The organism is Pseudoxanthomonas sp. UTMC 1351, assembly GCF_040948865.1.
Taxonomy (GTDB): Bacteria; Pseudomonadota; Gammaproteobacteria; order Xanthomonadales; family Xanthomonadaceae; genus Pseudoxanthomonas_A.
The window spans coordinates 171753-227383 of the sequence record NZ_JAVGJT010000004.1 but is presented as its reverse complement, the minus strand read 5'-3'; the positions used below and the strand labels follow the sequence as shown (position 1 = coordinate 227383).

Sequence of the window (55631 nt, the reverse complement as noted above, 5' to 3'; positions counted from 1 at the left end):
AGATACTGGTGTTCAACAAGATCGATCGCATCGAGGGCGCGCAATCACGCCACGATGAGCCCAACGAAAGCCGGCAGCGGGTGTGGATGTCCGCGCGTGACGGCGTCGGCCTGGATATGCTGCAAAACGCGCTCGGGCAGTGGCTGGGACTGGAACGCGTCAACGGTGAGCTGCACCTACCGGCACATTCGGCACGGCTGCGTTCCAGGCTGCACGCGATGGGCGCAGTGCGCGAGGAACGGCATGACGAAGCCGGCTGGCATATCACCATCGACTTGCCGCTGACCGACGCCCGCCGCCTATCGGCGGAGGCGGGTGGTGCGCCGCTGGAGTCGCTGTTGCCGCCGCCGGCTGAGCACGAATAGAGCGAGTTATTGGCCGTAGCCCGTTTTCGGTATTTGGTCCGCGGGTGGGGCAGCGTCATCTAGTAGAATCGACCCGCACCGGGCTTTGCCCCGCGGGAATCATTTAATACGGAGTGGGCATGGCCTGGAACACCCCTGGTAGTGGCGGCGGATCTGGCAACAACGACAGCGGTTCCAATGGCGGCAAGCGCAACCCGTGGAAGCCGCGCGGTGGTGGCGGGAATGGTCCGGGCGATCTGTTGAACCGCTTGCGCGGCATGCTCGGAGGCGGCGGTGGCAATCCGCTGCGCTGGGTCGCGATCGGCCTGGGTTTGCTGATCCTGTTCAGCAGTTTCCAGCTGATCGGCGAACAGCAGCGCGGCGTGGTGCTGCGCTTCGGGCAGTTCTCCCGCGTGATGCAACCCGGTCCCAATTTCAAATGGCCATGGCCGATCGAGAGCGTCACCAAGGTCAACGCCACCAAGATCGAAACCTTCAGCAACACGGTACCGGTGCTGACGCGCGACGAGAACATCGTCACCGTGTCGTTGAATGTCCAGTACCGCGTCGGCGATCCCAAGCTGTATCTGTATGGTTCGCGCTATGCCGATGAGGTGTTGAAGCAGGCCTCGCAAAGCGCTGTGCGCGAGCAGGTCGGCCGTTCCGATCTGGACACCGTGCTGGGCGTTCGCGGCCCGTTGGCCACATCCGCGAAAGAGCGCTTGCAGGCATCGCTGGACGCCTACCGGACCGGATTGGTCGTGACCGAACTGAACCTGCCCGACGCGCGTCCGCCAACGGAAGTGCAGCCGGCGTTCGATGAAGTGAATAGTGCCCAGCAGGTTCGCGAGAGCCTGGTCAACGAAGCGCAGGCCTATGCTGCCCGTGTGGTGCCGGAAGCCCGCGGTGAAGCCGCGCGCCTGCGCACCACGGCAGAAGGCTACAAGACCGCCAAGATCGCCAAAGCCACTGGTGATGCGGAACGTTTCAGCCTGCTGCAGGAGCAGTACAAGAACGCGCCTGACGTCACCCGCAAGCGCCTATGGCTGGAAACCGTGCAGCAAGTGCTGGCCGGCAACCGCAAGGTGGTGGGCGGCGATGGCCGCCAGCTGATCTACGTGCCCATGCCGGCGCAAGCCGGTGCCGCGACCACGGCAACCGCGCCCCCGGTGCTGCCGCCGGAAGCGGTGATGCCGACGGTGGAAAGCACATCGTCTTCGATCCGCAGCGCGGAGCGCAGTCCCCGCCCGACCGGCCGTGAAGGAGTAGAACGATGAAAATGTCCGTACTGGTGGCGGTCGCCGTGGCCGCGCTGCTGGCCCTGCTGGGCTCGGTCTATGTGGTGCGCGAGGATCAGACCGCGCTGGTGCTCAACCTGGGTCGCGTCGTACGTGCCGATATCAAGCCCGGCCTGCATTTCAAGTGGCCGCTGGTGGAATCGGCAAGGATCTTCGACCGCCGTTTTCAAGTGCTGGAAACCCCGGCGGAACGCTACCTGACGTCCGAGCGCAAGGACGTCAGCATCGACTTCTTCGCCATCGGCTTCATCTCTGACGCGCGTGCGTTCTATCGCGCCACCGGCGGTGACGAAAAGCTGGCCAATGCGCGCCTGGCGCCGATCATCACCGATTCGCTGCGCAACGAAATCAACGCGCGCACCTTGACGCAACTTGTTTCCGGCGACCGCAACGAGGTCATCGCCCAGCAGCTGAAATCCATCAACGATGGCGCGGCCACCTTGGGCATGCATATCACCGACATCCGGCTGAAGCAGATCGACCTGCCCACCGACAGTCAGGTGATCACCGACGTCTACAACCGCATGAGCGCACAACGCAAACAGGTGGCCAGCCGTCTGCGCGCCGAAGGCGAAGAGCAGGCACGTACGATCCGCGCCGAAGCCGACCGCGACCAGACGGTACTGGTAGCCGAGGCCGAGCGCGACGCACAGCGCCTGCGCGGTGAAGGCGACGCCACCGCGGCGCGCGTCTACGCCGAAGCGGCCAATCGCGATCCCGCGTTCTATGCGTTCCAGCGCAGCCTGGAGGCTTACCGCAGTTCGTTCGCCGACGGCAACGGCGTAATCGTGCTGGAACGCGACGATCCGTTCCTGCAGTACCTGCGCAGCGATAGGTAAGGTGGAACGGGGAACAGGCAACGGGGAACCGGGAATGATGGTTCCCCGCAGCGGATAGTCCTATGTCCGCTGTCAGCCAACCTCTATTCCCGGTTCCCTATTCCCCGTTCCCGGCTCTTCCATGAAAGAACTGATTGCCGCGCTCTGCCTGGTTGCCGTCCTGGAAGGCCTGTTCCTGTTCGTGGCGCCTGGCGGCTGGAAGCGCGCCGCCGAGCAACTGTTGTTGTTGCCCAACGGGCAGCTGCGGACGTTCGGCGGCCTGATCCTGGCAATAGGCCTGCTGGCGCTGTGGTGGGTGCGACACTAAGCCAAAGTAGGCGTGTCGGATGCTGCGGGCCAGGCCGAGGACTGCCTCCCGCTGTAGGAGCAGCTCTGACCGGTAGGAGCTGCGTCTCGCCGCGAGCTCTTCCCATCAGATCGCCATGGCAGCGAAGAGCTCGCGCCGGGACGGCGCTCCTACAGGAGCTTTCCCGATGAATATGACGGCCATTCCGCACTTCCCGCGCCGGAATACCCCGCAGGGGTGGCCCCAGCCACCCGAAACCCGGATAATGCACAAAAGCCGGATGGGCCAGCTCAAAAGAGCCGCACCCTTCCGGCTTTTTCCGTGTCTACGGGGCGACTTGTAGGAGCGACGTAAGTCGCGACCATGCTGCCAAAGGCTGCTACTACAGTGGCCCGCCGCATCCACATTCGCCCTACAACAAACTTTTCTGGAGCTTGCGCAATGGGTCAGTCAGTCGTCGTTCTTGGTGCCCAATGGGGCGATGAAGGCAAGGGCAAGATCGTCGATCTGCTGACGGAGCGGATCGGTGCAGTGGTGCGCTTCCAGGGCGGTCACAATGCCGGCCACACTCTGGTGATCGGTGGCAAGAAGACCGTGCTGCACCTGATTCCCTCTGGCATCCTGCGCGAAGACGCGCTGTGCCTGATCGGCAACGGCGTGGTGATCTCGCCGGCCGCGCTGCGCAAGGAGATCGAAGAGCTGGAGAGCAACGGCGTGGAAGTACGTTCGCGCCTGAAGATTTCCCCGGCCGCGCCGCTGATCATGCCGTACCACATCGTGCTGGATCAGGCACGCGAAAAAGCCGCCGGCGGCAAGGCCATCGGCACCACCGGCCGCGGCATCGGCCCGGCCTATGAAGACAAAGTGGCGCGCCGCGGCATTCGCATCGCCGATCTGCACTACCCGCAGCAATTGGCCGAACTGCTGCGCACGGCGCTGGATTACCACAACTTCGTACTGACCAAGTACCTTAACGCCGACGCGGTCGATTTCCAGAAGACCCTGGACGAAGCGCTGGAATTCGGCGAATACGTACAGCCCATGAAGTACGACGTGGCCGGCATCCTGCACGATCTGCGCAAGCAGGGTAAGCGCGTGCTGTTCGAAGGCGCGCAGGGATCGCTGCTGGACATCGACCACGGCACCTATCCCTACGTCACCTCCAGCAACACCACCGTAGGCGGCGCACTGGCGGGTACCGGCGTGGGTGCCGACGCCATCGACTACGTGCTGGGTATCGCCAAGGCATACGCCACGCGCGTCGGCGGAGGACCGTTCCCGACCGAACTGGATGACGAGGTCGGGCAGGGCATCCGCGACCGCGGCCAGGAATACGGTGCCACCACCGGTCGGCCACGCCGCTGCGGCTGGATCGACATCGTGGCACTGAAGCGCGCCGTCGCCATCAACGGCATCTCTGGTCTGTGCATTACCAAGCTGGACGTGCTGGACGGCATGGAGAAGCTGAAGATGTGCATCGCCTACCGCTACCGCGGCAAGGAAACCGAATACGCCCCGCTGGATGCGCAGGGCTGGGACGAATGCGAACCCGTGTATCTGGAGTTCCCCGGCTGGACCGAGAACACCCACGGCATCACCGAATGGGAAAAGCTGCCGCCCGCCGCCCGCGCGTACCTGCGCGCGCTGGAAGAACTGTCCGGTAGCCCGCTGGCCATCGTCTCCACCGGCCCGGATCGCGACCACACCATGGTCCTGCAGGATCCATTTGCGTAGGCCTCTTCCCCCTCTCCCTCCGGGAGAGGGTTGGGGGGGTGAGGGTACGGCGAAGTCATTGCAGGTTTGGATGTTCAGTGGTTCACCCGCATTCTTGTCCCCGCTTCGGCCGACTCGCTAAGTGCCCTGGCCCACACGCTGCTCTGGCGTTACTCAAGAAAAGCCCCGCCAAGCGGGGCTTTTTCGTTTCATCCTGATCCAGCGTTGGCTAGTCCGATACATGCGCTGCGGCGAAGCTCGCTGTTTGCGTGACCAGCTCCCTCCCTCGCTTGCGGGGGAGGGTTGGGGTGGGGCGAACGGAGCCGATCAACAGGAGCGGCAGAACGATCATCAAGTGAAGAGACGCCCGATGCCACAGTTTTTAGATGGGTCGAGCGAAGCGACATCCATCAGCCCCGATACCGCGACGCAACATGGGGTAGCGACGCTCGGCCCATTCTACGTTTTGCTCACTGAGCTGATTAACTCGACCGGCAGAATGATTATCAAGTGACGAGACTCCCGATACTCATAGTACGAGTTAAGGACAACGCATTAACCCTTCAAAAATCCCCAATCCCGGCTCGCTGGTCACCGCCATCACCCACCCCCATATCCAGAATCATGGACCTGTTCTCTCCCGCCAACACACCACGAATCCTGGTGGATGATGCCGAAGGCGGCATCCGCTACTGGCCTGATGTGGTGGACGCGGACTGCGCACAGAATTGGTTCGAAGCACTGCGAGACAACGCAGCCTGGCAAGCGCAACGCCGCCCCATGTACGACCGGGTTGTGGATGTGCCGCGGCTGCTCGCCTCCTACCGCATCGAAGAGTGGCCAGCGAAACTGCCGCTGCGAGAAATGCTGGCGATAGTGCGGACACATGCGCCGGCGCCCTACAACGCAGTGGGTTTGAACATGTACCGCGATGGCCGCGACAGCGTGGCGATGCACAACGATAAACTGCACACCATTCTCCCTGGCTTTCCCATCTCGCTGCTATCGCTCGGCAATGCGCGGCGGATGAACATACGTGCGAAAAGCGGCGCCAGCCGCGCCATCGGCGTCGATCTTGAGCCCGGCAGTTTGTTGGTGATGAGCCATGCCTCGCAGCTCACCCATGAGCATGGAATTCCAAAAACCGCCAAGGCAGTGGGGCCGCGGATGAGTGCGGTATTCCGGGTCAGGCCTGAGCGGTATGCGGAGTAGGGGCCTTGACGATCCACCCTGGCCATTCCCAGGCTAGACTCGCACCACCACCACTGCAGCGGAGCGGCGTATGAAAGCATCGGGTTTCGGTCGGCATGCGCATCGTGGCGCGCTGGCAACGGCCGCATTGTTGGCCCTGGTAACGTCAGGCGCGGCGTACGGTGCCGAGCCAGACCGGGCAGCGATCCAAGCGCAGGTTACGCAGCGTCATGACGCCGCGGTGAAAACGCTTCAGGACTGGATTGCGCTACCTTCGATCGCGGCGGAAGACCTCAACGCCAAGCAGGGTGCCGAATACATGGCGAAGCTGGCGCGCGAAGCAGGCTTCCAGCACGTCGAAATCGTCAAGACGAAAGGCAAGCCAGGGGTGTTCGCCACACTCGATGCGGGCGCACCGACTACTGTCGGCGTGTACTTTATGTATGACGTGAAACAGTACGATCCAGCGGAATGGTCTTCGCCGCCGCTGGAGGCGCGCATCATCGACAAGCCAGGCTTGGGCAAGGCGATGGTCGGCCGCGGTGCAACCAATCAGAAAGGGCCGGAGTTGGCATTTCTGATAGCCCTGCAAGCCATCCGAGATGCCAAGCAGAAAATGCCGGTGAACCTGGTCCTGGTCGCTGAGGGCGAAGAAGAGATCGGCTCGCCGAACATTGCGGACCTGGTGCTGCGGCCGGACATCCAGGCTGCATTGATGAAAAGCATCGGCGTATTCATGCCGATGGGACTACAGGCACCCGACGGGTCCGTGACCGTCAACCTCGGTGCCAAGGGTATCGTCGAGTTGGAACTGATCGCCGACGGTAATGCCTGGGGCCGAGGCCCGGCGAAAGACGTCCACTCGTCGCTGAAAGCGATGGTCGACAGTCCGGCATGGCGCTTGGTCAAGGCATTGGACACGCTGGTCTCGGAAGACGGGAACACTGTCGTCATCGATGGCTTCCCCAAGCCGTTGCCGCTGACCGCGGAAGAGCGCGCCATGATCGCCAAGACGGTGGCCGCCCGCGATGAAGCCACGGCTAGGAAGTCGCTGGGCGTGCCGCGCTGGATCGACGATCTGCCATGGGGCAAGGCCAATGAGCGTCTGGTCTCGCAGCCAACAGTCAACATCGAAGGCCTGGTGGGCGGCTACACCGGCGTAGGCGGGAAGACCATCCTGCCGTATCGCGCCGTGGCCAAGATCGATATCCGACTGGTGCCGCCCATGACACGCGACGGTGCGGTCGCGGCGTTGAAGGCGCACCTGGTCAAGCGTGGTTACGGCGACATCGCTGTCAACGTCAGCGGCGGCTACGACCCGACGACTACTGATGCCAAGTCGCGCTTGATCCAGGCGCAATTGGCTGTACTGCAACATAGCGGCGTTGAACCGCTGCTGTGGCCGAGACTGGCGGGTTCGTACCCCGGCTTCGTGTTTACCCAGCCGCCGTTGTCGTTGCCCTCCGGCCATTTCGGTCTCGGCCATGGTGGCGGCGCACACGCGCCCGACGAATTCTTCCTGATCGAATCGAGCAACCCGAAAGTGCAGGGCTTCGACGGTGCAGTGATGTCGTACGTCGACTATCTGTACGAACTGGGAAGCACGACGAGCGGGCCGGCCGCTGCAAACTGAGCAGAATTTTCAGCCATCCAAACAAGAGGTAGAAATCGCTTCCGTAGAGCGGAGCTTGCTCCGCTTCTCTGATGCTACGCGCAATGCAATCCTGCGGATCAACACGCTGTGATGGCAGCCACAGTCGCTCGCTGCTATAAAGTGCGCTCTTCTTTTTTCGAGAGAGCAGCATGGAAACGCAGGAATTACACCGCGGCCGTTTGATCGATCATCTCCAACTGGTCGTGCGTGATCTAGCCGCGAGCCAAACCTTCTATCAAGCCGTATTCGATGTGCTCAAGGTGCCGATGGGTGGCACTGGCGACGGATATTTCTGGGCCGACGAACTATTCTTCTCCACCGCGGATAGCGAAGCGGCACAGGGCGAACTGACCGGCCGTCATCACTTGGCTTTCCAAGCGCAAGACCGCGCCATGGTGGACGCATTCCACAAAGCCGCACTAGCCAACGGCGGTAAAGACAACGGCGCACCCGGCGAGCGCCCATACCATCCCGGCTACTATGCGGCGTTCGTGTTGGACCCAGATGGAAATAACATCGAAGCCGTCTATCACGGCGAAGCACAACGAAGCGCGCCTTCGGTGAAAGTGACCTTCTAGCATTGATTCGCGCAGCGCTCCCCGTAGAGCGGAGCTTGCTCCGCTGCTTTGGACATGCAAAGCCAGTATCCGGCGAAGAGCAGCGGAGCAAGCTCCGCTCTACGATCAGCGCGGAGCATTATCGCGAATTAAGGAACCAACGGTCCGCCTCTCCCGCGGAGCCTGTCGCATCCGCCTGACGACCGTCCGACAAACGGCACGGACAAAGATGGTTTTTCCCTTCCCGAATCACGCACGAATCACGTGCGCGGCTGAATACTCCCGCCCGTTGCATCCGCAGGCACGGTAGATCCGACGAGCGATGCCTCGTCGAAGCGAGGTCCATATGAAGACACGGAAGCGGTCCCCTTGGGCGTTTTTGGTAGGTGGTGCTGTCGCAGCAGTGGGGGCGCTTGCCGAGGGTTCGCCACCCGGAGTGGCACAGGAAAGCGCCAGCGCCATGACCCCCGCGCCACCCATGAACACGCTATCGGTGGAGCCGCGCGTGCCGCGTCTTGGCATCACTCCTTGTGTGGTGGAAATATTTACAGACTTGGTAATCGATAACTACAGCGAAGAGGGCTACTTCGAAGCGTTCGAGTACGCACCGCCTGCCAGCTGTCCTGGTCCGTGGGCGAAGGTCATCCTGAGCGTCGATCTGAGTAGCCCCGATGACGACATACCGCCGTACTACGCCGCGCTGGATAACATAATGATCTCGCTGAGTGACGAGAGCCGCGATCCCGAGCGGGCCATCGAGCTGATGGTAGCCACGCCGCAAATCAACGAAGGTACGGCGAAGTGGCGGGTGGAACGCGATGTTACCGACTACTCCTCCTTGTTTTACGTCCCGCGCCTCGGCTTCGCGATAAATACCGACAACTATTACAGATTTCCCTGCGTCATCTGTGCATCCGCCATCGCCACCGGTCGCTTGATCTTCTACCCGGCAACGGCTATCCAGCCCGCTCCGGATGTACCCGACGCGATTTATTCCGGCGGCTACGGTTGGACTTTTCCGCGTAATGTCGAGCGTGTCTATGTAGATATGTACCTGCAGCCGGAGACTACGACCTGGTTTAGTTGCGTGCCCAGGTCGGCGGTCGCTGACTACCCGATACTCCTCTCCACGCCCGCCGCCATAGGGGACAACTACAATCCCCAAGAAAACAATGCACAAGGCTGCCAAGGTCCCACCTATCGCGACGTGGTGGTCACTGTCGACGGGCAGCCAGCAGGTGCGGCAACCCTGTATCCCTGGTTGAACAGCAATTTGAATATTCGCTTTCCACACAGCGTCGATATACCCGTTCCCACACCGCAATCGATCAACTTGATGCCGGTTCGCGTGGATATCACGCCATTCGCCGCTCTGCTGAGCGATGGCGCTATCCACGGAATCGGTGCCATAGACAATTACGTGGATTTTCTAGCCCAGGGACGTTCTAGATTGAGCCAGGTGCTTGTTTACCTGGATCACGGCTCTCAACAGGTCACCGGGGCGGTGACCGCCAATACCTTGGCCACGGGAGATCCCTGGGCGCCGATGCCGATCGAATCGACCGAGGTACGCAACGAGTGGCGTCAGGAGGGCGACATGCTGCATGGCGATGTAGAGAATCACTACCGACGCCAGTATGAGATCGCCGGCTACGTCAACACGTCGCGCGGACGCATCGACAGCCGGGTCAAGCATGAGCACGTCCTGACCAACGCGCAGCTGGTGCGGGTGGAGGATATGTCCAACTTGGATCGTCACACCTACGCGCAGAATCTGGACTTCGTCAGCGTTACCACCCGCAGCAGCCTGCGCCAACAAGGCACCCAAGTCTTGAGCCTGGACAAGGAGCGTTACCACTATCCGCTCAAGATCGACTACCAGGCCACCGGCGGCGTCGTTACCACCGACGACCGTCTTTCGTACATAGAAAGTGCCAGAACCTCCATAATTCAGGGTCACCATCAACAACGTGCGTTCTATCGTCCGGAGGGCGCCTATGCCAATCGGCTGTACGCCAACTTTGCAGGCAGTCGTTCGTATGATGCGCTGACCGATACCAGCAGGAATTGGTACGGCGCACGCAGCCATTATTTCAACGACAGCGCCGGCAGCTGCTTCCGTGAACGAGTGACGTGGCTGCGCACAACGCTGACTTCGCACACGCAAGGCGAGAGCTGTCCGAACGGCTACAACCGCGTGCGTGGGTTCGCGCATCCGGATGGATCGCCCGAGAGTCTTGGTTGGTTGCGCTGAAGCGCGCTAGTACCGATGTCGGAGGATGTTTCCGCTCGCGACTCGCTGGAGCTGGAAGGGTTGGAAGCACCTAGTCGGAAGCCCTGGGAAAACACAATGTGAAAAGGGCGCCAGGTCCGTCCTGTGCGTTCCCGGCATGCACATCGCCGTGGTGGGCGTCCATGATTTCCTTGACGATGGAAAGCCCGAGCCCGGTGCTCGAGCCGGAACGGTCGAGCCGCCAGAAGCGTTCGAAGAGATGCGGCACGATGTCTTGGCTCAGCCCTGCGCCCATATCGCGAACGGAGACCGCGTTGCCGTCGAGGCGAAGCTCGACAAGGCTTTTCTGCGGCGAATGGCGGATGGCATTCTCCAGCACGTTGCGCAACGCGACCTGGATGGCCGCACGGTCGCCACGCACGTCGTGCGGCGGCGACGCGGTCTTCAGTTCGATATCGACAATGCGTTCGTCGGCCAACGATCTCACCAGCGCCACCGCCTCTTGCGTCACGTTGGCCAAGTCGACCCGCTCGAAGCGATAGCTGCCGATATCGGAAGCTTCCGCCAACTGCAGCAACTGGTTGACGGTGCGCGCCATGGAGTCAATCTCCCAAAGCATGGCCGCGCGTTCTTCGGGTTTCACCCGGATCTCCAACTGCCCACGCAGGATCGACAATGGCGTCTTTAATTCGTGCGCCGCGTTGGCAAGAAAGCGCTGCTGAACCTGGAAGGCGTCTTCTATTCTTCCCAACGAGCGGTTGATGCCGTCCACCATCGGCCTGATCTCCACCGGCATGTCGCGGGTGGAGATGCGCGTGGAGAGGTTCTGCGAGCTGATCGCTTCGACATCGCGCGATGCGCGGCGCACCGGCGCAAGCGAGAACTTCAATCCCACCAGGATGACGACGCCGAACAGCACCAGCGCAATCGCTCCCACCGCCGTCGAGGTCTCCACCACCACCGGCAACATCGCCTCTGCCGTCAACTCAAAGAAGCGATCGCTGCGGGCCGTCTGGATATACAACTGGCCAGCCTGCGTCTTCGTGGGGTACGTCGCCACGTACATGCCGTCGCCGGTCTGGAAATAGTCGTCGCCCAGACGCAGCGGCTTTCCCGGCGGGGTTAGCGCAACCGAACTGCCGTCCGATGAAAACAGCACCTTGCCGTTGCTGTCCAATACCCGGTACTTCAGGTTCTGGAAGTAGGCGTCATAGCCCCATTTCATCGGCTGATGTAAATCCAGGCCGAGCTTGCCATCCGGATCGAAACGCAACGCGTCCGCCAGATCTTCGGCCTGGCCGGTCAGCCCGTCGCGCACCATCAGGTCGGATCCTTCGCGAAAGATTTCGTGCAGGACCACCACATAGAAGCCCGAGGCCAACAGGAACGCCAGCAGGGTGTCGCGGAAGAGTCGTCCTCTAAGGCTTTTCGGCCGCAACCAAGGAAAGCGCATACCCGACTCCTCGATGATTGATTACGTTGGCCCGGGAACGCGCATCCCGCAGCCGGCGGCGCAAGCGGTGGATGGCGACCTCGACGGTATTGGCGGTGAGTTCGGCAAACGGTCCGAAGGCAGCGTCGGCCAGCTCGTTGCGCGACATGACCGCGCCCTTGCGTTCGGCCAGGACCGACAGCAGTCGGAACTCTCCCGAGGTGCAGCTGATGGTGTTGCCATCGACGCTGACGCGCGCGGCGCCGATGTCCACGCAGAGATTCCCGATCTGGAACGACAGCGGCGCGACCTGTTGGCGGCGGCGGAGCATCGCCTTGACCCGCGCGACCAGTTCTTCCAGCGCGAACGGCTTGGTGAGGTAGTCGTCGGCGCCATTTTCCAGGCCGTCGACGCGGTCATGGATCGCATCCCGCGCTGTCAGCACCAGACAGGGGATGCCATTCCCCTCCGCCCGCAGCTTCTTGATCAGCGATAGTCCGTCGCCATCGGGCAAGCCGCGGTCGACGATCAGCACGGCATAGTCGTGCTGTTTCAATCCGTACTGCGCCGTCCGACTGTTGGCATACACGTCCACCGGAAGACCGCTGCGTACCAGTGCGTGCTGGATGATGCCGGCCAGCCTCTCGTTGTCTTCGACGACACCTATCCGCATGCACTATCCCCGATTCCATCCCTCGCATCAGAACGTGTAAAGGTACGCCAGCGCCAATCGCGGCGAACCGCTGTCTTCGATCAACGGACTATCCTTGATGGCGCTGCCGAAACCACGGTACTTGACGCTGCCAAGCAGAAGATGCCGACCGAAAGCGCGCTGGAAATCGATGCCGACGTCGAAGTTGGTGCTCCCGCCGGCGTCGTAGTACGGACGTGTTTCGGTCGCCTCGTTGGCTCGGACGCCATAATAATAATTCGTGAACTTGGCGTCGTAGCGTTCTATGCCGACTTTCGGCATCAGGGTCCATTTGCCCACTTGGAAGGGATACGCGTAGTAGGCCGAGGCACGATAGCCCTTGCTCGCACTGGCCGATTTCAGGAACTCGACGGTGGTATCGCCCCAGTCGGCGCTGTGTTTCACTTCGCCGCCGAAGTGAAGGCTGGCCTTGCGCTCCGCCATGCCTTCGAACAAAGCTTCCTCGTCCGGCTCGTAGCCGTCGAACCGGTACTCGCCGCGCAAGCTGGCGCTCCATGCATCGCCCTGCCATAGCTGGTATTCGGCCTGCGGGCCCAGAATGCGGAGGCGCTTGCCCTGATAGAACACCAGCGAAATCAGTTCCGCTTCGGTCGAACCACCGGCATAGCCCTCATTCTCGTAGAGCGTGCCGATGCCCAGGCCCCATGTCGGACCCAGCGATTGCGTGGTGGGGAACAGTTCTTCGGCCATGGCCGGCGCGGAGCAGGAGATAGCGAACAATGCGGTGATCAAGCACGCTTTCTTCATGACGGAGTACCTGTGTGGGGGAAGTCCGCGCAGTCTGTCCAGGCCCGCCTTACATCCGACTTACATCTCGAAAGCCGCTGCCGTTTACGGGGCGTCCTGCGGTTGCCCCTTCGCAACGGCACGGGTGCGGTTATCCGATGCGTGCACAGCACGCCGCCACCTATTCCTGCCCCTCCTGCGGCGCGCGGCGGCGCTAAAGAAAGCCCGAACCCAACCGCTAACCCATGGGTGCGTAGCGTGGGTTGGTTTCTTCAACTCTCGTTCCCGTGAGGTTTTTGCCGACCGAGCCGGCTACCCGCCCGCTATTTGGCAGGCCACGCCCGGCGAACGCGCTACCATTGCCGCGTAGGCGAGTGCTGGAGGGGAGGGTAGGACGCTGATCCGGTATCGACATCCATCTGGAGCGGCGGCGTGCGCCACCACTCCAATGTCCGCAGGGGGAGCGGCATGAATCCTATCTTGTTCTGGACAGCGGTTACTGCGGCGGGGCTCATCGTGCTGGTGGGTATCGGCTGGCTGTTCTCGGTGCCTGGCAATAAGCGGCGCAGGCAAGCGGCAATCGACTTCGAAAAGATCGACGGGCCGACCCGGGCCGGCATCTTGGTCATGATCGACCAGCATGCACGCGCTGGTGTTTTCAGAGTCCTGTACCTGCGCAGCACCGCCGCCACCCCGTCGTCACTGGCGCGTATCGGTGGTCAGCCGCTAGCGCGCGCTGGCGAACCCTGGCCCACCGGCGAAGACGGTGAGCCGGGTAAGTTCCTGCTGCAATTGCCGCTTCCTGCCGTGGCAGGCAAAGCCTGGGAAGGCCGCCTGATCGTTGTGTACATGGTGCAGCAAGCACTGCTGGTCAGAAGCTATAGCGGTGCCCACCTTGACGAACTGGTTCCCCAGACCGACCCCACGAGCACCGCGGTGGAACCTGTTGGCTTGCAAGCGGTAGCAATACCCACCGCAGCGGATGACGGGCACGGCGCGGACCTTAATCTGGCCGAGCAGCTCATCAAGGAAGTCCCCGGCCTTGAATCCAAATTAGCGGGTCTGACCGCGTACCCAGCACCGGTACTGCTGAAGCTGTTGGCCGGTCACGCCGAAGCCGGAGACATCCGCTTGGAAGATGTAGTGCTGGTCGGCGACGCGCCGGCGCTCATCTCGTCCACCCATGACCCGAAATGCCTGATCTGCCACCAACCCATGCGGTTCCTGTTCCAGCTCGCCGACGCCACCCAAAGTTTCGGGCTGGGTGATTGCGGCGTGGGTTATGTCTATGGGTGCGATACGCATCCTGAGTTTTGCCAGGGGTTTGTTGACTGCTACTGATTGGTTACGCGGGTGCAGTAGCCAACTTCCGACGCCAGCAGTGCGTTGAGATCACTGCTGGCGCATGTCCTTGGCCTCCGCGAGAAACCTTGGTGATCCTCAACGACATCGACATGGTGTAGTCGGCGCAAGCTGATACGCCGGGCATGCTCTTGCCGGCTTGTATTTTGGGAAGGAACGCCGTGGATTTGAACCACACTACGCACTTGGAGGTCACGCGAAGGAGACCCCGCAGGGGCGGGGCCGCCTTATCGCACAACGGGTAAACACCCAGGAACTATTCTTTCACCGGTGTCGAGCCATTGGCCGACTTGACCAGGTCGATGCCGGCTTCGCAGTCGGCTTTGTTGTTGTAGCCTTCGCCGGAGTCGGCGATTTTCTTGTGGTTGACGGCGTGTAGTGTCCAACGCCATTGGTTTTCTTTGTCCCTATAAAGCTTGAAGTACATGAGTCCACTCCCTTGCTGGGCGCCATATCCGGCGCAGGTGTTGTTGGTGTCCCATTACCACCAGGGGACATAGGGGTATACCGGGAAGGGAGGAGAGAACCGGCCATGGATGTTGGTTTGAACGCGAATCGAGCGGTTCTAGTAAATGCATTTACTAAGTTGGATTTATTCGGCGCTGCACGGGGCCATTGAAGTGCTGCGAGTCAAGCTGTTCGGGCGCGAAGTCCGTCAGGTCGTCTGAATAGCAAGAGCAGCGCAGCAAGCTACGCTCTACGAGGAGCGTTTCGTACGGGCTTGGTTGTTGAAGGCGACTGAGTAGGATGTGGTGAGCGAAGCGAACCGCATCGGTCGCGAGTAGCTGCGGCACGAAAGGATTTCGTCCCGTCCGGACGCGAACGATGCGGTGCGCCTGCGGCTTACCGCATCCTACGGTGCTGTTTGGGCCGTCTGGTTGTTCTTGAATCCATTCGGTGGGAAGGCGCCGCTCTGCGTGGCGTTGTTCATTCGGTGGACCTGGCCCCACCCTATGCCATACGGTCGCCAAGTCCCGCTTCATTGATTACGCTTCGCGTCCAAGGGCGAATGGGATGTCGATTTTCATTCTGTTCGTTCGACGTATGGGTAAGTCCGCTTGTGGGCGCTAAAGGAGACGATTGTGGAAAAGATCACGATTGAGACGGTGGTAAACGCGAAGCTGGAAAAGGTCTGGGACACTTGGAACAACCCGGAAGACATCACGCAATGGAACTCCCCGCACGAGTCTTGGCATACGACCCGCAGCGAGGTCGATCTGCGCGAAGGCGGTAGGTTCGTATCGCGGATGGAAGCCAAAGATGGCAGCGCGGGTTTCGATTTCGAGGGTGTCTTCACCCGTGTCGATCCGCAGAAGGCGATCGGCTACCGGATGGGCGATGGCCGTGAGGTCGAGGTCGAGTTCGAAGAGCGCGCCGATGGCGTTCTGGTGAGGGAAACGTTCGATGCCGAATTGGAGAACCCGGTTGAGTACCAGCGTGAGGGCTGGCAGTCGATCCTGGACAACTTTGGTCGGTATGTGGAAGCGAAGGCTTGAGTTGGGGACACTCGGCGAGTCGGCTATGGCAGATTCGTCATGACCAGCCATTCGGCTGTTGAGAAGCGTTTCCGGCGCAGCCGGGACCTAGAGACTGTTGTCCATCCGGATCGCAAGGCACTGGGTCCCGGCCTTCGCCGGGATGACGGTAGATTATTGTTCCAGGTAAAGATTTAGATCAGAGTTAGCTCCGGCACCTGGCAGATAAGATTGGACAGCGTGGAAAGTATGAGTGAGCCGGATATTCCGCGTAATCGGCTCATCAAAATGAACAAGCATCCTGGATAAGGCCGAAGGCTGCACCTGGGGGTGTGGGGGTTCCGTGTAAGGCGTCCTGTGTGCTGCGGTTGTTCGCCATCTGGTCGCGCTGCGGCGCTCTTCATCGCACACGCTGGGCAGCTACCGGGGGCGCGGATTCGCCGATCAGGTTAGGCGCATCCGCAACGCATGCAGCTGCTGGTAATGCTGGCGGCATTCTTCTGCCACTTCGGCCGCTGCGCCTGACAACGTGATCTCTTTTTCCACCAACGGTTCGAAGCCGGTCGATTCCCATACGTGTGCGTACCAATGCGGTGCCCAAATGCCGTCGCTGTCGCGCGGGCCTTGGGGCCAGTGCAGCATGCGATCGGTATAGGGAATGCCCAGCCAGTCGCAGAGTGCGCGCAGGTGCGTTTTGGGCGCGCGCAGGAAATCGCCAGCGTCGATGATGGGCGGCGGTGCGCCGGCTTGACTGAGTTCCTCATATAACGCTACTTGTTGCGGCAGGCCGATATCGTCCGCGGTGATGTTGGCGCGCGATTTGACATAGGACGCCACCACTTGGCGCGGGTCGCGGATCAGCAGCACGTTGCGCAGCTGCGCGATCCAGCCGTGATCGATATGGGGCAGCAGATGGTGAGTCATGTGCTTCTGGTACCACACCGCTGCACCGCCAGGTGCCGGCCCCAATAGCGAGGTGACGACGCGCCGCCAGTCGGTTTCACCATCGGCGATGACTTCCTCGCGTGCGGGATGGTCCAGGCCGGTGTGATCCAGATAGTGCGCATACAGCGGTTCGTCGCTGACGGCGCAATCGCCGCGATTTTCCCAGGCGCGCATCATGGCGGTGGAAATATTGCGCGGTCCTGACCACATGGCCACGCGCAGCGGTGCAGGGTGCTGACTCATGTCGGTCTCCTTCATGCCGGACGCGCGCGCTGGGCGACGTCTGCCGCCACGAGTTCGCGATACAGCGACTGCAGCCGTTGCACCATCGGCCCGCGCGCGTCGCCGCTATCGGTGTCGCTGCTATAGGTGGTGTTGGCACCGTCTCCAATGCGGCGGCTGTCGATAGTATGTACCGGCACCACCCCACCGAAGGTGCCCGTGACGAAAGCTTCATCGGCGCCGTAGACGTCGGTCAGGCTGAAGGATTTTTCGAATACCGGAATGCCGTTGTCGCGGCATAGTTTGATGACGTTCGCGCGGGTGATGCCGCCCAGGCAGTACTGGCCGGTGGACGTCCACACTTCGCCCTTGCGCACAATGAAGAAGTGGGTGGAATTGCAGGTGGCGACGAAACCGTGCGGGTCCAGCATCAATGCTTCGTCCGCGCCGGCGCCGTAGGCCTGGATGCAGGCGGTGATGCAGTTGAGCTTGCTGTGCGAGTTGAGCTTGGGATCCTGCACGTCGGGAAAGCCGCGGCGCACGTGCACGGTGTACAGCGATACGCCGCGTGCGGCAGTTTCGGGCGAGGCGACCTTGTATTCGGGAATGATGACGATGGTCGCCGGACCTACGGTGACACGCGGGTCCTGGTAGGGCGTGCGCTTGACGCCGCGGGTGACCATCAGCCGCACATGCACCCCAACGGCAGGCGCGCCGTCGCCGTGCATGCCGTTGGCGTCCAGCGTTGCGTACAGCGCACGCGTCAGCTGTTCGCGGGTCAGGCCGATGTCCAGCATGATGGCCTTGGCGCCTTCGTACAGGCGGTCAAGATGCGCCTCCAGGAACACCGGATGGCCCTGCGCAATGCGGAAGCCTTCCCAGACGCCGTCGCCCAGCACGAAGCCGCTGTCGAACACCGACACCACCGCCTCATTGCGATGCTTGAGCACGCCATTGACGGAAATCAGGATGTCGGCATTGCGGGGGTCTTCACTCGAATGCTGGGTGCCCTGGGTCATGCGGTTCTCCTGGTTCGACGCTGTGATCGACCGATGGTAGCCGCCGCACGCCATGCCGTGAACCTTTCGCCCGGCCCCGACTACGTTAGCGACAAGCGCTGGGGAGTCTGTGTGGAGCGAGAACAAGCCAACCGTGAACATGTTGACGGAACGCGGATTCGGCCCATTGCGCCGGTACGCGCTGAAGCTGACGAATAGCGCATCGCCATGTCACCCGCTTGCAGACCCAACGACAGGAGCTTGAGCGCCGGGCCCCTATGATGAGGCGAAGAGCAGCCAATCAAGGACAGGCTTTCCCCTGATCGATCTCGCGCTAATCGGTGGGCCAGGGCCCACCCTATGTTCGTCAAGGCCCGCCCTACTCGGCGACTGCTTTTTCTGGCCAGGGTTCTTTCCATGCGGGTAGGCGCTTCAGGCCATCCAGCCAGCGCACGATGTTGGAGAAGGTTTGCAGCGGCATTTCCGATTCACGCCAGTGGCTGGCCATGGATGCCAATGCAAAATCGGCAATGGTCAATCGATCGCAGGCGACGTAGCCACGGCCTTCCAGATGGCCGTCCAGTACTTCCGCATAGCGGAGCAGCTCGGGAACTGCCGCGGTCACTACTTCCTTATCGGGTGTACCGAAACCGAAAGTCGATTTGACGATGTGTTCGAAATAGAACGGCGACACGACTTCCGACCAGTGCTGGTCGTTCCATGACAGCCAGCGCAGCACTTCCACCTGTTCAGCCGGATTATGCGCCGGCCACATGTCCGATCCGGTCTTGATGCACAGGTACGCCATGATGGCCGAGGACTCCCACAGCACCGTGTCGCCGTCCACCAGCGTGGGCGCTTTCTTGTTGGGGTTCAGCGCGGCGTACTCTTTCGTCTTCAGCCCGCCGGCCATCAGATCCACCTCCACCAGTTCCGCCTCGATGCCCAGATGCCTGACCAGCGCCAGCACTCGCTGCGGCGCCTGCGCCTTGATCCAGTAGATCTTCATGCCGTCTCCGATTTGTAGGGTTGTCTCTGATAGACGAACAGTGGAGCGGTGGATCGACAAAGGTCTGATGAAAGCTGCGAAGCAACTCATTCGGCATAGGGCGGGCCCTGGCCCGCCGTCGAACCATTCGTCATCCTTGGGTTCCTGGTCGGCCCCGCCTAGCCGATGGACGCCTTCCCGCGAGCGGCGTTGAGGGCTTGGCCCCGACCTACGACCCCAGCTTCATTGTGCCGATGCTGTTCGCCTTCACCCGATTTTGCTCCGTAATTAACGCCTGCCGCGCCAAGGTCTATGCACCTCTCAGGAGCTCGCGATGAAGTACAAGCATCTCCAGTTCGGCGCGGGATTCCGCGTGGCGTTCAATGTGCGGCGGGCACAGGCGGCCGAGATGGTGATCGCGCCCGGCGACAGCGAAGGCGGGCCGGACAATCGCCACCGCGGCGCGGACCAGTGGCTGTATGTGGTGTCGGGAACCGGGCTGGCTATCGTGGATGGCACTGAGCAGAAATTACGCGCCGGCAGCCTATTGGTTATCGAGAACGGCGAGACCCATGAAATCCGCAACACCGGCCGGGTTTTATTGAAGACTTTGAACTTCTATTACCCACCGGCGTTTGATGACGACGGCGAACCTCTGCCTGCTGGGGAGCCGTAGCTCCTGGTAGAACCGAGCTGCGCCCCGCGATATTGCGGAGTCATTGGCAGCGAGGCCGTCGCAACGGCAGACGATAACGAATAGCCGCTTTAAATACCCTCAAGGTTGAGCAGGGCCGCGAAAAGCAGCCGAGCAAGCTCGGCTCTACCAAAGCGCCAGCATCCGATTCTCCGCACCAACTATCGGCACGGGTGCCGCGCGCGGGCCTGGGCTAAGGTGCGCTGCTGGCGCCTGCCTGACTCACTGGGATCGCGAATGAACGTATACCGTCGGGCTCACGCAAAGTGCTGGACCCTGGCGGCCGCATGGCTGCTGCTGATCTCTCCACTGCATGCGTTGGCTGCCACACCACTACATTCCTCGTTCGATATGCAGGTGCCGGTTGCGCCCAGCTTGATCAACGTGGGTGGACAGCCTCAGTGGATCTATGAAGTGTATGTGACCAACACCAGCGACAGCGCAATGGAACTGACGCGCGTGCAGGTGTTGGACGGGCAGGGTGGTGCCATCGCCGACTTGCACGGCACCGGCCTGGAGAAGCGTTTGGGTGGCGCCGGCCGTACGGTGGAAGGCGCGCAACGGCGGACCTTGGCGCCAGGCGCGCACGCCGTGCTTTATCTGGAAATCGAAGCAGGCAAGCACGCGTCGACGCCGGCACTGAGTCATCGCCTCGACTACCGCATCATGCGCAAACAGGGACCAGTGGAAGCGACGGTCGATGGCGCGCGTACCGCAGTGAACACTGTGCCGCTGCCGGTGCTGTCGCCGCCGTTGCGGGGTGGTCCGTGGATAGCGATCCACGAACCCTCCTGGACCCGTGGACACCGACGCATGGTGTATGCCGTCGCGGGCCGCGCCCACATTCCCGGCCGCTACGCCATCGACTGGGTCAAGCTGGATACAAAAGGTCGCATCACAGCGGGTGACGAAGATCGCCCGGCCGATCACTACGGTTACAGTGAAGACGTGCTGGCGGTGGCTGATGGCGTAGTGGTAGCGGCACGCGACGACATGACCGAAAGCGCCAGCATCGCCGCGCATCCGCGGCATGCGCTGGCCGATGCCACCGGTAACTATGTGGCACTGGAAATCGGTGGCGGTCGCTACGCGTTCTACGAACACCTCAAGCCCGGCAGCCTGCGCGTGAAGATCGGGCAGCGCGTGCGGCAAGGCGAGGTCATTGGCGCGCTGGGTTTCACCGGCGATTCCTCCGGCCCGCATCTGCACTTCCATTTGGCCGACGCCAATTCCCCGCTGGATGCCGATGGCATGCCTTTCGTGCTGGCGGGCTTCACGGCGCTGGGTGCGTATCCATCGTTGGATATCTTGGGCAAGCAGCCTTGGCAGCCGCTGGCGTCATCGGAAAAGGCGCATCGCCGCAATGAGCGGCCGGCACCGAATACCGTGGTGCAGTTTCCGTAGCAGCGCCCCGCGATAGCACCGGATCAGTGGCAATCAGGCCGTCGCAACGGGCCGGTGAAAGCGAATAGCCGCTCTACGGGCTTGCGATGGAGTGGTGGCGGAAAGTAGAACGTCCGTTCTCCACCTTCCCTTCGCGCGGATTGCGCTACAACGATGCGTCACGGTGATGTGTCGCCGACTGGCTGTGACAAGCAGCGTCATGGGAAAAGAACATGAATCAGCGCACCCAAAATCAGCACGACCCACGCGAGAACCGCGAAAATATTCATCGGCACCGGCCCGGAGATGAGCCGCAGGGACGGCACGACACCGCGCTGCGGGGCATGGGCGGTAGTGGCTACAACTACCCCGATGAACGCCACCACGGCGGTTCCGGGCCTTCACCTCAACACGGCCGCAATCGCGATGACTTGGGTGAGGGCGAATACTATGGCGATGCCCGTTACGGCGGCACCCGCGATCCGCTCAGCACGTCCTCGGTAGGGTGGGGCGGCGAAGGCGGCGGCTTTGCCGGCTACACCCGAAGCCGCGATCGCGACGCCGCGCCATTGGGCGGTGGCGTGTTGAGCGGGGACAGGATGCCTCGCGGCATACCGGACGAGGGCCGCACCGGTGTTCGCAATGCGTCACGCATCGATTATCGCGGGTTCGGTCCGCGAAGCTACCGGCGTTCGGACGCGCGCATCTACGAAGACGTGAACGAACGCCTGGCGGCGGATGCCGAACTGGATGCGGATGACATCACGGTAGAAGTGAGCGATGGCGTGGTCACCTTGAACGGCACCGTCCAAGAGCGGTGGATGAAACACCGCGCCGAAGATTTAGTCGACAGCTGCCGCCACGTACAGGACATCCAGAACAATATCCGTGTCGCACGTAGCGACGGCGGTGAATCGCCCCGTTCGACCGAGCGAGCGGTTTCACCGCTGGACATCGCCGAATCCACTGGCGGCTCAGCGATGGCGAATGAGTCTCCCGGAACACGCAAAGACAAGTCCACATACTGAGACGCTCGAGGGCAACCTAAGCGTTCTTCTGGTAGAGCCGAGATCCCATGTTGACTGCCTATCCGTCATGGCTGCGGTGCCGGCATAGCACCCGTGTGGGAGCGACGTGAGTCGCGACCGGAAACATCAAAGTCGCGACTCACCGGTGCCGGCATGCCGGCACCACTCCCACAAGAGTATTCATCCGCGCTTTCGTAGAGCCGAGCAGACTCGGCTGCTCTATGCGGCCCGGCTCAACCTTATGGGGTTTTAAAGCGGCTGTTCGTTATCGCCTGCCGTTGCGCGGCCTCATTGCTACAGATTCGGTGATATCGCCGGGCGCGCTCCGCTCGACATGGTTTCACCGTTTACTAACGCTCAGTGCGGTTCGCTCGGCTATCGCCGTTACCAGGAAGGTGAATGCGTATATCCAATGCGGGTTGGGGGCTGAACGTTCAACAGCGCAAGCCGTGCGGAGATACTGCGTGCGGCGAAAAAATGAGAATGCGCCTCATCGACCGGTGCGCTAGTTCTTCGGCATTTGAATGCGGCGCTTACTCGCTGCTAAATTGCGGACATTCCAACTTAGGCGCCTGTGATGGACATCAGCGCTCAGCCTGAAGGGAAAAGCGGCACGTTGGGCTCGGTCCGGGCCATCGGCGTGTTCGGCTCAGTACTGGCGCTTGCGTTGGCGGTAGGGCTGGTGCTGGTTATCGTCAACGACTACCGCAGCCGCATGGCGGCCGCCGAAAGGCAAAGCCTTGCATTGGTGACGGGCGCCGAACGCCTGGTCGATTTTGAGCTTCGCAATATCGAAAGCGCGCTGGCTGGCTTTGCCGCCTATGCTGATCGCACAAACGCCTTTCCGTCGGAGGATGTCGAAGCGCTTCGCCTGGCGCACGTCGGCGGCGTCATGGCCGGACATCGTGAAATCGAAAGTATCTCCTTACTGTCGGCCGACGGCACACCGGTCTTCGGCACTCGCAGCGGCGCTTCCGGTATTGCCGACTGGGGTAGCCGGCGCAACCCCAACCAGCCCCAGGCATTGCGCATGGGGCCACTGCGCAAACTGATCAATGGACAATGGGCGGTGCCGCTGGCCATGCCTTTGAAAAATGGCGGCTATGTACTGGCGCGCTTGAACGTATCAGAGCTGCAGAGCATCGTCGGCAACCTGGATTCCGGTCAGGAGGGTGTGGTCACACTGTTCGATACTGATGGGACGGTCCTGGCCCGTAGCCGCGATGCATTGAAGTTGATCGGCACGCGTCGGCCACAAGTAGTGACGGATAGCAACCGTGCTGGAGAAGAAGTCAGTGCCATCGATGGCGTGACCCGCGTGGGGGCATGGCGCGTGTTGTTGAACTATCCGTTGGTGCTGCATGCCGGCCTTTCGAAGCAGGAAATCCTGCGGCCGTGGTACTGGCTGATAGCGGCTGGAACCGGCGTGTATCTGCTTTACCTGACGGGCTTCATCTACCTGCTGAGACTGGTGATGAAATCCAACTTCCTGCAGCGGGCACTGATCGGGCGACTACGCGAGAGAACCGAAGATCTTCGTTTGGCGCAGAAAGTCGGCGGCACCGGTTCCTGGTCCATTGTCGCCGGCGAAGAGTACGTCCGCTGGTCCGACAATGTGAGCAACATTTTTGGGCTGCCAGAATCGCAGACTTCGGCCTCACGCACCGAGTTCTACGACATGGTGCATCCGGAAGATCGTGAACGCCTGTTTACGCTATTCCAGGAGGCATGGGAGAAGCAGCATTCGTTCAACGCGGAATATCGGATCCGGCACCCGGATGGCGCCACGCGCTGGCTGGCCACGCAAGGCGCGGTGGTGCCTGGACGGGACAAGCGAATGCGAATGACCGGCACGGTGGTGGACGTAACGGAGCGGGTGGAAGCACAGGCGCGTATCGCCGATGCGGAGCGGCAGTTCCGCCTGATGTTTGAACAGAACCCCCTGCCGTTCTGGGTGTTCGACATAAAGACTTTGCGTTTCCTGGAAGTGAATCGCGCGGCCCTGGAGCAATACGGGTACACGCGCGAAGAGTTCCTGGCGATGACCATCCTGCAGATACGCCCGCCAGAGACCATCGAGCGGGTTCTGCAGGATATCGGCGCCCCGCGCGAACATTTCGGCCAGGCCAGCAACTGGATCCACCAGCGCAAGGATGGCAGCCGCTTCGAAGTGAAGGTGTACGCGGCCAATATCGACTTCGCGGGTACCGAGGCGCGTTTGATACTGGCTGAGGACGTCAGCGAGCGTGCCGCGTACGAGCGCCAACTGGCGTATCGCGCTTCGCACGACGCCACCACGGGGCTACTGACCCTCGATGAATTCTCGCAACACCTGAGCGACAGTGCTTCGGCGGACGAGATTTACCGCGTCGCCTATCTGGAGTTACGCGGCCTGGATCTGATTGCCGACACATTGGGACGCGAAGCCAGCGAGGGCGTGCTGCGCATTATCGCCGCCCGCTTGCGCCTGCTATGCGGCGACCATGGCATGGCCGCCCATGTCCCCTCTAACGCTTTTGCGCTGGCGTTGCCCGCGGCCGATCATACCGCCCACAGAAGACTGCATTCGTTGACGTCCGAACCGGTGGAGTCGGCGGACGCGTCGCATCACCTGGAAAGCTGGATAGGGTTTGCGGATTACCCCGGCGATGGAGCCAGCGCTTCGGAAGTGGTGCGTAACGCTGCGCTGGCGGCGCACGAAGCACGTGCGACGAACATGCCGTTCGCGCACTACCAAGTATCGATCGCCGAGAAAGCCCACGCCCAGCTGACACTGGCCGGACGCATCCGCCACGCCATCCGGGACAACCAATTCGAGTTGCATTTCCAGATCATCCGCCATGCGGCCGATAGCGAGCCGGCCGCGTTGGAAGCGCTGATCCGCTGGCCGCAGCTCACGGGTGGTTTCATCCCGCCATCGCAATTCATTCCGCTGTGCGAGGACTCCGGCCTGATCGTCCCACTGGGTCAGTGGGTGTTGCGCCGTGCCGCCGAGTCCCATCGTCAGTTAAGCGCTGCCGGTTGGGGCAGTCTGCCCATTGCGGTGAACGTGTCCACCAATCAGTTCGTGGCTTCTGACTTGGTCAGCGACATCGCGGCGATCGTCGACGAGTTCGGTTTGCGCAAAGGCGCGCTGCATATCGAACTCACCGAGAGCGTGGTGATGAACCGGCCGGAACAGGCGCTCAATACCATGCACCGTTTGCAGAAGCAGGGCGTGTGCATTTCCATCGATGATTTCGGGACTGGCTTCTCCAATATGTCCTACCTGCGCCACCTGCCGCTGGATGCATTGAAGATCGATCGCTCTTTCGTGACTGATGTTGACAATGACGTGCGCAATGCTTCCATTTGCCGCGCACTGCTATCGTTGGGCCACAGCCTTGGATTGGAGGTGATCGCCGAAGGCGTGGAGCGCATCGGACAGTACGAGTGGTTGAAAGAGCACGGCTGCGACCAGGTGCAAGGATATCTGTTCGGGATGCCGATGCCATTGGATAAAGTCATCGAAACCTTGAACGGCGCGGATCAGCGTTCGTGGCTGGGACAAGATACGGCCACGGGGCAGCGGTCTGGTTATTGAGCTGATACTCGCTTTGGATTCTCGTAGAGCGGAGCTTGCTCCGCTGTTTTTTGGCATGCCCGGATCGAAGAGCAGCCGAGCAAGCTCGGCTCTACGAGAAGCGGCGCACCTCGCTTCTACAAAAGTCGGTCACAGATTCTCTGGCTTGAATTGGCTGCGGCGGCTGAGCTGCCGGCCGGACACCATGAACTGGCCGTTGCCGCGGTAGTGCACCGTTTCCGGCAGCTTGGGCGAGGTGGCGACGTGCGCCTTGACGACTTCCCAGATGAAGAGCCCGTGCCGTGATATCTGGCTGCCGTCAGCCAGGCGGCACTCGAAATTCGCATAGCATTCGCGGATGAGCGGTGCATCGACTTTGTCGCCGCGGACCGCCGTTAGTTCGAACTGCGCGAACTTGTCGGTATCTGCACCACTGCAATTACCAATGCCCACCACCGTGTCTACTAAATCGGTAGTGGGCAGGTTGATCACGCACTGCTTGCTTTTGCGGATCATGGTGAAGCTGTGATTGCCTTCCCAGATGTAACAGGCGAATAGCGCGGGGGTGAAGCCCATCATCATGTGCCAGCCCATCGTCATGATGTTGGATTCGCCCTTCCACGCCGAGCTCACCAGCACGATGGGGCCGGGCTCAAGGAAATGGCGGATTTCGCTCAATGGAAAGTCGCGCTTGCGAAAGGATTTCATTGGGACTCCTGGTTGCCATGAGGCTTCAACAGTGGAGCAACCTTAGCGGCAAGGAGGATAAGAATGCGTCGAGATGCGCTTGGTCATGGCTTCTTCCAGGTCGAGATGATGCTGCTTTTCGTAGAGCGGAGCTTGCTCCGCTGCTTTTAGGTGGCCGGCGAAAAAGCAGCGGAGCAAGCTCCGCTCTACGACAGCAAAAAAAGGCCCCGCGAAGCGGGGCCTTGAATCGATCAACACAACGTTTCGATCACATCACGTTGGGTTCGCTGAACGCCTCGATCTCGCCAGCGAACGCTTCGATCGGTACGCAGCTGCAGAACACGTTCTTGTCGCCGTAGACGTTGTCCACGCGTGCCACTGGCGGCCAGTATTTCTGCAGTTTCAGGCTGGGCAATGGGAACGCCGCCAATTCGCGCGGATACGCGTGGGCCCACTCGCTGCCGGCGACCATCGTCGCGGTGTGCGGCGCGTGCTTGAGCGGGTTGTCCTCGCGATCAAGCTTGCCTTCCTCCACGGCACGGATTTCGTCGCGGATCTGAATCATCGCGTCGATGAAGCGGTCCAGCTCGTGCAGCGATTCGCTTTCGGTCGGTTCCACCATCAACGTGCCGGCCACTGGGAAGCTCAGGGTAGGCGCATGGAAACCGAAATCGATCAGGCGCTTGGCGACATCTTCGGCGCTGATGCCGGTGGCATCCTTCAGCGGACGCAGGTCCAGGATGCATTCGTGCGCCACCAGCCCGTTGCGGCCGGTGTACAGCGTTTCGTAATGCGGCGCAAGGCGCTTGGCGATGTAGTTGGCGTTGAGCAGCGCCACCTGCGTGGCCTTGCGCAGGCCGCTGGTGCCCATCATGGTGATGTACATCCAACTGATGGGCAGGATGCTGGCACTGCCGAAGCTGGCGGCGCTGACCATGCCTACTTTGTCGCGAAGAGCGCCCGCTTCCGCCCTTTGGGCACCTTCCCCCGCAAGCGGGGGAAGGGTCAGTGTTTTTGGCAAAAACGGCGCCAGGTGCGACTTCACCGCGCAGGGACCCACGCCTGGACCGCCGCCACCGTGCGGAATGCAGAAGGTCTTGTGCAAGTTGAGATGCGACACGTCCGAGCCCCACTTGCCCGGCTTGGCGACGCCGACCAATGCATTCATGTTGGCGCCGTCGGTATACACCTGGCCGCCGTGCGCATGCACGATGTCGCAGATGGCGACAACGTCTTCTTCGAACACGCCGTGCGTGGACGGGTAGGTCATCATGATCGCGGCCAGGCGGTCGCTGTATTTCTCGGCGGCGCGGCGGATGTCTTCCACATCGACGTTGCCGTTGCCGTCGCACTTGGTGACGACTACCTGCATGCCGCACATCTGCGCCGAAGCTGGATTGGTGCCGTGCGCGGATTCCGGAATCAGGCAGATATCGCGCTGGTTCTCGCCGCGCGAGCGGTGATAGGCGCGGATCGCCAGCAGGCCGGCGTACTCGCCTTGGGCGCCGGAGTTGGGTTGCAGGCTGACCGCATCGTAGCCGGTGCATTCCACCAGCATCGCTTCGAGTTCATCGATCAGCTGTTGATAACCAAGCGCCTGGTCCGCCGGCGCCAGCGGATGCATGTTGGCGAATTCCGGCCAGGTCACCGGGATCATCTCCGCAGTGGCGTTGAGCTTCATGGTGCAGGAGCCCAGCGGGATCATGGTGCGATCCATCGCCAGGTCTTTATCCGCCAACGAACGCATGTAGCGCAGCAGTTCGTGTTCGCTGTGATGGGTGTTGAATACAGGGTGGGCCAGGAATGCGCTAGTGCGCGTCACTTCCGCGGGCAGCGCATCCGTCGTGGCGCTGTCGAGTGCGTCGATATCCGCTATCTCCACGCCGAACAGTTTGGCCAGCGCGATCACGCAGCCACGCGTGCTGGTTTCGTCCAGGCTGATGCTCAGGCTCCGCGCATCGATGCGGCGCAGGTTGATGCGCTGCTCATTGGCCTTGGCATGGATCGCTTCGGCATCCACGCCGGTGATGTGCAGGGTGTCGAAGAAGCCATCGTCGACGTGGATGCCAGCACCGCGCAGCGCGCTCGCCAGAATGGCCGCCAACCGATGCGTGCGGCGTGCGATGCGGGTCAGCCCTTCAGGGCCGTGGTAGACGGCGTACATCGATGCCATCACCGCCAGCAGCACTTGCGCGGTACAGATGTTGCTGGTCGCCTTTTCGCGGCGGATATGCTGTTCGCGGGTCTGCAGGGTCAGGCGATAAGCCGGCTTGCCTTCAGCATCCACCGACACGCCGATCAAACGGCCCGGCATGGAGCGTTTGTAAGCATCACGGCACGCCATGAACGCCGCGTGTGGGCCGCCAAAGCCGAACGGCACGCCAAAACGCTGGCTGTTGCCGATCACGATATCCGCGCCCCATTCGCCGGGCGCGGCGATCAGCGTCAGCGCCAGCAGATCGGCGGCCACCGCGACCACGCCGCCACGGGCATGCACGGCTTCCGCCAGCGCCTTGTGGTCCAGCACACGGCCGAGAGTATCGGGGTATTGCAGCAACACGCCGAATGCATCGATGCCGGCGGCTTCGCTGTCTTCGCCGATGTGCAGTGCGATGCCTAATGGTTCGGCACGAGTGCGCAGCACTTCGAGCGTCTGCGGATGCACGTACTTGGAGACGAAGAACAGATCGGACTTGGACTTGGACGAACGCTTGGCCAGGGTCATGGCTTCGGCGGCGGCGGTGGCTTCGTCCAGCAGGGACGCGTTGGCGATCTCCATCCCGGTCAGGTCCGCGACCATGGTCTGGAAGTTGATCAGCGCTTCCATGCGGCCCTGCGAGATTTCCGCCTGGTACGGCGTATAGGCGGTGTACCACGCCGGGTTTTCCAGGATGTTGCGCAGGATCACCTTGGGCGTGTGGGTGCCGGAGTAGCCTTGGCCGATGAAGTTCCTGTACACCTGGTTCTTGGTGGCGATGGCGCGCACCTTGGCCAGCGCTTCTTCTTCGGTGATGGCGTCGGGCAGGGACAGCGGAGCGGTGGATTTGATGGAGCCGGGCACGATGGCGTCGGTCATGGCTTCCAGCGAGTCGTAACCGACTGCCTGCAGCATGTGCGCGATTTCGCTGTCGTTGGGGCCGATGTGGCGCTCGATGAAAGCGCTGTGGTGTTCGAGGTCGCGCAGGGAAGGCGAAGGGTTCTTGGGCATGGCAAGGGGCGTCCGTAATGGCAATAAAGCCTGACGTGCGAAGCCGCACGCGGGGCGCCCCTCTGTCCTTTTGCCTGAGAGTTTAAAAGCGCGGGTGGTACCGCGCTTCGTGCCCCTTCGGCGCCGGTTTCGACCGGTCTCTCCAGAGTTGTCGAGCGTATCTACCCATCCCAGACAGGCCGCGTCTGGCGACCCTTCGGGACGGTACTGCCGGTCCGCATCGCTGCGTCATCGCTCGGTCGCGTATCGACATACGCTCCTTCGCTCTTCCTTGCGCTGCAAACCGACAGTACCGTCGCAACCTATCTGGGACAGGTAGATACGCTCGCACACACAGCGGTCTGGGGCCTGAGCGATTACGGGCGTTGCGCCTTCGGCAGCGGATCATCCTGAGTCAGGCTGGCCCACTTCTCCCACCATGCGTTGCGGGTCGCATTATAGCCCAGCCGGCGGCTCCTTCCCGGGCGGCGCCGGCCGTCTCCCGGACTGGGGATTCGCCCAAAATCCGGACACCCTCTAACATGGGCACCCCCGACTTCTCCCAACAATGAACGTGCCGATGAAAGCGCCTCCGTTCCAACTGCAGCGCATCGACCATGTGGTGCTGCGCGTGCGCGACAGCGCCGCCATGGAAGCCTTCTATTGCAATGTCCTGGGCTGCCAAGTGGAACGCCGCCAGGAGAGCATCGGTCTCCTCCAACTGCGTGCAGGCGCTTCCCTGATCGATCTGGTGGCGGTGGACGGCAAATTGGGCCGGATGGGTGGCGCGGCGCCGGTAGAGGAGGGGCGCAACATGGACCATCTGTGCCTTCGGGTGGACCCGTTCGATCGCCAGACCATCGTCGATCATCTGAGCGCGAACGGCGTGACCGTCACCGAGTTCGGCAACCGTTATGGCGCCGATGGCTTGGGGCCGTCGCAATATTTGCTGGATCCGGAAGGGAACGCGGTCGAGTTGAAGGGGCCGCCGGAGCCGCAAAGCACTGAAGGGCAGGGAAGCTGAAAACTTATGCGGAAGCCTTTACCGACTTGGATCTCATTGACTGATTTGCGTTCGGCATTTGTACCGGCACGAGTTCACGTCCCTGCAGCGTTGCGGCGAGGCTCACTCGGATGACCGTATCCACGGTGTCCACCCGTCGGCTGGCGATACTGCTGGGTGGCCTGGCGATGTTCGGGCCGTTTTCCATCGACACCATCTTCCCGGCATTTCCGCAGATGGGCGAGCAGCTGTCCGCCGACAAGGTGGCCATGCAGCAGACCATCAGCGTGTATCTGCTGACGTATGCGTTGATGAGTCTGGTGCATGGACCGCTGTCGGATGCGTTCGGGCGCAAGCGGGTGATCCTGGGGGGCTTGGCGGTCTTCCTGCTGGCGTCGATCGGCTGTGCGCTTTCGCAGGACATGTCCACGCTGCTGATGTTCCGCGCATTGCAGGGCTTATCCGCTGGCGTGGGTTTCATCGTAGGGCGCGCGGTGATCCGCGACGTGCATCAGGGGGACGATGCGCAGCGCCTGATGAGTCAGGTGTCGATGATCTTCGGCATTGCGCCGGCCATTGCCCCGATCATCGGTGGTTGGATATTGGGCTGGAGCGCCTGGCCGATGATCTTCTGGTTTCTAGCGGGTTTTTCGCTGCTGTTGCTGGTGACGACCAGTGCCTGGCTGCCGGAAACGCATCCCAAGGAAGTGCGGTTGAGGGTATCGCCGCGTCATCTGCTGCGGAATTATTTCGCCATCGTCACCAATACGCGCTTTCAGCGATTGGCGCTGGCAGGCTCGTTGAGTTTTGGCGGTTTGTTCCTGTACATCGCGTCCGCGCCTGCCTTCGTGATGGACTTGCTGCATCTGAGCGAACAGCAGTTCGCCTGGTTGTTCCTGCCTACCATCGGCGGCATGACGCTGGGTGCTTTTCTCTCTGGACGTGCCGCAGGACGCATGGGCGGTACGCGTTTGAGTGCGATCGGCTTCGGCTGCATGGGTGTAGCCGCGGTATGCAACGTGTCCTACAACGCCGTAATGGGTGATGCCATTACCGTGCCGTGGGCAGTGTTGCCGATGAGCGTGGCGGCATTGGGCGTGGCATTGATCTTCCCCATACTGACTTTGTCCATCCTGGACATGTATCCGCGCCAGCGTGGCGCTGCGTCGTCTCTGCAGGCCTTCAGCAATCTGATCGTCAACGCGGTCATCGCGGGTGTGCTGTCGCCGCTGCTCAGCCATCATGGACTGCACCTGGCCCTGGGCGGTGCTGCGTTCACCTTGCTGGGCTGGATATTCTGGCGCTGGGAAATGCATGTCAGCCGCCGCGCGCCGCGCTGCCCTGGCGACGGTGCCGGGATGGAACCCACCGAGCAGCTTTGATTCTTCCCATCTTCCACCCGACCCATCTTCGATCAGAGATTGCCATGTCCATCAACTCAAAAGTCCGCCGCGAAGCCAAGAAGCGCAAAGCGCTGAAGAACCGGCGCCTGTCGGGCGCACGCAGCAGCATCGAGCCCCATGCCGAGTTGCGCAACCCACAGGGTGAATTGCTGGCCGGCATTGTGCGCCGCTCAGGCGTCTGGGTGCTGGGCATGCATGGACAGATCGCCGGCAGCTCCGACAGCGCGGCCGAAGTGCTGGCCATGATCAAGCGAACCGCGGCCCTGCATGAAGCGCAGGGCCAGCCGGTACAGCTGGTCTATTCGGATGAGCTGCGCGATACCGCCGAGTTGGAAGCCGCCGCCCAGGGCATGAGCCTGGAAGCGTTTGAGAAGAAGTTGGAAGAAGAGATGCGGGCGAATAGTGGTGAAAGCGCAGAAGATGGCAACGGCAATGATCCGACAAACGAAGCTGCTCCCGATCAGAAGGCAGAATCATAAGCTGGCTAACCTTGTGGGAGCGACGTGAGTCGCGACCTGGATGACCGAGCTACGTGAAGGTTGGAAGGGAGAAGATAACGGCAACAGATGCTTTGCCGGTATCGATCCCTCCTTGTTCGATTTGATCCGTGTTTGTTTTTTTTCTCGGTCGCGACTCACGTCGCTCCCACAAGTTGGATCCACGCGCGTGCCGCCGTTCGCTAAGCCGCCGTGCTCCCGCCAATACCACGCCACCGGCGATCATCGGCTGCCATGTGAGGCGAGAATGAAGTCCAAGAAGATCCCGTAGGAGCGCCGTCCCGGCGCGAGCTTTTCTTGACAGACACCGCACCGCAGAAGCGAAGAGCTCGCGCCGGGACGGCGCTCCTACGTCCAGTCTTGGGAACAGAAAAAGCCGGCTTGCGCCGGCTTTTTCTGTTCTCGACATCGAACAAAAAAATCCTGATTCGCTGCCGATCAACCCTGCTTTTCAGCAGGTTCCGCCGGCACTGCCGCCGCGGTGCTGGCGGGGGCCTGCCAGCCGCAGGTCTGGCCTTCGTTCTGCTGCTTCAGCCATTCCTGCAACGGCGCGAAGTATTCCAGCACCGGGCCGGCATCCATTTTCTCGGTTCCCGTCAGCTCTTTAAGCGTGGCCTGCCAAGGCTGGCTTGAGCCTTTTTCCAGCATTGCCCAGAACTTCTGACCGGCAACCTTATTGCCGTAGAACGTGCAGTTGTACAGCGGGCCTTTGTAACCCGCGGCATCGCAAAGGCCCTTGTAGAACTGGAACTGCAAAACGTGCGACAGGAAGTAGCGCGTGTACGGGGTGTTGCCTGGCACGTGGTACTTCGCACCCGGATCGAAGAATTCCTCGCCGCGTGCGGAGACGGGCGCCACACCTTGGTACTTGGCCTTCAATTCCCACCAAGCCTTGTTGTAATCCGTCGGCTTGATGGAGCCGTCGAATACGCCCCAGCGCCAGCGGTCGATCATCAGGCCGAACGGCATGAACGACACTTTCGCCAGCGCCATGCGCATTTGCGCGTTGATCAGCGATTCCTTGCTTTGCTGCTGTTCGCCCACCATGCCGATCGATTTCAAGTAATCCGGCGTCATCGCCAGCACCATGGTGTCGCCAATGGCCTCGTGGAAGCCATCGTGCGCGCCGGTTTGGAACAGCGGTGGCAGCTTGTTGTAGGCCAAGTAGTAATACACGTGGCCCAACTCGTGGTAGATGGTGGTGAAGTCTTCCTCGTTGGGTTTGATGCACATCTTGGTGCGCACATCGCCGGCCATGTTCATGTCCCAGGCACTGGCATGGCAGACCACGTCGCGGTCCAGCGGCTTGATGAACTGAGTCTTGCTCCAATAGCTTTCCGGCAGCTTGGGCATGCCCAGCGACGTGTAGAACTCCTGCGCGCGTTCGGTCATCTGCTTGGCGACATCCAGTTGCGCCGCGCGTTCGGCCTGGAACAGCTTTTCCGTCGTGGGATTGGCGCCAGCCTTGCTCAGCTGGCGGGCATAGTCGTCCTGGTACTGCTTTTCCAATGCGCTGGTGATATCCAGGCCACCGACGCCTTTGTACGGCTCCAGCATGTCCCACAAGTTGCCCCAGTCCTGCTGCCACATGTTGCCCATCAGATGCGCCGGCAGCAGGCCGTTGACCTGGCCTTTCTCCACGCCGTAAGTGGCCTGCAACTTGGTGCGGGTGTAGCAATGCAACTGCTCATACAGCGGCTTGACCTGGCCCCACAGGCGGTCGGTTTCCGCGGCGATTTCCGCAGGCGTCATGTCGTAGCCGCTGCGCCACATCTCGCCGGTGTCGGCGAAACCCATTTCCTTGGCGCCCTCGTTGACCAGCTCGGCGAAACGCGTGTAGTCCTTTCGCATCGGCTGGGCGACGGTATGCCAGCCCTGCCAAGCATCAAGTTGCTGATCGTAGTCGCGGCTGCTGCGCAACACATCTTCCAGTTCGCCCAATTGGCGGCACTGCTTCGCGTCGCCTTCGCCGGTGCAGTAGGTGCCGGCCCCGTACATGCCTTCCATTTTGGTAGCGATCCGGGTCAGTTCGGCCAACTTGGCCGGATCCTTCGGCGCGGGCATGGCAGTGGCCAGCTTCAGCAGCTGGATAGCACGCGCGGTCTGCGGCGACATCTCCTGGCCTTCGAACTTCTTGGCCTGCGCGATCCAGGTGTTCAGCTGCGTCAGATAACGTTCGTTGGACTTGGCGGCCAGCAGCTGGCTGTCATCGCCAATGTAGGTGCTGGACAGCCACTGCGCCGCGGTGAGCTCCGGATACATCGCGCGGATCTCGTTGTTCACCCGTGCGACGAACTCGTCGGCGGTTTCGCCTTTGGGTGCGGCCGGGGTGGCGGAGTCGGCCACGTCGTCCTTCTTGCAGGCGGAAAGGGAAACCACGCAGGCGCCGATGGCGAGTGCGAGCAGGAGGTGGCGTTGCTTCACGGTCAATCCTTCACAAGGCGCAGCTGGCGCAGGAACCGGAAGGCTAGTGTGCGGGCGGGGGCGCTGCAAGTGGGCGCGAGCAGGTCCACGGCTATATGGCGGTAGGAGCTGTCTCTTTTGGTAGGAGCGGCGTCCCCGCCGCGAGCTTTTTGCTTTGTTGCGATCTGACGGAAAGAGCTCGCGGCGGGACGCCGCTCCTACAAAGGAATAACGGTGCGGGAGCGGTGTCTCAGGGCACACCATTTTCGGTGTAGGAGCGCCGTCTCGGCGCGAGCTTTTCTATCGCGATCTGACGGAAAGAGCTCGCGGCGGGACGCCGCTCCTACGCGGTCAGCAACCCGCGCTGCAGCAACCAGCTGTGCGCATCTTCCGCATCCTGCTCGAACCACGCCTTCGTCGAGCCGAGCCGGAATGAATAGCCCCAGGCGTCCATGTCGGCCATCAGGCGGTCGCGGCCAACGCCGGGGATCGCATCGGCCATCAGGATCTGCAGATAGCAGGTGGCGTCTTCTTCCGCATCCGAATCGGTGGCATCGGTATGCACGTCGGCGCGGCGTTCCGGCGGCAGTACGATCAAATGGCAGGCTTCATGCAGCATCGAATGAACAGGCGTGTCGCCGCGTACATAGACGTTGTGCGCAATCACGCCGGCTTCCGGCTCGCCCCAGAAACTGCCGGGGATTTTCTCGCCGTCGGCCACTTGATGCAGTTGCAGATCATGCTGCGTGAGCAGATCAGCCAACACAGCGAACGGAAGATCGCGGACACAAACGACATTGGCAGCGGGTTCGGTGGCGGCGAGCATGTTCATGGCAATGTGCGGTAGGGGCGCAATCCCGGTGGTGGGAGCGCCGTCCCGGCGCGAGCTCTTCGCTTCTATCGCGACCTGATAGGAAAAGCTCGCGGCGGGATGCCGCTCCTACAAAGGCAGATCAGGTATTGCCTTCCGGCAACGCCACCGAGATATCCAGCACGTCGTGGTTGCCGTCCTTGATCAGGTCGACCTTGACCGCGTCCACGTCGACGTTGACGTACTTCTTGATGACTTCCAGCAGTTCGCGGCGCAGCAGGGGCAGGTAGTCCGGCGCGCCGCGCGAGGTGCGTTCCTGCGCGATGATGATCTGCAGCCGGCTCTTGGCGGTTTCGGCGGTGTTCTTTTTCGCCTTGAGAAAATCGAATAGGCCCATGTTCAACCTCCGAACAACTTGCTGAAGAATCCTTTCTTCTCGAATGTCGTGAAGCGCAGGGGTCGATCTTCACCCAGCAAACGGCCGACGGTATCGTCGTAGGCTTGGCCAGCCGGCGACTCCAGGTCGAGGATGACCGGTTCGCCTTTGTTCGACGCATTGAGCACATCGCCCGACTCTGGGATCACGCCGAGGGTCTTGAGGCCCAGCACTTCTTCCACGTCGTTGATGCTGAGCATTTCGCCGCCTTGCACCCGTTCCGGGTTGTAGCGGGTCAGCAGCAGGTTGGCCTTCAGCGTCTCGCCGTTTTCGGCCTTGCGGGTCTTGGAATCCAGCAGGCCCAGGATGCGGTCGGAGTCGCGCACGCTGGAGACTTCCGGATTGACCACCACGATGGCCTGGTCGGCGAAGTACATGGCCAGGAACGCGCCCTTCTCGATACCGGCCGGCGAGTCGCAGACGACATAGTCGAAACCGTCGTCGGACAGATCCTTCAGCACTTTTTCCACGCCTTCCTTGGTCAGCGCGTCTTTGTCGCGGGTCTGCGAAGCGGCCAGGATATGCAGGCTGTCGAAGCGCTTATCCTTGATCAGGGCCTGCTTGAGCGTCGCCTCGCCCTGGGTGACGTTGACGAAGTCGTACACCACGCGGCGTTCGCAGCCCATGATGAGGTCCAGGTTGCGCAGGCCGACGTCGAAGTCGATGACCGCGACTTTCTTGCCGCGGCGGGCCAAGCCGCACGCGATGCTAGCGCTGGTGGTGGTCTTGCCAACCCCACCCTTGCCGGACGTGACTACGATGATTTCAGCCAATGGTGTTCTCCTGGTCTTCTTATAAGGGAAAGCCGCATCAGCTCTGCGCGGCGATCTTCAGTTGGTCTTTGTCCAGCCAGATCTGCACGGGCTTGCCGCGCAGTTCCTTGGGTACCTCTTCCATCACTTTGTAGTGGCCGGCGATGGCGACCAGTTCGGCATGGAATTCGCGGCAGAAAATCCGCGTATCGGTGTCGCCTTGCGCACCCGCCAGTGCGCGGCCACGCAAAGCGCCGTAGATGTGGATGGAGCCATCGGCGATCACTTCCGCACCGGCGCTGACGGTGCTCAGTACGGTGAGGTCGCGGTTTTCCGCGTACAACTGCTGTCCCGAGCGGACTGGCGTTTTCTGCAGCATGCCGGGCTTGGTCGCCGCGGCGGGCGCAGGCGCGGGTGCGGCGGCTCGGGGGGCGGTTTCGCTCGCCGCTTTTTCGCGGGACGGCGCCGGTGCCGACGCGCCCACCGGCTCGTATTGCGCGCGGAACTTGGCCAGCAGAGGCAGGCTAAGTTGTTCGGCCAACTGTTCGGTTTCGCGAGTGCCGTAGGCCAGTGCCACCGGGATCACACCGGCCTCGCGCAGGCCATCAAGCAGTGCTTGCGCGGTCGTGGTGTCGGGAATCTTGGCCAAGCCGCCGAAATCGATGATGACCGCGGCGCGGCCGAACAGCTTGGGCGCGCGTTCTACGCGCTCGCGCATTTCGCGCACCAATTGCGGCACATTCAAGGTGCGGATACGCAGGTTGGCAACGCCCACCTGGCCAATTTTCAGTTCGCCGGCTTGTTCGTAATCGATGTTCGCTGAGGTCACGCTCATGTTCCCGTCGGGCGCTCGGTGCGCGGCATGGCCGGTACGCGGGTACGCGCCCAGGGCAGGTCGGGCAGGGTGTCGCCGTAGGTTTCATGCACCCAGGGATAACTGCACAGCTCTTTCATCAGCATGCTGGCGCGGACTTCCAGGCCCGGCATGATGTTCTGTCCCACTTCGCGAAAGCCGAAGCTGCCATGGAACAGCAGCGCCGGATCGGCGCCGTGGTCCAGGAACACTTCGCAAGCCAGATGCGGATAGCGCAGTTCGGCATAGCTCTGCACGTCGGCATAGAAAGCGCGGCCCACGCCACCACCGCGGCGGCGGCTGGCGACCACGATGCGGTCGATGTAGAAGAACTGCGGATAACGTTCGCGGAACCAGGCGAAGTTGCTGCTGTCGTGATCAGCATCGGAGCCGAAGCCGACCAGGAAACCGGCCAGGTTGCCGTCGCGTTCGGCGACGCGGAAGTACTCGGCCTGCTCGTAGAAACGATGAACCTTGGCGGTATCCAGCGGCAGGATCGCCAGTCCGGCGTTGTTGTTGAGGGCTAGGACGGAATCCAGCTCGTGCTCGCGCACGTCGCGGATGACAATCGACATTACTTGACTCCGTACGGGGTCTTTGCGGGACGAGCTTGTTTTTTTTGGGGGGCTGCGCGAGGCGGCCGACGGCGGATTATCGCATGGGGGCGAGGAGCAGAGTAAGCCGTTCGTGAACCACGCCGGCCGGACAGCATGACTTTAGATGGGCGGCACCGGCTTGGTTTACGCCTAAGATGCGGGCATGTTGGGAAGACTCAGCCACACTCGTTTGCTGCGCGCCGCCGGCCTCTATACCTGGGGGCTGGTCGGCATTCCCATTATTTTGAATGTGTGGTTCCTGCCGCCATCCAGCGGTGCGGACGGGCAGGGCGTGAACCTGCCGATGACCGCGCTGGCCTATTTCACCTTCGGTGCCTGTTACTGGCTGGCGACTCGTTCGCTGGGTGGCCGGGGCGCGGTGGTGGCGACCGGCTGGAACATCCCGCTGTTGCTGGCGCTGACTGCCACGGCCATCGGGGTCGGGTTCTATACCCAGACCGGCCTGGGTGCGGTGTTGCTGCTGATCATGGCCGGCGTGCTGCCGTGGCTGCTGGAACTGCGGTTCGCGGTGGCCTGGCTGCTGGCGGCGCATTTCGCGCTGGTCCCGTCGTTCATGGCGCGCGACGACTTCAACTTCTGGGAAGCGCTGTTCCAGTCGATGTTCTACGTTGGCTTCGCCGCCTTCATGCTGATCACCACCTACGTCGCGCGCCAGCAGGCCCAGGCCCGCGAGGAGCAGCGGCGGTTGAACGCCGAACTTCGCGCCACCCGCGTGCTGTTGGCGGAAAGCGCGCGCGTCAACGAACGTACTCGTATTTCACGGGAATTGCATGATTTGCTGGGGCACCACCTGACCGCGCTGAGCCTGAATCTGGAAGTTGCAGGCCATATCACCGAAGGCCGCGCGCAGGAGCACGTCAAGCAGGCTCACACCCTGGCCCGGCTGCTGTTGACCGACGTGCGCGAGGCGGTCAGCCAACTGCGCGACAGCGGCGCCATCGATCTTGGCGCAGCGCTGCTTCCGCTGGCCGAGAAAGTGCCGGCCTTGTCCATCCACATGGATATCGAGGAGCCGTTGACCTTGGACGACCCGCACCGCGCCCACGTGCTGCTGCGCTGCGCTCAAGAGATCATCACCAATGCGGTACGTCATGCGGGTGCCCGCAATCTGTGGATCCACTGCCGGCGCGATGGCGCCCGTATCCTGATCGACGCCCGTGACGATGGCGCCGGTGCCGATCGCATCGTGGCGGGCAACGGTCTGCGCGGCATGCGCGAGCGGTTGGCCCAGCACAGTGGCGAACTGACGATAGAAACCCGGCCTGGCAAGGGTTTCCAGCTACATATCGATTTGCCGGTTTCGGATGCCGCGGTGCTGCCCGCCGACGCCGAAACCCTTCCCGAACCCTTATCCGAGCTCAACTCCGGAGGCTCCGCATGATTCGCGTCTGTCTGGTCGACGACCAAACCCTGGTACGCCAGGGCATCCGTTCCCTGCTGGCGCTGGATGAAGGCATCGAGGTGGTCGCCGAGGCCGCCGATGGCAAACAGGCGGTGGATCTGATCCCGCAGATCAAGCCGGACGTGGTCCTGATGGACATGCGCATGCCGGTCATGTCCGGCCTCGAGGCCCTGCAAGCGCTGGCGAAGATAGGTGCTCTGCCGCCGGCCATCATCCTGACCACGTTCGATGACGATCAACTGGTGCTGGCGGGCCTGAAGGCCGGCGCCAAGGGCTATCTGCTGAAAGATGTGTCGCTTGAACAACTGGTGGGCGCCATCCGGACGGTGGCCGACGGGGGGTCGCTGGTGCAGCCGGCGGTGACCCAGCGGTTGCTGTCGGGGCTGGAGCACATGCGCAACGATTTTGTCAGCCTGGACCGCCCGGACCCGCTGACCGACCGCGAGACCGAAATCCTGCGATTGATGGCGAGCGGCTTTTCCAACAAGGAAATCGCCAATTCGCTGGGAGTGGCGGAAGGCACCATCAAGAACCACGTCTCCAACATCCTTTCAAAGCTGGGCGTCCGCGACCGCACCCGGGCGGTGCTGAAGGCATTCGAGCTGCAATTGGTCTAGACGGGAGCCGGGAATCGGGAGCCAGAAGTCGGGAAAAGCCACTGCTTTACCTCCCCCTTTTTAAAGGGGGATTGAGGGGGATCTGCTTTTGCTTCTCTCCCAGCGAAGAAAAACACCTGCTGGCCCACGAGCGGCGACGATGTTGTCGCCACGTGATGACGCCGTTTCAAGCCAAATTGGCAACGCCAACCGGTGTCAGATGGGCTGACCGGACCCGGGTAAGCCTGTTAGGATGCGCGGTGCGTATTTTTCAACGGCCGAGGCACCGGCCCCCGGAGACTCCTGAATGACCCGTTTGATCGAGTTCGTGATTGCATTGGCGCTAGTCCTGGCGCTGTTTCTGGTGATCGGCCTGGTACTGCCGTCCAAGCGTCACCTGGAAGAAAGCGTCGAGACCAATCGCCGCATGACCATCGTGTTCGACACCTTGAACAACGTGCGTCGTTTGAAGGACTGGAACCCGTTGATTCCCCGCGCTGCGAACGAACTTTCGTACTCCGGCGGCAGCGAAAACAATTCTGGCGTCGGCGCGCGCGTCGACTACAACTCCCCGACCCACGGCACTGGCAGCTGGGAAATCCTGGAAAGCGAACAGCCAGCATCCCCCGGTGCTGGTGGCAAGGTGGCCTACGCTGTCACCGATTCCCGCTACGGTACCGACAAGAAGAGCACCTTCATGTTGGAGCCCACCGGAAAGAACAACCGCAACGTCAAGATCACCCAGACCTACGACGTTGCTTACGGCTGGAACCTGATCGGCCGCTATGCGGGCATGTACGTCAGCCGCCATGTCGGTGACCAGGTCAAGTCTGGTTTGTCCAAGCTGACCAACATGCTGGCCACGGTGCCGAACTTCGACTACCGCCAGGAAGGCACCCGCCTGACCGGCTTGAAGGTCGTGGAATTGCCCGCCGAAGATCTGCTGGTCGTCAACGCCGGCAACATCGACCGCAACAACGACACCATCAAGGCCTCGATCAAGTCCAACCAGGAATGGATCAAGCGCGTGATGGAAGCCAATGGCCTGGAAGCCGCCGGTCCGCTGCGCATCGTGACCACCGACTTCGGCTCCGAGAAGTACGCCTTCGACGTGGCTCAACCGGTCCGCAAGGCTGGCTCCGGTCCAAAGATCCCAAGTGCCGATGCCAAGGACAAGGATGGCAATCCGTTGCCGGTCCTGCCGCCGACCACTTCAACCCCCGCCCCTGCGGAGGAACTGAAGGTCACCATTCCGTCCGGCGCACCTGTCGAGTATGTCCGCCTGCAGCCGCGCAAGGCCGCTACCGCCAGCTACACCGGTTTTATGGCCGAGTTGGATGCGGTGCGTAATTCGCTGCGCGCCTGGGCGGTTACCAACGGACATGAGGTCGTCGACCGTCCGTACGAGTCCTGGAAGAAGGGCGTGGACGATTCGTTCACCGAAAATGGCCAGTTCGAAGTGTTCTGGGCGGTCAAGCAGTAAGCATGCCGGCGTATCGCCCGTCATGAGTAACACCAACGCGCCGCTGATAGCGGCGCGTTGCGTTTGCGAACCAGGGTTTGCGAACTATCCTTCCCGCCATCCGCTTTCCATCGGCAGTACGCCACTCCGCTCCGCGAGGCCTCTGTGTTGAACTACGACCGCCGTCAACGCAAACCGTCCTTCCTCGCGCTGTGCGGAGGCTTGCTGGCTGCCGCGTCGGTCGCCTTGTCCGCCTATGCGGCGCACGGCATGAGCGATGCGCACGCGCAATCCAATCTGCAGACCGCGGCGCTGTACGCCTTCGGCCATGGCCTCGCCCTGGCGGCGTTGACAGCCGGTACCGTGCGAACCATGGGGCGAATTGCGCTGGCGCTGCTGCTCCTGGGCACGTTGCTGTTCTCCGGCAGCCTGGTGCTTAACGCGCTCGCCGGCATCTCCACGCAAGCGGCGCCCGTGGGTGGCGTGATGCTTATTCTGGGCTGGGCCGTCTGGGCTATCGACGCTGTGCGGCGATAGAGCCAAGCCTATGCCTCGTCATTCTCGTGGTTTCGACACCGAACATGCCTTCGACCACCTGAGCCGGCGCGACCGCAAACTGGGCGCGTGGATGAAGCGCATTGGCTATATCGAGCCGCAAGCCACCTGGCGAAAATCGTTCGATCCTGTCGATGCGCTGGCGCGCGCCATTTTGTATCAGCAACTCAGCGGCAAGGCCGCGGCCACTATCGTCGGGCGGGTCGAAGCTGCCATTGGCAGCGAGCGGCTGCATTTTGACACCCTGGGCCGGATCGACGATGCGGCGTTGCGCGCTTGTGGGGTGTCTGGCAACAAGACGCTGGCATTGCGGGACCTGGCCGCAAGGGAACAGCGCGGCGAAATCCCCAACCTGCGACAGATGTCGCTGATGCACGAAGACGAGATCGTGGCGGCGCTGGTGCCGATCCGCGGCATCGGCCGATGGACCGTCGAGATGATGCTGATGTTCCGCCTGGGCCGCCCGGACGTGTTGCCGATCGACGACCTGGGTGTGCGCAAGGGCGCGCAACTGGTCGACAAGCTGGACATCATGCCCACGCCCAAGGAACTGCTGGCGCGCGGCGAAAAATGGGGTCCGTACCGCACCTATGCCAGCCAGTATCTATGGCGCATCGCCGATTTCGGCGCCGAGGCGAAGACGCCTACGAAGCGTTCGCAGGATTGACGGTTGAGCGCGTCAAGCATTGTTTCAATCCGTTCGATACATTCCCTCAAGGCACGTCGTCTCCAATGACGAGGTGCTCATTTGTCGCTTGATTGCCTTTGCCAAGGGTAAAGGGGCGCTCGCTTCTTGGCCGTGAAATTCCCAGGCTGCTGCGCTATGGTTCGCCTCAGGACGCCACAAAGATACGGGGAAGCAAGCCATGGCTAGAACGGCGGGCAAAGTGTGGATAGCACGGGTACTAGTAGGGGTTGCAGGCGCCATGACGCTAGGCGGTACCGCAGCGGCTCAGACGACGGTCGAGTACATACATACCGATGCACTGGGTTCGGTCGTTGCGGTCACGAATGAAGCGGGTGCAGTCATACGACGCTACGAATATGAGCCATTCGGTGCAGATATGTCCCCGGCGGAGGATGGCCCCGGCTATGCCGGTCATGTTCGGGACACGGCTACCGGTCTGACCTACATGCAGCAGCGCTATTACGACCCTATGTGCGGATGTTTTCTTAGCGTCGATCCGGTCACTGCTTATGACAGTGGCGACTACCGGCACTTCAACCGCTACGCCTACGCCTTCAATAACCCTTATCGATTCACCGATCCGGATGGGCGACAATCGCGGGAGTTCAACTTCGAGAATCAACGCCTTGGGGTGATGCCGCCCCCGAGAGCTGAAGGCGATTGGATGGGGCCAGCTATTGGTGTTGCGCTGACGGCCGTCCTTGCAGCACCAGTTGCTGCCGAAATCGGTATAGCAGCACTTGCTAATCCTGGTGCGGTTGCCACTGCTACCAGCATCGCTGCTGAAGCTGCTGGTGTGACGGGAACGGCAACCGCAACAGTAGTTACAGCTGCAAAAATTAGCTCGTCGCTTGTGGGATCAACTATGCAAACCACGCAGAAGGCGGTGTCGCTTCCTATAGTTCAAAAATATGTTGCTGCGCTTGAAGGGGGTAGTCCTGCTCCAGCAATAAAAGTTGCTGATGGCGTGATTGTTGATGGCAACCATAGATACGTTGCTGGGCGCATAGCAGGCCAAGAACCTGCCGTGCAGCCGGGTCTCCTCTCACCTAGCCAGGTTAGCCAGGTAAAACCAATACAAGAGATCAAGGTTGATCCTAAGGATTGGAGTCAATGATCACGATTACTTGCCAGACGGGGGAAATAATAGAGCTGAGTCTTGATAGCTTGGAGTCCGCAGACTTCAGTCGCATGGCATTGCATCGAGCCATATTCACAAACAAAAAAATGGTTGGGGCAAGCTTTGAGAGCGCTGATCTGCGCGGGGCTCTTTTTGATATGGCCGATGTGAAAAGCTGTGATTTCAGTCGAGCTCGCCTAATGAACGCCGTTTTTGTCCAGGCTGATTTGAGGAGGGCTGGCTTTAGAGGTTCTGGCTTAATTGGCGCAAATTTTGACGGAGCAGACTTGCGCGGTGCCGATTTAACAGGGGCGGATATTGCATTTGCGACCTTTAAGGGAGCTGACGCTAGAGGCGCCACTCTCTTATGCGAAAGATTAACCGAGGCGGATATGAGCGAAATGATTTATGACAGAAGCACCATTTTTTCTGAAGGCTTTGAGCCGCCGCTCTCTCTCAATCGCTGATCCGAAAAACGTTGTTTGTGACTTTATTTGTGTAGAACAGGGTTGGCGCCAACCGCGCGTAGTGCGATTGAGCAACTGCATGCCTAGCGCTTCTTCCAACCGCTTGATCTAGAGCGAAACAATCGTGTGCGAAACATTCAGTGCTTCGGGATGCTGCGGAGAAACTGGCCCACATCGCGACGAGCTGATCCATCAGTCGGGAATCTCTTGAACCATACGAGGCTGGTAACACCAATGCCACGGCTCATAAACGATGCCATGCGGATTGTCGCGCGGGTAGCTCATCGCGAAGCCGAACTGCCCGGCACGCCGGGTCAGCCAGGCGAATGCGCGGGTAGCTTCGAATGATTCCTCCGCTGGCGGCTCGCCCGGCGCGCCGATGTCCAATGCATTGCCGCTGTGGTGTTCGCTGAAGCCGGGCGCGGCGTTGACGGTGAGGATCTGTTCCACCGTCTGCCCGCGTCCGAGTTTGCGTTCGAAGATGCCCAACTGATAGTCGTGGCTGCGATAGCCGGAGATGGCTTCCAGCACGACGTCGTCTGCGGAGGCGGTTTGTCGCATCGCTTCCCAGGCACGCGCTGCGCCTGCGGTCAGCCATAGCGGGCGGCGGTAGCGATCCAGGCCGGCGAAGGCCAGCGCCGCGGGTTCGGGTACCAGCGGCAGTCCAGTGCGTTTGCCGTACTCTTCCGGCACATCCAATGCGTGCAGCCGCTCCTGCAATCGGTCGAGCGGTAGTTGTCCGGCGTCGTCGATCGCAAAGCCGCGCACAGCGTCCAGACGGTCCAAAGCGTCCCAAGCCGCTTCGATGCCGGACTCATGCGACAGTCGCGGAACCAGCGGCAACATGCCTTCGGGCAGCAATGCGGCCAGATAGCGGCCGTCGTGCTTGCGCCGCAACACCCGCCATGCACGCGATAACGTTCGCGCATCGGCGTTGCTGCGCGCACGCAGCAGGCCGGCGGGCCAAAGTTCGATATCCGGTGTGTTGAGCAGGAAGCTTTTGTGGGGCAGGGGAGGCAAGTGGCGCATGGCCGCAGCTTAGCGGCGGCCGGGAATGTCCGCCAGTTCGCGCAAGCGATCCAGCAGGACGCGCGGCTTCTCGGGGCTGAGCAAAATCAGGCCGCCATCGCGCAGCGGCAACGACAGCACCCGCGTGCGGTCGGTGATCAGGCAGAATGCTTTGGTCAGATTGCGCAGGCGAAAGTACCCGGCGTGGAAGCCCGGCACGCTGAATCCGTTGGTCTTGAAACGCGGTTTGAGGTGGGTATGTTCGTCCAGGCTCACTACGCGTGCCTGCTCGAGATCGATCGCTTCCACCGCTACCTTGCGCTTGTAAAGCGTCGCGGTGATCTGCAGCTCACGGTTGTCCAACCGGATATGCCGGCGGCGGACCATCCAACTCAAACCCACACCCACCAGGATGATGGAGGGGATGGCCAGCAAGGGTATGTGGAGAACGCTGCCTCGATATCCGGACAGGAGCCCTGCCATCAGCACCACTCCGGAAAACAGCAGCGGAACCCACAACCATAGCCAGATCGATCGGCCGGGTGGCGAGAGTGGAAAGTCTTCCAGTTTCTGCATGGTCTTCCCCGTTATTACTGAAGCCAGGCCGGTGGCAACAATATCGTCAGCGGCAGCGCGTGGAACCCCAGTCGATGCGGCAGTGCGTGTCAGGCCTCTCGCTTGAAGAACAACCGCACCGAATAGTCGTGGCCGCTCGTGGCCGAAACCAGTTCCCAGCCCTGCGCGCCCATTTTGTCCAATTCTTCCTGCACGCGGTCGTTCAACTTGCCCCCGAACAGCTTGTACGACACTTCGATGACCTTGTGGCTCCAGCGCTTGCTCATGGTTTTGGTTCCTTCGAATTATCATCTCCCGCCTTCGGCAGGCGGCCCGCCTTGCGCAATGCATCGCGCAGCACGTATTCGATCTGTGCATTGAGTGACCGCAGTTCGTCGTCGGCCCAGCGCTGGGCTGCGGCGAGCACCGCGGCGTTGATGCGTAGCGGGTAGGCCTTCTTTTCGGTCACGTGCTTGTCCGCTCAGCCGGTCAGTAGATCGAGCCGGTGTTGACGATGGGTTGTGTGCCGCGTTCGCCGCACAGCACCACCAGCAGGTTGCTGACCATCTGCGCTTTGCGCTCTTCGTCCAACTGCACCACGCCGTTCTTCTGCAGCTCGGAAAGGGCCATTTCGACCATGCCAACCGCGCCGGCGACGATGCGCGTGCGTGCCGCGATCACCGCGTTGGCCTGCTGCCGTTGCAGCATGGCGTGGGCGATTTCCGGCGCATAGGCCAGATGGCTGATGCGCGCTTCCAATACGTCCACGCCGGCGGTGCTCAGGCGCTCGTCCAGTTGTTCCTTCAAGTGCAGGCTGACTTCGCTGGCATGGCTGCGTAGCGAAATCTGGCCTTCCTCATGTTGGTCGTACGGATAGCTGGTGGCCATCGCGCGCAATGCGGCTTCTGATTGGATATGGACGAAGCCTTCGTAGTCGTCCACGTTGAAGACGGCTTCCGCCGAGTCCACCACTCTCCAGACGATCACCGCGGCGATCTCGATGGGGCTGCCGTCCAGTTCGTTGACTTTCAGCCTGCCGCTTTCGAAGTTGCGCACCCGCAGGGAGATCTTCCTGGTGCTGTAAAACGGGTTGTTCCAGCGCAGGCCATTGTCCTTCACCGTACCGATGTATCTGCCGAACAGGCTGAGCACGGCCGATTGGTTGGGCTCCACTTTGTACAGCCCGGCTACCACCAAGACCAGCAGCGCCGCCGCCAGCAGGGCGACAAACAGGAGCGCGGGCACGCCAGCCACCATCGCCCGGACGAGCGCCGAGGCGGCGATCAGGGCCAGCACCAGTGCTCCTAGCAGAAACGGGATTCCAGGCAGCGAATGGGTTGGATTCTCTTTCATGGCACTTCCCTTTGGTTTGAGGCTAAAAGATATCAAAGTGATATCAAATGTCAACATCATCCTCCCGCCGTTCGTCGGACAGCCGGTAAACTGGCGCGCCCTCACTGGATCTCCGCGCATGACGACGCTCGGCACGCCCTTGTCCCCTTCCGCCATCCGGGTCCTGTTGTTGGGTTCCGGCGAACTGGGCAAGGAGGTCGCGCTGGAACTGCAGCGGCTGGGCGTGGAGGTGATCGCCGCGGATCGCTATGCGAATGCGCCCGCCATGCAGGTGGCGCACCGTTCGCATGTGTTGGACATGCTGGATCCGGCGGCAGTCCGTGCATTGATTGCGCAAGAGCGGCCGCACTTGGTGGTGCCGGAGATCGAAGCCATCCACACCGAAACCCTGGTCGCGGTGGAAGCCGAGGGCGCCGCGCGGGTGATTCCCACTGCGCGTGCCGCCCGCTTGACCATGGACCGCGAGGGCATCCGCCGGCTGGCGGCGGAAACACTGAGCTTGCCGACATCGCCTTATCGCTTCGTCGACACCGCTGAGGAATACCGCGCTGCGGTCGCGGCCATTGGCCTGCCCTGCGTGGTCAAACCGGTGATGTCTTCTTCCGGCAAGGGCCAGAGCACGTTGCGCGAAGAAGCGGATATCGGTCCGGCCTGGGACTACGCACAGACCGGTGGCCGCGCCGGTGCCGGCCGATGCATCGTGGAAGGTTTCATTGACTTCGACTACGAAATCACTCTGCTGACCGTGCGCCATGCCGGCGGCACTTCCTTCTGCGACCCAATCGGGCATTGGCAGAAGGACGGCGATTATCGCGAAAGCTGGCAGCCGCAGCCGATGTCGCCGTTGGCGCTTCAGCGTGCGCAGCAGATCGCCGCGACGGTGACCGACGACCTGGGCGGTTGGGGCTTGTTCGGGGTGGAGCTGTTCGTCAAAGGCGACGAAGTGTGGTTCAGCGAAGTCTCGCCGCGCCCACACGATACCGGCCTGGTCACGCTGGCCTCGCAGGATCTCAGCGAATTCGCGCTGCATGCGCGCGCGATCCTGGGGTTGCCGATTCCCGTCATTCACCACAAGGGTCCGTCAGCTTCATGCGCGATGCTGGCGCAAGGCCACGGCGTACCGGTTTTCGCCAATGTGGAAGGCGCGCTGCAAACGCCGGACACGGAATTGCGCCTGTTCGGCAAGCCACGCGTGGAAGGACAGCGCCGCGTCGGTGTGACCCTGGCACGAGCGGAAACCATCGATGCCGCGAGAGCCGTGGCGCGCGATGCGGCGGCGGCTATCACCATCCTTTTCGAATAATTCGGAGAAGTGCTGATGAACGGACACGACGGCTACGCGGTTTTCTTTTTCCCTCAGGCATTGGAAGCGCTGGGCGATGCCATCAAGCCTTACCTTACTGACCAGCCCGACGGTCCGCATCTATTCTGCAAGGAGATCGACACCGGTGGGGCGTTCACCGAAATGATGCTGGTGGGCAAGAGTCCGGAAGGCCACGAAGTACATGTGGAACTGATGGTGCCCGGCAGCATGATCCGCATGATCGTGTCCGCGCAGAGCGAAACCGTGTTCGGCTTCGGCCCGCGTGTGGCGGCGGCTGCGCCGTAATGTGGGTGTAGCTGTTGTAGGAGCGGCGGCGCGGGCGCGGGCTTGTCCTGTCAGATCGCGAAAAAAAAGCGAAGAGCAATCGAAGCTTGTCGTTTGCCATCCAGACGCGCTGCGGCGCGTTCTTGATCGCGTTCGCTGAGCGGTTATCGGGACGCGGAGCGGCGTCCCCGCCGCGAGCTCTTACCATCAGATCGCGTTAAAAGCGAAGAGCAATCGAAACCTGCCGTTCGCCATCGGACGCGCTGCGGCGCGTTCTTGATCGTGTTCGCTCAGCGGCTATCGGGGCGCGGCGCGGCTTTCAGATCGACCCACACCAGATGATGATCGCTGCCGTCGGCAATGGCAGCATCAGGATCATTCTTGGCCGGCCAAAAGACGCCATTTCCCACGAACTCGAAACCGGTGGATGGCAGCACGTAGTCCAGCCGCATTGCACCGGTCTTGGGACCGAAATCGCCGGTGACGTGCATCGGCGAGCCGCGATGCATGATGCCCTGCGCGCCGTAACGTTCGGCCGTTTCCGCGCCGCCAGCGCTGCGAGGCGTGGCGTGGCGCATCACTCGCGGGTGTTCCAATAATTCGAGGATGACGTCATGGCGTCCGTCGCCGTCGATCGGGTCATTGTTGAGATCGCCGGCGATCACGAAGCGCGCGTCCTGCGCCAATCCACCACAGCGGCCCTGGTCGTCGCATAGCCAGGGTTTGTAGCCAGGCGAAAGATATTCGCGCCACAGGCGGATTTCGTCATGGTTGCGCGCGCCGTTGCGGTCTTCAGGACCATCGAATACCGGCGGAGTGGGGTGCGACACCAGGAAGTGCACAACGCCGTGCGGCGTATTGACCGGCACATCCCAGTGCGACTTGGAAGACAGCCGCAACTGCGACCACACCTCATCGCGGTACCACGGCTGATGGGTTGCTGGATCGATGGGCCTGGCCGCGTCCGGCATCGTGCTCCAACGCAGCAATTGGAACGTCCGCGCCTGCTTGCTGTTGATGGGGTAACGCGACAGCACCAGCATCCCGTATTGGCCAGGGTGCAGCCCGTAGCCCCAGGCATCGTTGCCGCGCTCACGGCCTTCGCCGCCGGCAACGCCGTTGTCGTCCAAGTCCAGGCCGCTGGGAACGCCGGTATTCACCGGTGCCAGATAACGATAAGGGTAGAGCAGCGCGGCGCCGCCGCCCGCCTGCGGTACTCCCAGATAGCGCTGCTGGAACAGATCCGCGGCGCGGTGTGCTTCGTCGTAGTCGAATTCGTTCAATAACACCAGATCCGGTCGGACTTTTTGCAGTACCGCCGCAATCTTGCGCGCCTGCGCACTGTCGCCTTCCAGCGAACGAATCAGCCCGCCGCTCTCATTCGAGTACAGCGACGTGTTGTACGTGGCGATACGGATGTCGCCGTCATCCGTATAAGCGGTGGGATCGCCGTGCACGTTGACGCTGACGCAGGCGGATAGAGACAGGAGCATCGACAGGGTAATGAGAAGTTTTGGCATGCGCCGATTCTGACATGCTCTTGTTACGGTAGCGGATAGCGGGAAACGCTCTGCTTTTATTTCCCCCTTTGAAAAGGGGGCGAAAGCAGATGCCTTCACCCTTCACCCTTCACCCGCTTCCGATCAACATCGCGCCGCCAACTCCGTCCATCGAATTCTTCCAGCGGCTGGAAACGGCGCTTGTAGTCCATCTTGCGATGGCCTTCGATCCAGTAGCCCAGGTACAGATGCTGGCGCGATTCCCGCCGCGCCCATTCCAACTGGCGCAGGATCGCCAGCGTGCCCAGGCTGCGGTCCTCCATGTCGGGGTCGTAGAAGGTGTAGACAGCTGACAAGGCATTGGGAACCAGGTCGGTGACAGCCACCGCCAGCAGATGTCCGTGCTCGCGCAATTCCAGGAAACGTCCTTGCGACCAGCTGCCGATCAGGAACTGGTCGAACTCGATGGCGCCATGATCATCCATGCCGCCTTGCGGATGGCGCGCGGACAGATAGCGGCGATACAGCGCCAGGTGTTCCTCGGTGCGCAACGTCGCCACGATTCGCGTATCCACATCTGCATTGCGTGCGGCGCAGCGGCGTTGGCTGCGGTCGGGCTTGAAATCGTTCACGGGTATGCGCACTGGCACGCACGCGCGGCAATGCGCGCAATGCGGGCGATAGACGATATCGCCGGAGCGGCGGAAGCCCCAACTCAGGGCATTGGGGTAGAACATCGGCAAACGTGGATCACGCGGGTCCAGCACCAGATCGCGCGCTACCCGTTCCGGCCAGTAGCCGCAAGGATGCTCGCCGGTGTGGAACAGCCGAAGCTCATCGACCGGTTGCAACGAATCGGCGCCCATGTCCTTAACCTCCACCCTGTGCCGCCATGAGCCAGAACACCATTCCCGCCAGCACGCCTGCCGCCGTTCCTGCCAATAGATCGCCAGGCGTGTGTCGCTGCAAGGCCAGGCGCGACCAGGCGAGGGCAACAACGAAGAGGGTGCCAGCCGCGCCAAATTCCCAGCCCAGGCGCGACAACAGCACCACCGCGAAAACGGCGAACGCCATGTGCAGCGACAACTTGCACCAGCGCGATGTCAGCATGGCAATGGCGGTCAATCCGGCGGAAAGGCCCAGGCTCAACGCCAACTCGCGTTGCTGTGCCACGACCGCCAGCAACGTGCCGGCGGCCAACGCAATTAGCAGGAAGCGGTTGAGCGAACCCCGCTCGTGCTTCGCGCTGGCGTCCACATGCCCCCAGTGGCCGCGACGTACCTGCCACCACGAATACCCCATCACCACGGCGGCGAACAGGCCAAAGCCCAGTCCCACCCGCAGCGTCTCCCCGCCGCCGCCACCGTCGCGTGTACGCGTCAGCATCAGCACCGCCAACGGCAGCACCAGCATGGGATGGCCGACGATGGACAGGGCACGGGCGAAGGCGTTCGTCATAAGGCCAGCATACTGCGGTGCCGGTATCGCGGGTGTTGCGATTAGGGCCTGTTAACGCTATTGGGATAGGTCACGTTGCTTCCCCGCCTTGCCAGGGGCTTGCTCTTGTAGGAGCGCCGTCCTCGGCGCGCGAGCTTTTGCTTCTACCGCGACCTGACAGGAAGAGCTCGCGGCGGGACGCCGCTCCTACAAAAACGGACCACTGGCAGGCGGGGAGGCGGCGTGGCCTATCCCAATAGCGTTAACAGGTCCTCGCCACAATCTGAACGCGCTGGTCCGCGCGTCAACCGTCCTGGCGCGGAGGCGTTGACTACCGCAGTGGCGCACATCGCGCCGCGCTTTCAGGAGATACCCATGAATCGCAATACCCTGCTTGTTATCGCTGTTCTGGCCGCCTTGGGCGCTGGCACTGCCTTGGCCGCGACCCAGGCCGACGACGCCACCCGGTCCGCCGCCCGCATCAACCCCGACAAGAACAATGATGGTGCGATCGATCGTGCCGAAGCCGCCGCACTACCGCGCCTGGCGGACAAGTTCGACGCATTGGACAAGAACAAGGACGGCAAGCTGACAGCCGACGAGCGGCCGCAGCGCGGCGGCATGCACGGTGGGCGTCACGGCGGCAAAGGCGCCGCTTTCGCCAAGCTGGACACCAACCAGGACGGCAAGGTCAGCCGGGCTGAAGCCGGGGCCGATCCAAAGTTCGCCGAACGCTTCGACAAGATGGACGTCAACAAGGATGGCGTCATCGACCGCACCGACCGCGAAGTGCGGGCCAAGCAGCACCGCGAAGAACGTTTCGCCGCCGCCGATACCGACAAGGACGGCAAGCTGAGCCGGGCCGAGTTCGAAGCCGCAGACAGCAGACGTCACCACAGGTAGGAGCGAGGTCCCTGGCGCGAGCTCTTGCTTCTATCGCGATCTGGCAGGAAGAGCTCGCGGCGGGACGCCGCTCCGCGCCCCGATAACCGCCCAGCGAACCCGATCGAGAACGCGCCGCAGCGCGTCAGGATGGCGAACAGCAGGCTTCAATCGCTCTTCGCGTTCTAACGCCATCTGACAGGAAGAGCTCGCGGCGGGACGCCGCTCCGCGCCACGATAACCGCTCAGCGAACCCGATCGAGAACGCGCCGCAGCGCGTCAGGATGGCGAACAGCAGGCTTCAATCGCTCTTCGCGTTCTAACGCCATCTGACAGGAAGAGCTCGCGGCGGGACGCCGCTCCTACAAATGCAGAGCCACCATGACACGTAGGAGCGCCGTCCTCGGCGCGAGCTTTTGCTTTTATCCGGCCGCGAGTCCGCCGTTCAGCGCGTAAGTGAAACCCATTACGACCGTGACAGCTACCAGGGCGATGAGCACGCCCAAGCGGCCGTACATGCTTTCATACAACCAGTTCTTACCGGCTAAACCACGCCGTGAAGCATCGCGCGCCAGTAGCGGCGCCATGATCCGTTGCAGCGGCACCAGGCATTGGTAGCTGATGACTGCCATCCCTGCCAGCGAATACAACAGTATTGATGGCTCGGGGGCGGCGAAGACGACCAGCAGCAGTACGCCGATACAGAACAACGCTACGGTTGCGGTATTGAGGAAAATGAAACGTCGTAGCTGGCGGCGTTCTTCCGCCGTGTCGGCGAACCGAAGCAGGTACAGACCGCCCAGATAGGAAATCAGCATGCCACCGAGCAGTGCGGGAATCGCGGTGTACAGGTTTAGGGCGCTGACGGCGGTGCCCAGCGCGCCGAGCGCAATGCCGCCGTTGAACACGGACGCGCCAAGTCCTCCCGCTCCCAGCTTGCCGGCGCTGGAGCCGATCGTGCCGGCGCCGATCAGGACCGCGGCACTGGCGGCCGGCGCCGTCACCATCAACGCGGTACAGACCGTCGTCGCGAACACCGCGCTGGGTGCGCTGGCGCGGGCGAACTCGCCAAAACGCTTCAGCATCTCCTCGCGCACGCTGCTGCGCGCGCGCGACAGGCGCTTGCGCACCGCCGCATCGCTGAGTCCCAACAAGGTCGCGACCTGCTGCGATCGTTGGCCCTCGCGGTAATACAGCAGCAGCGTTTCGCGGCTTTCCTCAGGCAGCGCCGAGATGATGTCGGCGGCGACGATTTCCTGCTCGGTCAGCAGTAACTGCTCCGATGGCGTTGGGGAGGGATCGGCCGCCATCCCGATGGCGATCTCCGCCCCCTCGCCGGTCAATGGCCGATGGCTGTTTGCGCGCAAGTGGTCGCGCGCAAGATTGCGGGTGATCTGCCGCAGCCAGGGCAGGAAACTGGTGGAATTCTTCAGCCGGTCCAACTGCTCCCAGGCCTTCAGAAAGGCTTCCTGGGCGATGTCCTCGCTGGCCTGTACGTCGCGGGTAATCGCCAATGCGATAGCGGTAACGGTGTTCTGGCACGCCCTCACGATACGGCCGTACGCCGCCTGGTTGCCGCGGGCGGCGGCAGGCAGTTCCTGTTCCAGCATCAGTTCCAGTGTTTGAGCATTCATGGCGATCGTCCGCGAAGGGGAATCCTGCCATCTCAGACGGGGTGGTGTGCGGAATGTGACCGCGGTTGGAGCTGAAAGGTTTTTCTGTCTAACGTCATTCGATCATTCACAGCCGTCGTCCCGGCGCAGGCCGGGATCCAGCGACTTCCTACCATCTGGAGCGCAAGGCACTGGGTCCCGGCCTGCGCCGGGATGACGTTCACTAGCGCTAGTGCTTAACCCGAACTCGGCTGGATGCGCACGCGGACCGGCTCTTCCTCTTCTTCAGCCGGGGCGGGCTCGGCAGGGGAGGCGGGCTGGGCCTGCGGCGCAGCCGGCTGGCTCTGCGGTTGAGGAGCGACCGGCAATGCCGTCTTGGCCTGCCGGTGACGCATCACGGTGATGACCACCGTCAAGGCGATGATCGCCAGCAGGATAAGCCGGATTCGCCACGCCCAGCGGCCGCGTTGCGGGGTGTCGTCTACGGCGTCGGTGAAGATCAGGCTGGGCCGACCGCCTGGGCGGGTGGTTTCCAGCAGGCCGGCCTCCCTCAGGATTTCGCGCGCGCGTGGCTGGTCTTCTGCATGGCGGATCCAGACGGCCGCCTGCTGGCTGGCCGCCATCGGTTCGCTATAGCTGAACTGGCCGCCGCGCCGCGACCGATAGGAACGTGCGTTGCTGACGTGAACCTCGATACCCGCGTCGGAGAGCAGCTTGGCGACTCCCTCGACGGTTTCGAGACGTTGGCTGCTGAATACCTGGCGCATGGTTCAGCCGTGTGTCGCGTGCGTGTGGAAGTACATCCGGTACAAGTTCGGGGCAGATGAAATTGTCATCGCGTCATATTACTTCAGGCGGCAAGCGGTCAGTCCTTGGCCGGCACCAATGAGGCACTCTGCGCGTCGGGCACCACCCGGATGAGGCCTTCCTGCGCGGTGCTGGCGACCAAATGCCCTTGGCGGTCGAATATCTGTCCGCGCGCCAGTCCGCGCGAACTCTGCGCGCTGGGACTGTCGATGGAATAGAGCAGCCAATCGTCGGCGCGGAACGGGCGGTGGAACCACATGGCATGATCCAGCGATGCCATCTGCACGTTCGGCTGGTAATAGCTGATG

The 55631-nt window shown here is 61.9% G+C and carries 54 protein-coding genes and 2 riboswitches (2 of these 56 cut by a window edge); of the genes, 28 read left to right on the top strand and 26 right to left on the bottom strand.

Going from position 1 to position 55631, the window contains the following annotated elements; genetic code table 11:
* From hflX to AB6O04_RS02935, 9 genes are all read left to right on the top strand, one after another.
* A protein-coding gene (gene hflX, locus AB6O04_RS02975; protein ID WP_368562199.1) for a ribosome rescue GTPase HflX crosses the window boundary here: on the top strand, window positions 1-365 show its 3' end. 934 nt of this gene lie to the left of the window's left edge; 365 of the gene's 1299 nt are visible here — the last part of the coding sequence; the start codon falls outside the window, past its left edge; its stop codon occupies window positions 363-365.
* Between the two features lie 119 nt (window positions 366-484).
* A complete protein-coding gene (gene hflK / locus AB6O04_RS02970; RefSeq protein WP_368562198.1) occupies window positions 485-1621 on the top strand; it encodes an FtsH protease activity modulator HflK in 1137 nt (378 codons plus the stop codon).
* Window positions 1618-2481 (top strand): protease modulator HflC, encoded by an 864-nt coding sequence (gene hflC, locus AB6O04_RS02965; RefSeq protein WP_368562197.1) that lies wholly within the window; start codon window positions 1618-1620, stop codon window positions 2479-2481. The genes hflK and hflC overlap by 4 nt, the downstream gene beginning before the upstream one ends.
* Window positions 2482-2602: 121 nt before the next feature.
* Complete coding sequence (locus tag AB6O04_RS02960; RefSeq protein WP_368562196.1) at window positions 2603-2788, top strand: DUF2065 domain-containing protein; 186 nt, start codon at window positions 2603-2605, stop codon at window positions 2786-2788.
* A gap of 420 nt (window positions 2789-3208) precedes the next feature.
* Entirely contained in the window at window positions 3209-4501 is a 1293-nt protein-coding gene (locus AB6O04_RS02955) for an adenylosuccinate synthase (RefSeq protein WP_368562195.1), read from the top strand.
* A 603-nt stretch (window positions 4502-5104) separates the two neighbouring features.
* Window positions 5105-5692, top strand: coding sequence for an alpha-ketoglutarate-dependent dioxygenase AlkB (locus tag AB6O04_RS02950; protein WP_368562194.1), 588 nt, complete (start codon window positions 5105-5107; stop codon window positions 5690-5692).
* 70 nt (window positions 5693-5762) lie between these two features.
* Window positions 5763-7304 carry a M20/M25/M40 family metallo-hydrolase gene (locus AB6O04_RS02945; protein WP_368562192.1) on the top strand — a complete coding sequence of 514 codons (1542 nt, stop codon included), beginning with the start codon at window positions 5763-5765 and terminating at the stop codon, window positions 7302-7304.
* 170 nt (window positions 7305-7474) lie between these two features.
* Window positions 7475-7903 (top strand): VOC family protein, encoded by a 429-nt coding sequence (locus tag AB6O04_RS02940; RefSeq protein ID WP_368562191.1) that lies wholly within the window; start codon window positions 7475-7477, stop codon window positions 7901-7903.
* A gap of 439 nt (window positions 7904-8342) precedes the next feature.
* Entirely contained in the window at window positions 8343-10136 is a 1794-nt protein-coding gene (locus AB6O04_RS02935) for a hypothetical protein (RefSeq protein ID WP_368562190.1), read from the top strand.
* A gap of 70 nt (window positions 10137-10206) precedes the next feature.
* Here AB6O04_RS02935 and AB6O04_RS02930 read toward each other — a convergent pair whose 3' ends face one another.
* From AB6O04_RS02930 to AB6O04_RS02920, 3 genes are read right to left on the bottom strand one after another with little or no spacing between them, the layout of a single operon-like run.
* Window positions 10207-11568, bottom strand: a complete 1362-nt coding sequence (locus tag AB6O04_RS02930; RefSeq protein WP_368562188.1) for a sensor histidine kinase — start codon at window positions 11566-11568, stop codon at window positions 10207-10209.
* On the bottom strand, window positions 11534-12220 hold the full coding sequence (locus AB6O04_RS02925) for a response regulator transcription factor (protein WP_368562187.1): 687 nt from the start codon (window positions 12218-12220) through the stop codon (window positions 11534-11536). Before AB6O04_RS02925 ends, AB6O04_RS02930 begins: the two co-directional genes overlap by 35 nt.
* 27 nt (window positions 12221-12247) lie before the next feature.
* The gene (locus tag AB6O04_RS02920; protein WP_368562186.1) at window positions 12248-13006 is read right to left on the bottom strand and encodes a MipA/OmpV family protein; all 759 of its coding nucleotides are present in this window, start codon (window positions 13004-13006) and stop codon (window positions 12248-12250) included.
* Window positions 13007-13453: 447 nt separating this feature from the next.
* Between AB6O04_RS02920 and AB6O04_RS02915 the strand changes: the two genes are divergently transcribed.
* Window positions 13454-14326 carry a hypothetical protein gene (locus AB6O04_RS02915; RefSeq protein ID WP_368562184.1) on the top strand — a complete coding sequence of 291 codons (873 nt, stop codon included), beginning with the start codon at window positions 13454-13456 and terminating at the stop codon, window positions 14324-14326.
* 277 nt (window positions 14327-14603) lie between these two features.
* Here the strand turns inward: AB6O04_RS02915 and AB6O04_RS02910 are convergent, their stop codons facing one another.
* Complete coding sequence (locus AB6O04_RS02910; RefSeq protein WP_368562183.1) at window positions 14604-14774, bottom strand: YegP family protein; 171 nt, start codon at window positions 14772-14774, stop codon at window positions 14604-14606.
* Window positions 14775-15429: 655 nt separating this feature from the next.
* Here AB6O04_RS02910 and AB6O04_RS02905 point away from each other — a divergent pair.
* Complete coding sequence (locus AB6O04_RS02905) at window positions 15430-15843, top strand: SRPBCC domain-containing protein (protein ID WP_368562182.1); 414 nt, start codon at window positions 15430-15432, stop codon at window positions 15841-15843.
* 423 nt (window positions 15844-16266) lie between these two features.
* On the opposite strand, the gene AB6O04_RS02900 is transcribed toward AB6O04_RS02905, so the two are convergent.
* From AB6O04_RS02900 to AB6O04_RS02890, 3 genes are all read right to left on the bottom strand, one after another.
* Window positions 16267-17010, bottom strand: coding sequence for a hypothetical protein (locus tag AB6O04_RS02900; RefSeq protein WP_368562181.1), 744 nt, complete (start codon window positions 17008-17010; stop codon window positions 16267-16269).
* An 11-nt stretch (window positions 17011-17021) separates the two neighbouring features.
* A complete protein-coding gene (locus AB6O04_RS02895) occupies window positions 17022-18008 on the bottom strand; it encodes an aminotransferase class IV (RefSeq protein ID WP_368562179.1) in 987 nt (328 codons plus the stop codon).
* Window positions 18009-18366: 358 nt separating this feature from the next.
* Entirely contained in the window at window positions 18367-18996 is a 630-nt protein-coding gene (locus tag AB6O04_RS02890) for a glutathione S-transferase family protein (RefSeq protein WP_368562178.1), read from the bottom strand.
* Between the two features lie 313 nt (window positions 18997-19309).
* Here AB6O04_RS02890 and AB6O04_RS02885 point away from each other — a divergent pair, with 313 nt between their 5' ends.
* From AB6O04_RS02885 to AB6O04_RS02870, 4 genes are all read left to right on the top strand, one after another.
* Window positions 19310-19651: a cupin domain-containing protein gene (locus tag AB6O04_RS02885; protein WP_368562177.1), complete on the top strand. Its 342-nt coding sequence runs from the start codon at window positions 19310-19312 to the stop codon at window positions 19649-19651.
* A gap of 255 nt (window positions 19652-19906) precedes the next feature.
* The gene (locus AB6O04_RS02880; protein ID WP_368562176.1) at window positions 19907-21073 is read left to right on the top strand and encodes a M23 family metallopeptidase; all 1167 of its coding nucleotides are present in this window, start codon (window positions 19907-19909) and stop codon (window positions 21071-21073) included.
* Between the two features lie 212 nt (window positions 21074-21285).
* A complete protein-coding gene (locus AB6O04_RS02875; protein ID WP_368562175.1) occupies window positions 21286-22080 on the top strand; it encodes a BON domain-containing protein in 795 nt (264 codons plus the stop codon).
* 577 nt (window positions 22081-22657) lie between these two features.
* Window positions 22658-25663 carry an EAL domain-containing protein gene (locus AB6O04_RS02870; RefSeq protein ID WP_368562174.1) on the top strand — a complete coding sequence of 1002 codons (3006 nt, stop codon included), beginning with the start codon at window positions 22658-22660 and terminating at the stop codon, window positions 25661-25663.
* A 129-nt stretch (window positions 25664-25792) separates the two neighbouring features.
* On the opposite strand, the gene AB6O04_RS02865 is transcribed toward AB6O04_RS02870, so the two are convergent.
* Window positions 25793-26350: a flavin reductase family protein gene (locus AB6O04_RS02865; protein WP_368562173.1), complete on the bottom strand. Its 558-nt coding sequence runs from the start codon at window positions 26348-26350 to the stop codon at window positions 25793-25795.
* Between the two features lie 247 nt (window positions 26351-26597).
* Window positions 26598-29537, bottom strand: coding sequence for an aminomethyl-transferring glycine dehydrogenase (gene gcvP / locus AB6O04_RS02860; protein ID WP_368562172.1), 2940 nt, complete (start codon window positions 29535-29537; stop codon window positions 26598-26600).
* A gap of 52 nt (window positions 29538-29589) precedes the next feature.
* A riboswitch (glycine riboswitch) is annotated at window positions 29590-29693 on the bottom strand.
* A 171-nt stretch (window positions 29694-29864) separates the two neighbouring features.
* A riboswitch (glycine riboswitch) is annotated at window positions 29865-29963 on the bottom strand.
* Between the two features lie 133 nt (window positions 29964-30096).
* Here gcvP and AB6O04_RS02855 point away from each other — a divergent pair.
* From AB6O04_RS02855 to AB6O04_RS02845, 3 genes are all read left to right on the top strand, one after another.
* Complete coding sequence (locus AB6O04_RS02855) at window positions 30097-30540, top strand: VOC family protein (protein WP_368562170.1); 444 nt, start codon at window positions 30097-30099, stop codon at window positions 30538-30540.
* A 110-nt stretch (window positions 30541-30650) separates the two neighbouring features.
* Window positions 30651-31901: a multidrug effflux MFS transporter gene (locus tag AB6O04_RS02850; RefSeq protein ID WP_368562169.1), complete on the top strand. Its 1251-nt coding sequence runs from the start codon at window positions 30651-30653 to the stop codon at window positions 31899-31901.
* Window positions 31902-31945: 44 nt separating this feature from the next.
* Complete coding sequence (locus AB6O04_RS02845) at window positions 31946-32401, top strand: hypothetical protein (protein WP_368562168.1); 456 nt, start codon at window positions 31946-31948, stop codon at window positions 32399-32401.
* Between the two features lie 456 nt (window positions 32402-32857).
* On the opposite strand, the gene AB6O04_RS02840 is transcribed toward AB6O04_RS02845, so the two are convergent.
* The 6 genes from AB6O04_RS02840 to AB6O04_RS02815 all read right to left on the bottom strand — a co-directional run bounded on the left by AB6O04_RS02840 (window position 32858) and on the right by AB6O04_RS02815 (window position 38249).
* On the bottom strand, window positions 32858-34843 hold the full coding sequence (locus AB6O04_RS02840) for a M2 family metallopeptidase (RefSeq protein ID WP_368562167.1): 1986 nt from the start codon (window positions 34841-34843) through the stop codon (window positions 32858-32860).
* Window positions 34844-35165: 322 nt separating this feature from the next.
* Window positions 35166-35654 carry a hypothetical protein gene (locus AB6O04_RS02835; protein WP_368562165.1) on the bottom strand — a complete coding sequence of 163 codons (489 nt, stop codon included), beginning with the start codon at window positions 35652-35654 and terminating at the stop codon, window positions 35166-35168.
* Window positions 35655-35775: 121 nt separating this feature from the next.
* Window positions 35776-36030, bottom strand: a complete 255-nt coding sequence (gene minE / locus AB6O04_RS02830) for a cell division topological specificity factor MinE (protein WP_337342909.1) — start codon at window positions 36028-36030, stop codon at window positions 35776-35778.
* 2 nt (window positions 36031-36032) lie between these two features.
* A complete protein-coding gene (gene minD, locus AB6O04_RS02825) occupies window positions 36033-36842 on the bottom strand; it encodes a septum site-determining protein MinD (RefSeq protein ID WP_337342908.1) in 810 nt (269 codons plus the stop codon).
* Window positions 36843-36879: 37 nt separating this feature from the next.
* Window positions 36880-37650, bottom strand: a complete 771-nt coding sequence (minC, locus tag AB6O04_RS02820) for a septum site-determining protein MinC (RefSeq protein WP_368562220.1) — start codon at window positions 37648-37650, stop codon at window positions 36880-36882.
* Window positions 37651-37652: 2 nt separating this feature from the next.
* A complete protein-coding gene (locus AB6O04_RS02815; protein WP_368562164.1) occupies window positions 37653-38249 on the bottom strand; it encodes a GNAT family N-acetyltransferase in 597 nt (198 codons plus the stop codon).
* Window positions 38250-38433: 184 nt separating this feature from the next.
* Between AB6O04_RS02815 and AB6O04_RS02810 the strand changes: the two genes are divergently transcribed.
* The 7 genes from AB6O04_RS02810 (at window position 38434) to AB6O04_RS02780 (ending at window position 44581) form a co-directional block, all read left to right on the top strand.
* Window positions 38434-39672 (top strand): sensor histidine kinase, encoded by a 1239-nt coding sequence (locus tag AB6O04_RS02810; protein WP_368562162.1) that lies wholly within the window; start codon window positions 38434-38436, stop codon window positions 39670-39672.
* The gene (locus AB6O04_RS02805; protein WP_368562161.1) at window positions 39669-40310 is read left to right on the top strand and encodes a response regulator; all 642 of its coding nucleotides are present in this window, start codon (window positions 39669-39671) and stop codon (window positions 40308-40310) included. Before AB6O04_RS02810 ends, AB6O04_RS02805 begins: the two co-directional genes overlap by 4 nt.
* Before the next feature lie 286 nt (window positions 40311-40596).
* Complete coding sequence (locus AB6O04_RS02800) at window positions 40597-41772, top strand: polyketide cyclase (protein ID WP_368562159.1); 1176 nt, start codon at window positions 40597-40599, stop codon at window positions 41770-41772.
* Window positions 41773-41916: 144 nt separating this feature from the next.
* Complete coding sequence (locus AB6O04_RS02795) at window positions 41917-42288, top strand: DUF423 domain-containing protein (protein WP_368562157.1); 372 nt, start codon at window positions 41917-41919, stop codon at window positions 42286-42288.
* 10 nt (window positions 42289-42298) lie between these two features.
* Entirely contained in the window at window positions 42299-42973 is a 675-nt protein-coding gene (locus AB6O04_RS02790; RefSeq protein ID WP_368562156.1) for a DNA-3-methyladenine glycosylase, read from the top strand.
* A 259-nt stretch (window positions 42974-43232) separates the two neighbouring features.
* Entirely contained in the window at window positions 43233-44111 is an 879-nt protein-coding gene (locus tag AB6O04_RS02785) for an RHS repeat domain-containing protein (protein WP_368562155.1), read from the top strand.
* Window positions 44108-44581, top strand: a complete 474-nt coding sequence (locus tag AB6O04_RS02780) for a pentapeptide repeat-containing protein (RefSeq protein ID WP_368562154.1) — start codon at window positions 44108-44110, stop codon at window positions 44579-44581. The genes AB6O04_RS02785 and AB6O04_RS02780 overlap by 4 nt, the downstream gene beginning before the upstream one ends.
* 192 nt (window positions 44582-44773) lie before the next feature.
* Here AB6O04_RS02780 and AB6O04_RS02775 read toward each other — a convergent pair whose 3' ends face one another.
* The 5 genes from AB6O04_RS02775 to AB6O04_RS02755 form a co-directional block, all read right to left on the bottom strand.
* Window positions 44774-45610, bottom strand: coding sequence for a M15 family metallopeptidase (locus tag AB6O04_RS02775; protein WP_368562153.1), 837 nt, complete (start codon window positions 45608-45610; stop codon window positions 44774-44776).
* Window positions 45611-45619: 9 nt separating this feature from the next.
* Complete coding sequence (locus AB6O04_RS02770) at window positions 45620-46165, bottom strand: PH domain-containing protein (protein WP_368562151.1); 546 nt, start codon at window positions 46163-46165, stop codon at window positions 45620-45622.
* A gap of 89 nt (window positions 46166-46254) precedes the next feature.
* Window positions 46255-46431, bottom strand: coding sequence for a DUF4177 domain-containing protein (locus AB6O04_RS02765; RefSeq protein WP_368562150.1), 177 nt, complete (start codon window positions 46429-46431; stop codon window positions 46255-46257).
* Window positions 46428-46613 (bottom strand): Arc family DNA binding domain-containing protein, encoded by a 186-nt coding sequence (locus tag AB6O04_RS02760; protein ID WP_368562149.1) that lies wholly within the window; start codon window positions 46611-46613, stop codon window positions 46428-46430. The genes AB6O04_RS02765 and AB6O04_RS02760 overlap by 4 nt, the downstream gene beginning before the upstream one ends.
* A gap of 20 nt (window positions 46614-46633) precedes the next feature.
* The gene (locus tag AB6O04_RS02755; protein WP_368562148.1) at window positions 46634-47497 is read right to left on the bottom strand and encodes an SPFH domain-containing protein; all 864 of its coding nucleotides are present in this window, start codon (window positions 47495-47497) and stop codon (window positions 46634-46636) included.
* Between the two features lie 118 nt (window positions 47498-47615).
* Between AB6O04_RS02755 and purT the strand changes: the two genes are divergently transcribed.
* Together purT and AB6O04_RS02745 are read left to right on the top strand one after the other, a co-directional pair.
* Window positions 47616-48800: a formate-dependent phosphoribosylglycinamide formyltransferase gene (purT, locus tag AB6O04_RS02750; RefSeq protein WP_368562147.1), complete on the top strand. Its 1185-nt coding sequence runs from the start codon at window positions 47616-47618 to the stop codon at window positions 48798-48800.
* A 15-nt stretch (window positions 48801-48815) separates the two neighbouring features.
* A complete protein-coding gene (locus AB6O04_RS02745; protein WP_368562146.1) occupies window positions 48816-49106 on the top strand; it encodes a hypothetical protein in 291 nt (96 codons plus the stop codon).
* 269 nt (window positions 49107-49375) lie between these two features.
* Here the strand turns inward: AB6O04_RS02745 and AB6O04_RS02740 are convergent, their stop codons facing one another.
* The 3 genes from AB6O04_RS02740 to AB6O04_RS02730 form a co-directional block, all read right to left on the bottom strand.
* Complete coding sequence (locus AB6O04_RS02740; RefSeq protein ID WP_368562145.1) at window positions 49376-50605, bottom strand: endonuclease/exonuclease/phosphatase family protein; 1230 nt, start codon at window positions 50603-50605, stop codon at window positions 49376-49378.
* 95 nt (window positions 50606-50700) lie between these two features.
* A complete protein-coding gene (locus AB6O04_RS02735; RefSeq protein ID WP_368562144.1) occupies window positions 50701-51450 on the bottom strand; it encodes an arginyltransferase in 750 nt (249 codons plus the stop codon).
* A 4-nt stretch (window positions 51451-51454) separates the two neighbouring features.
* The gene (locus tag AB6O04_RS02730) at window positions 51455-52042 is read right to left on the bottom strand and encodes a hypothetical protein (protein ID WP_368562143.1); all 588 of its coding nucleotides are present in this window, start codon (window positions 52040-52042) and stop codon (window positions 51455-51457) included.
* Window positions 52043-52396: 354 nt separating this feature from the next.
* On the opposite strand from AB6O04_RS02730, the gene AB6O04_RS02725 reads away from it, so the two are divergent.
* On the top strand, window positions 52397-52924 hold the full coding sequence (locus AB6O04_RS02725; protein ID WP_368562141.1) for an EF-hand domain-containing protein: 528 nt from the start codon (window positions 52397-52399) through the stop codon (window positions 52922-52924).
* A gap of 401 nt (window positions 52925-53325) precedes the next feature.
* On the opposite strand, the gene AB6O04_RS02720 is transcribed toward AB6O04_RS02725, so the two are convergent.
* The 3 genes from AB6O04_RS02720 to tesB form a co-directional block, all read right to left on the bottom strand.
* A complete protein-coding gene (locus AB6O04_RS02720) occupies window positions 53326-54537 on the bottom strand; it encodes an RNA polymerase sigma factor (protein ID WP_368562140.1) in 1212 nt (403 codons plus the stop codon).
* 215 nt (window positions 54538-54752) lie between these two features.
* The gene (locus AB6O04_RS02715) at window positions 54753-55283 is read right to left on the bottom strand and encodes a pathogenicity-like protein (RefSeq protein ID WP_368562139.1); all 531 of its coding nucleotides are present in this window, start codon (window positions 55281-55283) and stop codon (window positions 54753-54755) included.
* A 98-nt stretch (window positions 55284-55381) separates the two neighbouring features.
* Window positions 55382-55631: the 3' end of an acyl-CoA thioesterase II gene (tesB, locus tag AB6O04_RS02710; protein WP_368562138.1), read on the bottom strand. It continues 659 nt past the right edge of the window; the window shows 250 of its 909 coding nt (coding positions 660-909); its start codon lies beyond the right edge, outside the window; the stop codon is at window positions 55382-55384.

What these genes read in the sequence shown, in the direction of transcription:
- AB6O04_RS02940 (WP_368562191.1), top strand. Translation starts at nt 7,475, where the DNA reads ATGGAAACGCAGGAATTACACCGCGGCCGTTTGATCGATCATCTCCAA.
- AB6O04_RS02810 (WP_368562162.1), top strand. Translation starts at nt 38,434, where the DNA reads ATGTTGGGAAGACTCAGCCACACTCGTTTGCTGCGCGCCGCCGGCCTC.
- AB6O04_RS02945 (WP_368562192.1), top strand. Translation starts at nt 5,763, where the DNA reads ATGAAAGCATCGGGTTTCGGTCGGCATGCGCATCGTGGCGCGCTGGCA.
- AB6O04_RS02730 (WP_368562143.1), bottom strand. Translation starts at nt 52,042, where the DNA reads ATGACGAACGCCTTCGCCCGTGCCCTGTCCATCGTCGGCCATCCCATG.
- AB6O04_RS02930 (WP_368562188.1), bottom strand. Translation starts at nt 11,568, where the DNA reads ATGCGCTTTCCTTGGTTGCGGCCGAAAAGCCTTAGAGGACGACTCTTC.
- AB6O04_RS02715 (WP_368562139.1), bottom strand. Translation starts at nt 55,283, where the DNA reads ATGCGCCAGGTATTCAGCAGCCAACGTCTCGAAACCGTCGAGGGAGTC.
- AB6O04_RS02770 (WP_368562151.1), bottom strand. Translation starts at nt 46,165, where the DNA reads ATGCAGAAACTGGAAGACTTTCCACTCTCGCCACCCGGCCGATCGATC.
- AB6O04_RS02880 (WP_368562176.1), top strand. Translation starts at nt 19,907, where the DNA reads ATGAACGTATACCGTCGGGCTCACGCAAAGTGCTGGACCCTGGCGGCC.
- AB6O04_RS02915 (WP_368562184.1), top strand. Translation starts at nt 13,454, where the DNA reads ATGAATCCTATCTTGTTCTGGACAGCGGTTACTGCGGCGGGGCTCATC.
- hflK (WP_368562198.1), top strand. Translation starts at nt 485, where the DNA reads ATGGCCTGGAACACCCCTGGTAGTGGCGGCGGATCTGGCAACAACGAC.
- AB6O04_RS02775 (WP_368562153.1), bottom strand. Translation starts at nt 45,610, where the DNA reads ATGCGCCACTTGCCTCCCCTGCCCCACAAAAGCTTCCTGCTCAACACA.
- AB6O04_RS02895 (WP_368562179.1), bottom strand. Translation starts at nt 18,008, where the DNA reads ATGACCCAGGGCACCCAGCATTCGAGTGAAGACCCCCGCAATGCCGAC.
- AB6O04_RS02815 (WP_368562164.1), bottom strand. Translation starts at nt 38,249, where the DNA reads ATGTCGATTGTCATCCGCGACGTGCGCGAGCACGAGCTGGATTCCGTC.
- AB6O04_RS02855 (WP_368562170.1), top strand. Translation starts at nt 30,097, where the DNA reads ATGAAAGCGCCTCCGTTCCAACTGCAGCGCATCGACCATGTGGTGCTG.
- AB6O04_RS02805 (WP_368562161.1), top strand. Translation starts at nt 39,669, where the DNA reads ATGATTCGCGTCTGTCTGGTCGACGACCAAACCCTGGTACGCCAGGGC.
- AB6O04_RS02920 (WP_368562186.1), bottom strand. Translation starts at nt 13,006, where the DNA reads ATGAAGAAAGCGTGCTTGATCACCGCATTGTTCGCTATCTCCTGCTCC.
- AB6O04_RS02865 (WP_368562173.1), bottom strand. Translation starts at nt 26,350, where the DNA reads ATGAAATCCTTTCGCAAGCGCGACTTTCCATTGAGCGAAATCCGCCAT.
- AB6O04_RS02850 (WP_368562169.1), top strand. Translation starts at nt 30,651, where the DNA reads ATGACCGTATCCACGGTGTCCACCCGTCGGCTGGCGATACTGCTGGGT.
- AB6O04_RS02780 (WP_368562154.1), top strand. Translation starts at nt 44,108, where the DNA reads ATGATCACGATTACTTGCCAGACGGGGGAAATAATAGAGCTGAGTCTT.
- AB6O04_RS02740 (WP_368562145.1), bottom strand. Translation starts at nt 50,605, where the DNA reads ATGCCAAAACTTCTCATTACCCTGTCGATGCTCCTGTCTCTATCCGCC.
- AB6O04_RS02925 (WP_368562187.1), bottom strand. Translation starts at nt 12,220, where the DNA reads ATGCGGATAGGTGTCGTCGAAGACAACGAGAGGCTGGCCGGCATCATC.
- minE (WP_337342909.1), bottom strand. Translation starts at nt 36,030, where the DNA reads ATGGGCCTATTCGATTTTCTCAAGGCGAAAAAGAACACCGCCGAAACC.
- AB6O04_RS02870 (WP_368562174.1), top strand. Translation starts at nt 22,658, where the DNA reads ATGGACATCAGCGCTCAGCCTGAAGGGAAAAGCGGCACGTTGGGCTCG.
- gcvP (WP_368562172.1), bottom strand. Translation starts at nt 29,537, where the DNA reads ATGCCCAAGAACCCTTCGCCTTCCCTGCGCGACCTCGAACACCACAGC.
- AB6O04_RS02955 (WP_368562195.1), top strand. Translation starts at nt 3,209, where the DNA reads ATGGGTCAGTCAGTCGTCGTTCTTGGTGCCCAATGGGGCGATGAAGGC.
- AB6O04_RS02845 (WP_368562168.1), top strand. Translation starts at nt 31,946, where the DNA reads ATGTCCATCAACTCAAAAGTCCGCCGCGAAGCCAAGAAGCGCAAAGCG.
- AB6O04_RS02790 (WP_368562156.1), top strand. Translation starts at nt 42,299, where the DNA reads ATGCCTCGTCATTCTCGTGGTTTCGACACCGAACATGCCTTCGACCAC.
- AB6O04_RS02735 (WP_368562144.1), bottom strand. Translation starts at nt 51,450, where the DNA reads ATGGGCGCCGATTCGTTGCAACCGGTCGATGAGCTTCGGCTGTTCCAC.
- AB6O04_RS02960 (WP_368562196.1), top strand. Translation starts at nt 2,603, where the DNA reads ATGAAAGAACTGATTGCCGCGCTCTGCCTGGTTGCCGTCCTGGAAGGC.
- AB6O04_RS02950 (WP_368562194.1), top strand. Translation starts at nt 5,105, where the DNA reads ATGGACCTGTTCTCTCCCGCCAACACACCACGAATCCTGGTGGATGAT.
- AB6O04_RS02800 (WP_368562159.1), top strand. Translation starts at nt 40,597, where the DNA reads ATGACCCGTTTGATCGAGTTCGTGATTGCATTGGCGCTAGTCCTGGCG.
- AB6O04_RS02720 (WP_368562140.1), bottom strand. Translation starts at nt 54,537, where the DNA reads ATGAATGCTCAAACACTGGAACTGATGCTGGAACAGGAACTGCCTGCC.
- AB6O04_RS02745 (WP_368562146.1), top strand. Translation starts at nt 48,816, where the DNA reads ATGAACGGACACGACGGCTACGCGGTTTTCTTTTTCCCTCAGGCATTG.
- AB6O04_RS02725 (WP_368562141.1), top strand. Translation starts at nt 52,397, where the DNA reads ATGAATCGCAATACCCTGCTTGTTATCGCTGTTCTGGCCGCCTTGGGC.
- AB6O04_RS02935 (WP_368562190.1), top strand. Translation starts at nt 8,343, where the DNA reads ATGACCCCCGCGCCACCCATGAACACGCTATCGGTGGAGCCGCGCGTG.
- purT (WP_368562147.1), top strand. Translation starts at nt 47,616, where the DNA reads ATGACGACGCTCGGCACGCCCTTGTCCCCTTCCGCCATCCGGGTCCTG.
- hflC (WP_368562197.1), top strand. Translation starts at nt 1,618, where the DNA reads ATGAAAATGTCCGTACTGGTGGCGGTCGCCGTGGCCGCGCTGCTGGCC.
- AB6O04_RS02910 (WP_368562183.1), bottom strand. Translation starts at nt 14,774, where the DNA reads ATGTACTTCAAGCTTTATAGGGACAAAGAAAACCAATGGCGTTGGACA.
- AB6O04_RS02835 (WP_368562165.1), bottom strand. Translation starts at nt 35,654, where the DNA reads ATGAACATGCTCGCCGCCACCGAACCCGCTGCCAATGTCGTTTGTGTC.
- AB6O04_RS02785 (WP_368562155.1), top strand. Translation starts at nt 43,233, where the DNA reads ATGACGCTAGGCGGTACCGCAGCGGCTCAGACGACGGTCGAGTACATA.
- AB6O04_RS02900 (WP_368562181.1), bottom strand. Translation starts at nt 17,010, where the DNA reads ATGAGTCAGCACCCTGCACCGCTGCGCGTGGCCATGTGGTCAGGACCG.
- AB6O04_RS02875 (WP_368562175.1), top strand. Translation starts at nt 21,286, where the DNA reads ATGAATCAGCGCACCCAAAATCAGCACGACCCACGCGAGAACCGCGAA.
- AB6O04_RS02755 (WP_368562148.1), bottom strand. Translation starts at nt 47,497, where the DNA reads ATGAAAGAGAATCCAACCCATTCGCTGCCTGGAATCCCGTTTCTGCTA.
- AB6O04_RS02885 (WP_368562177.1), top strand. Translation starts at nt 19,310, where the DNA reads ATGAAGTACAAGCATCTCCAGTTCGGCGCGGGATTCCGCGTGGCGTTC.
- AB6O04_RS02890 (WP_368562178.1), bottom strand. Translation starts at nt 18,996, where the DNA reads ATGAAGATCTACTGGATCAAGGCGCAGGCGCCGCAGCGAGTGCTGGCG.
- AB6O04_RS02765 (WP_368562150.1), bottom strand. Translation starts at nt 46,431, where the DNA reads ATGAGCAAGCGCTGGAGCCACAAGGTCATCGAAGTGTCGTACAAGCTG.